51 protein-coding genes and 1 tRNA gene (1 of these 52 only partly in view) are annotated in these 57099 nt (G+C 63.9%); 24 read left to right on the top strand and 28 right to left on the bottom strand.

Annotation, left to right across the window (positions count from 1 at the left end; all coding sequences use genetic code 11):
* Positions 1-236: the 5' end (the start) of a catalase/peroxidase HPI gene (gene katG, locus LB520_RS18855; protein ID WP_224638462.1), read on the bottom strand. 1972 nt of this gene lie to the left of the window's left edge; only the first 236 of its 2208 coding nucleotides appear in the window; it begins with the start codon at positions 234-236; its stop codon lies off the left edge, out of view.
* Positions 237-410: 174 nt separating this feature from the next.
* Here katG and LB520_RS18850 point away from each other — a divergent pair, with 174 nt between their 5' ends.
* Entirely contained in the window at positions 411-1319 is a 909-nt protein-coding gene (locus LB520_RS18850; protein WP_224638461.1) for a hydrogen peroxide-inducible genes activator, read from the top strand.
* A 46-nt stretch (positions 1320-1365) separates the two neighbouring features.
* Here LB520_RS18850 and LB520_RS18845 read toward each other — a convergent pair whose 3' ends face one another.
* The 6 genes from LB520_RS18845 to hisS all read right to left on the bottom strand — a co-directional run bounded on the left by LB520_RS18845 (position 1366) and on the right by hisS (position 8536).
* A complete protein-coding gene (locus LB520_RS18845; protein WP_224638460.1) occupies positions 1366-2412 on the bottom strand; it encodes a calcium:proton antiporter in 1047 nt (348 codons plus the stop codon).
* A gap of 136 nt (positions 2413-2548) precedes the next feature.
* On the bottom strand, positions 2549-3172 hold the full coding sequence (locus LB520_RS18840) for a poly-gamma-glutamate hydrolase family protein (RefSeq protein ID WP_224638459.1): 624 nt from the start codon (positions 3170-3172) through the stop codon (positions 2549-2551).
* Between the two features lie 10 nt (positions 3173-3182).
* Complete coding sequence (locus LB520_RS18835; RefSeq protein WP_224638458.1) at positions 3183-4943, bottom strand: AMP-binding protein; 1761 nt, start codon at positions 4941-4943, stop codon at positions 3183-3185.
* Between the two features lie 86 nt (positions 4944-5029).
* Positions 5030-5731 (bottom strand): ATP phosphoribosyltransferase, encoded by a 702-nt coding sequence (gene hisG / locus LB520_RS18830; RefSeq protein WP_224638457.1) that lies wholly within the window; start codon positions 5729-5731, stop codon positions 5030-5032.
* Positions 5728-6846, bottom strand: coding sequence for an ATP phosphoribosyltransferase regulatory subunit (locus LB520_RS18825; protein WP_224638456.1), 1119 nt, complete (start codon positions 6844-6846; stop codon positions 5728-5730). The genes hisG and LB520_RS18825 overlap by 4 nt, the downstream gene beginning before the upstream one ends.
* 178 nt (positions 6847-7024) lie before the next feature.
* Entirely contained in the window at positions 7025-8536 is a 1512-nt protein-coding gene (hisS, locus tag LB520_RS18820; protein ID WP_224638455.1) for a histidine--tRNA ligase, read from the bottom strand.
* Positions 8537-8774: 238 nt separating this feature from the next.
* Between hisS and LB520_RS18815 the strand changes: the two genes are divergently transcribed.
* Together LB520_RS18815 and LB520_RS18810 are read left to right on the top strand one after the other, a co-directional pair.
* Positions 8775-9011, top strand: a complete 237-nt coding sequence (locus tag LB520_RS18815) for a hypothetical protein (RefSeq protein WP_224638454.1) — start codon at positions 8775-8777, stop codon at positions 9009-9011.
* 27 nt (positions 9012-9038) lie between these two features.
* On the top strand, positions 9039-9422 hold the full coding sequence (locus tag LB520_RS18810; protein ID WP_224638453.1) for a hypothetical protein: 384 nt from the start codon (positions 9039-9041) through the stop codon (positions 9420-9422).
* Between the two features lie 205 nt (positions 9423-9627).
* Here LB520_RS18810 and LB520_RS18805 read toward each other — a convergent pair whose 3' ends face one another.
* Positions 9628-10266 carry a DNA-3-methyladenine glycosylase I gene (locus LB520_RS18805; protein WP_224638452.1) on the bottom strand — a complete coding sequence of 213 codons (639 nt, stop codon included), beginning with the start codon at positions 10264-10266 and terminating at the stop codon, positions 9628-9630.
* 212 nt (positions 10267-10478) lie between these two features.
* Here LB520_RS18805 and LB520_RS18800 point away from each other — a divergent pair, with 212 nt between their 5' ends.
* Entirely contained in the window at positions 10479-11219 is a 741-nt protein-coding gene (locus tag LB520_RS18800) for a L,D-transpeptidase (RefSeq protein WP_224638451.1), read from the top strand.
* Positions 11220-11576: 357 nt separating this feature from the next.
* The gene (locus LB520_RS18795; protein ID WP_224638450.1) at positions 11577-12497 is read left to right on the top strand and encodes a bifunctional 5,10-methylenetetrahydrofolate dehydrogenase/5,10-methenyltetrahydrofolate cyclohydrolase; all 921 of its coding nucleotides are present in this window, start codon (positions 11577-11579) and stop codon (positions 12495-12497) included.
* A gap of 149 nt (positions 12498-12646) precedes the next feature.
* On the opposite strand, the gene glcF is transcribed toward LB520_RS18795, so the two are convergent.
* The 5 genes from glcF to LB520_RS18770 form a co-directional block, all read right to left on the bottom strand.
* A complete protein-coding gene (gene glcF / locus LB520_RS18790; protein WP_224638449.1) occupies positions 12647-13972 on the bottom strand; it encodes a glycolate oxidase subunit GlcF in 1326 nt (441 codons plus the stop codon).
* A 64-nt stretch (positions 13973-14036) separates the two neighbouring features.
* Positions 14037-15254, bottom strand: a complete 1218-nt coding sequence (locus LB520_RS18785; RefSeq protein WP_224638448.1) for an FAD-binding protein — start codon at positions 15252-15254, stop codon at positions 14037-14039.
* A 214-nt stretch (positions 15255-15468) separates the two neighbouring features.
* Positions 15469-15981 carry an endonuclease domain-containing protein gene (locus LB520_RS18780; protein WP_224638447.1) on the bottom strand — a complete coding sequence of 171 codons (513 nt, stop codon included), beginning with the start codon at positions 15979-15981 and terminating at the stop codon, positions 15469-15471.
* Entirely contained in the window at positions 15981-17477 is a 1497-nt protein-coding gene (locus tag LB520_RS18775; protein ID WP_224638446.1) for an FAD-linked oxidase C-terminal domain-containing protein, read from the bottom strand. Before LB520_RS18775 ends, LB520_RS18780 begins: the two co-directional genes overlap by 1 nt.
* A 161-nt stretch (positions 17478-17638) precedes the next feature.
* Complete coding sequence (locus LB520_RS18770) at positions 17639-18961, bottom strand: DUF3422 family protein (protein WP_095769969.1); 1323 nt, start codon at positions 18959-18961, stop codon at positions 17639-17641.
* 209 nt (positions 18962-19170) lie between these two features.
* Between LB520_RS18770 and LB520_RS18765 the strand changes: the two genes are divergently transcribed.
* Genes LB520_RS18765 through LB520_RS18755 form a run of 3 tightly spaced genes read left to right on the top strand, consistent with a single transcriptional unit; the run spans position 19171 to position 21961 of the window.
* Positions 19171-19974: an FCD domain-containing protein gene (locus LB520_RS18765; RefSeq protein ID WP_140643900.1), complete on the top strand. Its 804-nt coding sequence runs from the start codon at positions 19171-19173 to the stop codon at positions 19972-19974.
* A 22-nt stretch (positions 19975-19996) separates the two neighbouring features.
* Positions 19997-21133 (top strand): alpha-hydroxy acid oxidase, encoded by a 1137-nt coding sequence (locus tag LB520_RS18760; protein ID WP_224638445.1) that lies wholly within the window; start codon positions 19997-19999, stop codon positions 21131-21133.
* A 60-nt stretch (positions 21134-21193) separates the two neighbouring features.
* Positions 21194-21961, top strand: a complete 768-nt coding sequence (locus LB520_RS18755; protein WP_224638444.1) for a metallophosphoesterase — start codon at positions 21194-21196, stop codon at positions 21959-21961.
* A 42-nt stretch (positions 21962-22003) separates the two neighbouring features.
* Here LB520_RS18755 and LB520_RS29160 read toward each other — a convergent pair whose 3' ends face one another.
* On the bottom strand, positions 22004-22135 hold the full coding sequence (locus LB520_RS29160) for a hypothetical protein (protein WP_263481599.1): 132 nt from the start codon (positions 22133-22135) through the stop codon (positions 22004-22006).
* 293 nt (positions 22136-22428) lie between these two features.
* Positions 22429-23127 (bottom strand): type 1 glutamine amidotransferase, encoded by a 699-nt coding sequence (locus LB520_RS18750; RefSeq protein ID WP_224638443.1) that lies wholly within the window; start codon positions 23125-23127, stop codon positions 22429-22431.
* Between the two features lie 85 nt (positions 23128-23212).
* Here LB520_RS18750 and LB520_RS18745 point away from each other — a divergent pair, with 85 nt between their 5' ends.
* From LB520_RS18745 to LB520_RS18720, 6 genes are all read left to right on the top strand, one after another.
* Positions 23213-23860: a hypothetical protein gene (locus tag LB520_RS18745; protein WP_224638442.1), complete on the top strand. Its 648-nt coding sequence runs from the start codon at positions 23213-23215 to the stop codon at positions 23858-23860.
* A gap of 133 nt (positions 23861-23993) precedes the next feature.
* Complete coding sequence (locus tag LB520_RS18740; RefSeq protein WP_224638441.1) at positions 23994-24728, top strand: 16S rRNA (uracil(1498)-N(3))-methyltransferase; 735 nt, start codon at positions 23994-23996, stop codon at positions 24726-24728.
* Positions 24729-25003: 275 nt separating this feature from the next.
* Positions 25004-26377: a glutamate--cysteine ligase gene (locus LB520_RS18735; RefSeq protein ID WP_224638440.1), complete on the top strand. Its 1374-nt coding sequence runs from the start codon at positions 25004-25006 to the stop codon at positions 26375-26377.
* Positions 26378-26479: 102 nt separating this feature from the next.
* Positions 26480-27496 carry a DUF937 domain-containing protein gene (locus LB520_RS18730; protein ID WP_224638439.1) on the top strand — a complete coding sequence of 339 codons (1017 nt, stop codon included), beginning with the start codon at positions 26480-26482 and terminating at the stop codon, positions 27494-27496.
* A 28-nt stretch (positions 27497-27524) separates the two neighbouring features.
* The gene (locus tag LB520_RS18725) at positions 27525-27776 is read left to right on the top strand and encodes a hypothetical protein (protein ID WP_095769959.1); all 252 of its coding nucleotides are present in this window, start codon (positions 27525-27527) and stop codon (positions 27774-27776) included.
* The gene (locus LB520_RS18720) at positions 27760-27984 is read left to right on the top strand and encodes a type II toxin-antitoxin system HicB family antitoxin (protein WP_095819825.1); all 225 of its coding nucleotides are present in this window, start codon (positions 27760-27762) and stop codon (positions 27982-27984) included. The genes LB520_RS18725 and LB520_RS18720 overlap by 17 nt, the downstream gene beginning before the upstream one ends.
* Positions 27985-28192: 208 nt before the next feature.
* Here the strand turns inward: LB520_RS18720 and LB520_RS18715 are convergent, their stop codons facing one another.
* Complete coding sequence (locus tag LB520_RS18715; protein WP_224605854.1) at positions 28193-28459, bottom strand: DUF1127 domain-containing protein; 267 nt, start codon at positions 28457-28459, stop codon at positions 28193-28195.
* Between the two features lie 237 nt (positions 28460-28696).
* Here LB520_RS18715 and LB520_RS18710 point away from each other — a divergent pair, with 237 nt between their 5' ends.
* Positions 28697-29653, top strand: coding sequence for a LysR substrate-binding domain-containing protein (locus LB520_RS18710; RefSeq protein ID WP_224638438.1), 957 nt, complete (start codon positions 28697-28699; stop codon positions 29651-29653).
* A gap of 2 nt (positions 29654-29655) precedes the next feature.
* On the opposite strand, the gene LB520_RS18705 is transcribed toward LB520_RS18710, so the two are convergent.
* Positions 29656-31866: an EAL domain-containing protein gene (locus LB520_RS18705; protein ID WP_224638437.1), complete on the bottom strand. Its 2211-nt coding sequence runs from the start codon at positions 31864-31866 to the stop codon at positions 29656-29658.
* Between the two features lie 118 nt (positions 31867-31984).
* On the opposite strand from LB520_RS18705, the gene xseA reads away from it, so the two are divergent.
* A complete protein-coding gene (xseA, locus tag LB520_RS18700) occupies positions 31985-33550 on the top strand; it encodes an exodeoxyribonuclease VII large subunit (protein WP_224638436.1) in 1566 nt (521 codons plus the stop codon).
* Positions 33551-33557: 7 nt separating this feature from the next.
* A complete protein-coding gene (locus LB520_RS18695) occupies positions 33558-34676 on the top strand; it encodes a P1 family peptidase (RefSeq protein ID WP_224638435.1) in 1119 nt (372 codons plus the stop codon).
* A gap of 34 nt (positions 34677-34710) precedes the next feature.
* Here the strand turns inward: LB520_RS18695 and LB520_RS18690 are convergent, their stop codons facing one another.
* The 3 genes from LB520_RS18690 to LB520_RS18680 form a co-directional block, all read right to left on the bottom strand.
* A complete protein-coding gene (locus LB520_RS18690; RefSeq protein WP_095769952.1) occupies positions 34711-34962 on the bottom strand; it encodes a DUF768 domain-containing protein in 252 nt (83 codons plus the stop codon).
* A 218-nt stretch (positions 34963-35180) separates the two neighbouring features.
* Positions 35181-35257, bottom strand: a tRNA-His gene (locus LB520_RS18685).
* Positions 35258-35599: 342 nt separating this feature from the next.
* A complete protein-coding gene (locus LB520_RS18680; RefSeq protein ID WP_095769951.1) occupies positions 35600-36064 on the bottom strand; it encodes a phasin in 465 nt (154 codons plus the stop codon).
* A gap of 264 nt (positions 36065-36328) precedes the next feature.
* Here LB520_RS18680 and LB520_RS18675 point away from each other — a divergent pair, with 264 nt between their 5' ends.
* Positions 36329-40345 carry a PAS domain S-box protein gene (locus tag LB520_RS18675; protein ID WP_224638434.1) on the top strand — a complete coding sequence of 1339 codons (4017 nt, stop codon included), beginning with the start codon at positions 36329-36331 and terminating at the stop codon, positions 40343-40345.
* 250 nt (positions 40346-40595) lie between these two features.
* Here the strand turns inward: LB520_RS18675 and LB520_RS18670 are convergent, their stop codons facing one another.
* Positions 40596-42554: an acetoacetate--CoA ligase gene (locus LB520_RS18670; protein WP_224638433.1), complete on the bottom strand. Its 1959-nt coding sequence runs from the start codon at positions 42552-42554 to the stop codon at positions 40596-40598.
* 264 nt (positions 42555-42818) lie between these two features.
* Here LB520_RS18670 and LB520_RS18665 point away from each other — a divergent pair, with 264 nt between their 5' ends.
* A complete protein-coding gene (locus tag LB520_RS18665) occupies positions 42819-44699 on the top strand; it encodes an AsmA-like C-terminal region-containing protein (protein ID WP_224638432.1) in 1881 nt (626 codons plus the stop codon).
* A 38-nt stretch (positions 44700-44737) separates the two neighbouring features.
* Here the strand turns inward: LB520_RS18665 and LB520_RS18660 are convergent, their stop codons facing one another.
* The 6 genes from LB520_RS18660 to LB520_RS18635 form a co-directional block, all read right to left on the bottom strand.
* A complete protein-coding gene (locus tag LB520_RS18660) occupies positions 44738-45556 on the bottom strand; it encodes an ABC transporter permease (protein WP_140543466.1) in 819 nt (272 codons plus the stop codon).
* The gene (locus tag LB520_RS18655) at positions 45553-46515 is read right to left on the bottom strand and encodes an ABC transporter permease subunit (RefSeq protein ID WP_224638431.1); all 963 of its coding nucleotides are present in this window, start codon (positions 46513-46515) and stop codon (positions 45553-45555) included. The genes LB520_RS18660 and LB520_RS18655 overlap by 4 nt, the downstream gene beginning before the upstream one ends.
* A gap of 9 nt (positions 46516-46524) precedes the next feature.
* Positions 46525-47664 carry an ABC transporter ATP-binding protein gene (locus LB520_RS18650; protein ID WP_224638430.1) on the bottom strand — a complete coding sequence of 380 codons (1140 nt, stop codon included), beginning with the start codon at positions 47662-47664 and terminating at the stop codon, positions 46525-46527.
* Between the two features lie 80 nt (positions 47665-47744).
* The gene (locus tag LB520_RS18645; RefSeq protein ID WP_224638429.1) at positions 47745-48842 is read right to left on the bottom strand and encodes a polyamine ABC transporter substrate-binding protein; all 1098 of its coding nucleotides are present in this window, start codon (positions 48840-48842) and stop codon (positions 47745-47747) included.
* 441 nt (positions 48843-49283) lie between these two features.
* A complete protein-coding gene (locus tag LB520_RS18640; RefSeq protein ID WP_224638428.1) occupies positions 49284-50246 on the bottom strand; it encodes a DMT family transporter in 963 nt (320 codons plus the stop codon).
* A gap of 136 nt (positions 50247-50382) precedes the next feature.
* Positions 50383-51825, bottom strand: a complete 1443-nt coding sequence (locus LB520_RS18635) for a short-chain fatty acyl-CoA regulator family protein (protein ID WP_224638427.1) — start codon at positions 51823-51825, stop codon at positions 50383-50385.
* Between the two features lie 252 nt (positions 51826-52077).
* Here LB520_RS18635 and aceA point away from each other — a divergent pair, with 252 nt between their 5' ends.
* From aceA to LB520_RS18620, 3 genes are all read left to right on the top strand, one after another.
* Positions 52078-53367, top strand: a complete 1290-nt coding sequence (aceA, locus tag LB520_RS18630; protein WP_224638426.1) for an isocitrate lyase — start codon at positions 52078-52080, stop codon at positions 53365-53367.
* Positions 53368-53421: 54 nt separating this feature from the next.
* Entirely contained in the window at positions 53422-53664 is a 243-nt protein-coding gene (locus LB520_RS18625) for a hypothetical protein (RefSeq protein WP_027168360.1), read from the top strand.
* A gap of 225 nt (positions 53665-53889) precedes the next feature.
* On the top strand, positions 53890-54336 hold the full coding sequence (locus tag LB520_RS18620) for a response regulator (RefSeq protein WP_224638552.1): 447 nt from the start codon (positions 53890-53892) through the stop codon (positions 54334-54336).
* 10 nt (positions 54337-54346) lie between these two features.
* Here LB520_RS18620 and LB520_RS18615 read toward each other — a convergent pair whose 3' ends face one another.
* Entirely contained in the window at positions 54347-55060 is a 714-nt protein-coding gene (locus LB520_RS18615) for an HAD family hydrolase (protein WP_224638425.1), read from the bottom strand.
* Between the two features lie 146 nt (positions 55061-55206).
* Here LB520_RS18615 and LB520_RS18610 point away from each other — a divergent pair, with 146 nt between their 5' ends.
* Complete coding sequence (locus LB520_RS18610) at positions 55207-56643, top strand: glutamine synthetase family protein (protein ID WP_411909068.1); 1437 nt, start codon at positions 55207-55209, stop codon at positions 56641-56643.
* Between the two features lie 30 nt (positions 56644-56673).
* Positions 56674-57039 carry a four helix bundle protein gene (locus LB520_RS18605; protein ID WP_224638424.1) on the top strand — a complete coding sequence of 122 codons (366 nt, stop codon included), beginning with the start codon at positions 56674-56676 and terminating at the stop codon, positions 57037-57039.
* The last annotated feature ends 60 nt before the right edge of the window (positions 57040-57099 follow it).

The following is a 57099-nucleotide window of genomic DNA, read 5'->3' as shown; positions in this document are numbered from 1 at the left end:
CACCAGTCCTGCGAATCCGTCATGACCTTGTGCAGGTCTGCGATCAGCGCATCAAGGTCGAGGCTTGCGAACTCCTTGGCGTAGTCGAAATCTTCATCCATCGGGTCCGAGAGGTTCGACTGCTGGTGGAGAACGGCAAGATCGAGCTGATTCGGCCACCAGTCGCGGTTGGTCCGTGCGGATCCATGCGCCACCGGGCATTTGCCAGCGCTGTTGTCGTCGGTTTTCGCGTCCATCTTAGTCTCCCGATTCTGCCGAGGTTTTGCCGTGGTTGAATTTTGCCGAGGTTGATTTTTCCCGAAATTTTCGGGGGCAGCCGCTGGCCGCGCCAACCTGGAATGATTCCAGACTAGGCCGGCCCGCCGATAAAGACAAATTGCCTTTCCTGTTTCGTTTGATAGGATTTTCTTATGATTGGCCTCACTGTCCGGCAAATGCAATATTTCGACGCGCTGGCGCAGACGCTGCATTTCGGCCGCGCGGCGAAGCTTGCCGGCGTCAGCCAGCCGGCCCTTTCCGCGCAGATCGCCGAGATGGAAGACCGGCTGAACTGTCTGTTGTTCGAACGCGGCGGCAAGACGGTGCGCATGACCGACGAGGCGCTTGCCCTGCAGCCGCGTATCGAGCGCATTCTGGCGGATATACGTGACGTCGAGACGACTGCCCGGCGCGGCCGCCCGACCATGGAAGGACGCTTCCGGCTGGGCATCATCCCGACGGTCGCGCCCTATCTCCTGCCGCATGTGCTCCCGGAGCTGAAAAAGCACTACCCTGCCCTGCAGCTCGAACTGCGCGAGGCGGTGACCGCGTCGCTGGTCGAGGACGCGACGTCCGGCCGGCTCGACGCCTTCATCGCGGCCTTCCCGCTCGATCAGCCGGCGATCGTCACCGAAGCGCTTTTTCCCGACCGCTTCTTCCTCGCCGTTCCCGCCGGCGATCCGGCCTTCGCGTCGCCGCCGGTGCCGCCCGAAAGCTCGGCGCTGGAGCGGCTGATGCTTCTGGAGGAAGGCCACTGCCTGCGCGAGCAGGCTCTTGCCGTCTGCGGCAATGTGCGGCCGGTGGCGATGGCAAGCTACGGCGCGACCAGCCTGACGACGCTCCTGCAGATGGTGGCGCATGGGCTGGGCGTCACGCTGGTGCCGGAAATGGCGGCGAGTGCCGCCGGCGTCATGCCGGACCTGAGGATCGTGCCGTTCCAGGAGCCGATGCCGCAGCGCATGATCTGCATGGCCTGGCGCAAGAACAAGGTGCGCCAGGACGAGTGCGTGGAACTGGCGCGGATCATACGCGGGCTGGAGCGGGCGGTGCTGGGGGTGTGAAGCGCGCTTCGATGCATCTCCATCCCTGCGCCCGCCGGCCCGCACTTCACGGCACAAAGATCAGAAACACATAGGTGAAAAACACCACGACATGCACCATGCCGGTCAGGAACGTCGTTCTTTCGGTGCTGAAGCTGACGCTGCAGATAAAAAGCGCCAGCACCAGAAGCACGGCATCGGACGCCGGGAGCCCCAAGGTCAACCCCCTGCCCGTCAGCAGGCTAGCGGCGGCGACTGCCGGTATCGTCAAGCCGATCGTTGCGCAGGCCGAGCCCATCGCGACGTTCAGGCTGCGCTGCAGTTCATTCTTGAAGGAGGCGCGGATCGCCGAGATCGCCTCCGGCATCAAAACCAGCGCCGCGATCATTGCCCCTACGATGCTGTCGGCCTGGATCACCTGATAGGCGGCGAGCGCATCCTCCACGCTCGCGGCGACCTGCTCGGCGAGCAGGACAATGCCGACGAGCCCGCTCAGCAGCAGCAGGGTGCTGATCAAAATGCTTCCTTGGGTTGCAGTTCGCGTCGGAGCGTCGTGCGCCTGTCCCTGGACGAAGTCCTCCCGGTGCCGGACGGTCTGGGCGAATACGAAGCTCGCATAGAGCAGCACAGAGAGAACGCTTACGAAACCAAGCTGAGCCGCCGAGAACGTGCCGGGATCCGTGGCCTGGGTGTAGGTCGGAAGAATAAGCGTCATCACGGTCAGCGCGATCAGAACCGATAGGTATGCGCTGGTGCCTTGCCGCAGGATCGCCTGCTTGCGGTAGCGCCAGCCGCCAAGCGTGAGACAGATGCCGACGACGCCGGTGGAGGTGATCATCACCGTCGAGAAAACGGACTCGCGCGCCAGCGTCGGGTTGTTTTCTCCATGCAGCATCATGGAGACGATGATCGACACTTCGATTGCCGTCACCGCAAAAGTCAGCACCAAAGTTCCATAGGGCTCGCCGACGCGCAAGGCGACTGCCTCGGCGTGGTCGAGCACAACGAAAATGGTGGTGAACATGATGGCGCTCGACAGCACCCCAACGAGTATCCTGGCGTTCAGTGACCCTTCGTCGACCGAAAAGCCGCTGCCCCTGACCGCGAAAGCCATAGCCAGCGCCGCCAACGGCATCGTGTAGGAAATCACCGATCGCGCGTAGCCAGTCATCAAAGCCCCCGAACGCCAGGCGTTTACGCGAACTTAGCGGAAAAGCGCGTGGGGAGCATCACGGGCATCGTTGCAGTATTCAAAACATGATTGGGGACTGGGCGCCGTTCATGGCGTCGAATGTCTCGATGGCCTTGCGAACCGCCCCACAGAATTTTTCCAGAAGCTCCGGCTCGTTGCCCAGTCGGCGGCGCAGCGAGAAGGGCACTTCCAGCTGCGCTCCCTTCCCCGTCAGCCCGCGGTTGACGATGTTCGAATCCTGGATACCGGGAAAGGGGTGATTGTCTCTTTTTGTCTGGAAACCGGCCTCCTGCAGACGCCCGGCTATCTCTGAAACCAGACCGGCGTCCTTGCCGCCCAGGTAGACTGTCGAGGGATCGTCGCGATCCTGACGGCCGTGGATAGCGACGACGGTGGATTTCGTCCGCAACAGTTCGAGCGCGGTTGCCTCGTCAAAGTTCCTGGACGTTATGTGCAGCTCCCGGTTGCTTTCCGGCATGAGCCCTTCAAAGCAATACATATCGAGATCGGCCCCTGCTATCGTCTCGGCGATCAGGGAGGTGCGAGGCTCGATTTTGCCGCCATGCGGGGCCATGACGATGGCACTTCCGGTTCGCGCGCCCCGCCGGACGACGATGCGATAATCCACGTTTTCAATTTTGGCGGCTCTCAGCGCCGCGAAATTTGGAAACTCGTTGTCCATAAATGCCGTTTCACGCCGTCTTCTGCGCCACCAGCCCGAGCTCCTCCACCATCGCCTCGCGCATCAGGAACTTCTGCGGCTTGCCGGTCACCGTCATCGGCAGCTCGGTGCGGAAGCGGATGTAGCGCGGCACCTTGTAGTGCGCGATCTGGCCGGCGCAGAAGGCCTTGATCTCCTCGGCGGTGGCGATCTGATCGGGCTTCAGCACGATCCAGGCGCAGAGCTCCTCGCCATATTTGTCGTCCGGGATGCCGAAGACCTGCACTTCCTTTATTTTCGGATGGCGGTAGAGGAATTCCTCGACCTCGCGAGGGTAGACGTTCTCGCCGCCGCGGATGACCATGTCCTTCACCCGGCCGACGATGTTGCAATAGCCCTCGGCGTCGATCGTGGCGAGGTCGCCTGTGTGCATCCAGCCGTCGACGTCGATCGCCTCACGGGTCTTTTCGGCGTCGTCCCAATAGCCCTTCATCACCGAATAGCCGCGCGTGCAGAGCTCGCCCGGCTCGCCGACCGCGACGGTGCCGCCGTCGGCGCCGATCGCCTTGACCTCGACATGGGGGTGGATGCGGCCGACAGTGGAGACGCGCTTTTCCAGCGGATCGTCGACGCTGCTCTGGAAGGAGACGGGACTGGTCTCCGTCATGCCATAGGCGATGGTCACCTGGCTCATATGCATCAGCGACACCACCTTCTTCATCACCTCGATCGGGCAAGGCGAGCCGGCCATGATGCCGGTGCGCAGGCTGGAGAGATCGAAGCTCGAAAAATCCGCATGGTCGAGCATGGCGACGAACATGGTCGGCACGCCATAGAGACCGGTGCAGCGCTCCTGCGCCACCGCTTTCAGCGTCACGCCGGCATCGAAGCCTTCGCCCGGGAAGACCATTGTCGCGCCTTTCGACACGCAGCCCATCGTGCCCATCGACATGCCGAAGCAGTGATAGAGCGGCACCGGAATGCAGAGCCGGTCTTCGGTGGTGAGTTTTATGGCCGAGGTGACGAAATTGCCGTTGTTGACGATGTTGGAATGCGTCAGCGTCGCGCCTTTCGGCGCGCCGGTCGTGCCTGAGGTGAACTGGATGTTGATGGCCTCGCCGGGCTTCAGCCCTTCGGAGATGCGGTCGAGGCTGTCATGCTCGTCGCGACCGGCCATTGCGAGCACGTCGCCGAAATTGAACATGCCGGGCGAGTTGTCGTCGCCCATCCGGATGACTGTTTCCAGCGCCGGCAGTTTCTTGGCCTTGAGCTTGCCGGGCTCCGCCTTGGCGATCTCCGGCGCCAATGTCTCGATCATGCCGAGATAGTCGGAGGTCTTGAACTGCGCGGCGGTGACCAATGCCTTGCAGCTGACTTTGTTCAGCGCGTATTCGAGCTCGGTCAGCCGGTAGGCCGGGTTGATGTTGACCAGAATCAGGCCGATGCGGGCGGTGGCGAACTGCGTCACCAGCCATTCCCAGCGGTTCGGCGACCAGATGCCGACGCGGTCGCCTTTTTCGAGGCCGAGCGCCAGGAAACCGGCGGCCAAGGCGTCGACCGCGTCCGACAACTCGCTCCAGGTGAAACGCTTGTCCTGGCCGACGAAAACGGCGGCGTCGAGCGTCGCGTATCTGCTCACCGTATCGGAAAACAATTCCGGAATGGTCTTGTCGAGCAGCGGCACCGACCGGTCTCCCGACACATGCGCCTTGCCGCCAACCGGAGCAACGAAGCTGTTGCGCGTCTTGCGCAGGTTGGTGGCGTTCATGAGCTCGTCGAGTTTGATCGCCATCGCCGTTCTCCTCCCGGGATAAGCCAGCCTATCAGCCGATGGGGACGGTGGAAATCCGTCAATGGTCCCCCTCTGCTTGAGGGCGCTCAGGGAGGAGGAAGGACGCTCATCTTCGCGGCGATGTCGCGCAAGACCGCTTCGTCGGCCGCATCGCGCTGCTTCTTCGAAGCAACGAGGCAAGCCTGCGACTTCAGGATCACACCGTCGCCCAGCACCTTGAGGTGGTTGGCGCGAAGCGTTGAGCCGGTGGTGGTGATGTCGACGATGACGTCGGCCAGCCCCGCGGCCGGTGCGCCTTCGGTGGCGCCGAGGCTTTCGACGATGCGGTAGACCTGGATGCCATGCTTGAGCGAAAAGAACTGCTGCGTCAGCCGCCAGTACTTGGTGGCGATCCTGAGCCTCCGGCCATGGCGCTGGCGGAAATCGGCGGCGACATCATCGAGGTCGGCCATGCTGTCGACGTCCAGCCAGATGTCGGGCACCGCCACCACGACATCGGCATGGCCGAAGCCGAGGCGGGCGACGATCTCCGCGCACGCTTCCCAGTCGGCGAGGTTCTCGCGCAAAAGGTCCTCGCCGGTGATGCCGAGATCGACCGCGCCCTGGCCGATCTCGCCGGCGATCTCGGACGCGGACAGGAAGGCCACCTCGACATTGCCGAGACCGTCGATGCGGGCGCGGTATTTGCGGTCGTCCTCTGGCAAGGTGACGGCCAGGCCGGCCTTGGCCAGCACTTCGAGCGACTGCTCCTTGAGACGGCCCTTCGAGGGGATCGCCAGCGTGATCATTTGGCGTTCTCCCGCAAGGCTTCGATGCGATCGAGCCAAACCGAGAAGCCGACGCCGGGAATCGGCTTTTTTGCTCCCAGCAGCGTCAGCAGCCGGTCGTAGCGACCGCCGCCGACCAGCGGCCGATCGCCATCCGCCGCCGCGATCTCGAAGACCAGGCCGGTGTAGTAATCCAGCGGGCGGCCGAAGGCGGCGTCATAGCGGATTTCTGCCGCCGACAGCCCATGCGCCTCGATCGCCTTGGCGCGGGCGTCGAAATTCGCCAGCGCCGGTCCCAGCGACAGGCCGGCATCGGCGGCGAATTTTTCCAGCGCCGCGGTCGCGTCGCTGAGCGCGACGTCGATCTCGAGAAAGCCCTTCAACGCCGAGAAGGCCTCGTCGGACAGCCGCACGCTGCGCAGTTGCGCTTTCTCGATCAGCCGGCGCGCAATGTCGGCAGGGGCGCGGCCGGATGACGCCGACAGCCCGGCTTCCTCCATGCCGTCGGCAATATGCGCGGCAAGGCCTTCCACATCGCCGTCGAGCACCAGCAGCGCGACCGGACCGGAAAGCTGACTGTTGCGCGGCGGATTGGCGAGATCGGCAAGGGCGGCCTCCAGCATCGGCGCCGAGCCGAAGGCGCGCGCCAGGCGCATGCGCCAGCCGCGCGGCAGGCCGAGCGCGGCCAGCACCGCCTCAAACAAAGTCTGGTCACCAAGCGTGACGGCGAGCTTCCGGCCGGGCAGCACCAGCGACAGCAGCGCATGGGCGTCGGCCAGCGAGCGGGCATCGGCGGCGGCCGTGTCGCGGTCGCCGAGATCCTCGATGCCGGCCTGGAAGAACTCGTTGCCGCCGTCGCGGCGCTGGCGGAACACCTCGCCGAGATAAGAATAGCGGCGCGGCGTGCCGGCCTGGCTGGCGATGTGGTCGAGGCAGACCGGAATGGTGAATTCGGGCCGCAGGCACAGCGTCTTGCCGGTCTCGCTTTCGGTCAGGAAGATGCGGCGGCGCAGGTCTTCACCGGCCATGTCGAGGAACGGGTCGGCAGGCTGCAGCACGGCGACTTCCACGGCGTGGGTTTCGCGGGTGGCGAATAGTTCGACGATGTCGCCGGCGATGGCGGGACGGGAGGTCATGCGGCGCCCCTTCCCCTTCTCCCCTTGTGGGAGAAGGTGTCGCCGAAGGCGACGGATGAGGGGTGCTCCAGCGGAGTGAGACGTTGGCGTACCCTGGAACACCCCTCATCCGTCTCGGCGCTCCGCGCCGATCCACCTTCTCCCACAAGGGGAGAAGGAAAGGACAGCGCAGTGCCCGTCACTTCGCCCGCTCCTCGGCCTGCGCCGCGAGTATCTTCTTCACCTCGCCAACCAGTTCGCTCTCCGCCACCGTCACCTGCGCCGGCCTTGCCGCGCGCCATTCGGCATTGTCGGCGATCTCGGCCGACAGGCGCGCGCCTTCGATCAGGTCTTTAATCTGCACCTCGCCTTTGGCGCGCTCGTCGCCGCCCTGGATGACGGCGACCGGGCTGCCGCGGCGGTCGGCATATTTCAGCTGCGCCTTCATGCCGGCGCCGCCGAGATACATTTCGGAGCGGATGCCGGCGGCGCGCAGGTCGGCAACCATCTTCTGGTAGCGGCCGAGGCTTTCGGTGTCCTTGTCCATGACCAGCACCACGACCGGCGCGATGACATCGGAGGCGTCGAGCTTGCCGAGGTTCTTGAGCGCCGTCATCAGCCGGGAGACGCCGATGGAGAAGCCGGTCGCCGGCACCGGCTCGCCGCGGAAGCGCGAGACCAGCCCGTCATAGCGCCCGCCCCCGCCGACCGAGCCGAAACGCACGATCTGGCCTTCGTCATTGGGGATCTCGGCCAGCAACTCGGCCTCGAAGACCGGGCCGGTGTAGTATTCGAGGCCGCGCACGACGGAGGGGTCGATGCGAATGCGATCCGGTTCATAGCCGGCGCTTGTGCACAGCGCTGCTATCGTCTCAAGTTCATGCAATCCTTCTTTGCAGGCGTCGAGGTGACCAAGGGCCGCTTTTAGACTCTCTACGGTCTCGGCGTGGGTAGAATGCATCTGGCTAACTGCTTCAACGCAGTCAATGACCATTTGGCTCTGCTGGACATCTAACCCAGCGCCTTTAGTGAAATCGCCGCTTTCGTCCTTGCGACCTGCGCCAAGAAGCAAGCGAACTCCCTCGACGCCGATCTTGTCCAGCTTGTCGATCGCCCGCAGCACCGTCAGCCGGCGGCCGGCATTCTCGTCGCCGCCAAGGCCAATCGCTTCCAGTACGCCGTCCAACACCTTGCGGTTGTTGACGCGAATGACGTAGTCGCCGCGCTTGATGCCGAGCGCTTCCATCACGTCAGCCATCATCATCGCCATCTCGGCATCGGCGGCGACACCCGGCGTACCGATGGTGTCGGCGTCGAACTGCATGAACTGGCGGAAGCGGCCGGGACCAGGCTTCTCGTTGCGGAACACCCAGCCGGAGCGGTAGCTGCGATAGGGTTTTGGCAACCTGTCGTAATTCTCGGCGACGAAGCGCGCCGTCGGCGCGGTCAGGTCGTAACGCAGCGACAGCCACTGGTCGTCATCATCCTGGAAGGAGAACACGCCTTCGTTCGGCCGATCCTGGTCGGGCAGGAATTTGCCGAGAGCATCGGTGTATTCGATCATCGGCTGGTCGGCCGGCTCGAAACCGTAGAGCTCGTAGACCGAGCCGATAGTCGCCATCATCTTCTCGACGGCACGAATATCCTCGGCGCTGCGGTCGGCAAAACCGCGCGGCAGCCGCGCTTTCGTCTTTTCGGATTTGTCGGCCATGGGATGAGTACTCGGTGTTTCGTGGCACGCCTTAGATAGGAAATTTCCTATTTCCAAGGCGCGCGTGTCCTAACCGATGCTGCTAGGTGCGGCAAGGGTGGGCTCTTTCCTCCTCCCTTGTGGGAAGGAAAGAGCTGAAACAAACCACGCGAAAAACGAAACAATTCCGCCGTCGGCGCGGCATGCTGCCGACACAATCGGCGACCATAAAGCGCGTCGAAACAAGGGGTCCGGGGCCATGACGACGGCTAACGACATTATCGAGAGCGGCACATCGGCCAGACTGCGCCCTGCCGGTGGCTTTATGCTCAAGCCGGCCCAGCAGCCGGCCGGGCCGTTCGAGGTCGCGGCCGAGGCGCGCAAGCCGACCGTGCGCGACGCGCTGGTGACTGGCCTGCTGGTGATCTATCCGGCCTTCGCGGCGGTGGTGGCGATCATTGCCGGGTTGTTCCTGGCCGGCGCCGGCAGCGTCTGACCTTTCACTCAACGATCGGGGATCATCATGCAGTTGCGATTTGCGTGCGCGCTTGCCGGCGCGCTAGCTGTTGGCGCGACGAGCGCGGCCAACGCCTGCCAGCCGGGCGATGCCCGTCTTGCCGGCCATTATTACCTGAACGGCGTCATGGAGGTCGGTTCAGAACTGCTGCTGAAGAAAGACGGCAGCTTTGAATTCGCGCTCGCCTATGGCGCCAACGACCAGTACGGCAAGGGCTGCTGGGTGCGGAAGGGCTCGACTGTCGAGGTCATCCCGGCAGGCCGCAGCTCCGCCTCCACGCATCATACGCCCGACGACAGCGGCTTCAGCGGACTGGTGCTGACGGTGTCCGGCTCCAGTCTGGTGTGGAACATCAACGGCAGCGGCCATAAGGGCAGGTTCGAGAAGTAGCGCGCCTCTTTTCCTTCTCCCCCTGTCGGAGAAGGTGGATCGGCGCGTTAGCGCCGAGACGGATGAGGGGTGCTCCAGCGAAGTGAGGCGCCGGCAAACTTGCCGTCTCCTCCGGCGGTGTGAGACGCTGGCATTCCCTGGAACCCCCCTCATCCGGCCGCTTCGCGGCCACCTTCTCCCACAAGGGGAGAAGGCAAAAGCACCCCTACTTCGGCCGCTTCAGCTTCTTGCGCTCTTTCTCCACCTCTGCCCGGCAGTAGCAGCCTTCGAGATGGTCGTTGACCAGGCCCATCGCCTGCATGAAGGCATAGACCGTGGTCGGGCCGACAAAGCTCCAGCCGCGCCTCTTCAATTCCTTCGATATCCTGACCGACACCGCCGTCGTCGGGTTAGCGCGCAGATGCGCCAGGTCGACGATTTCGGGCCGCTCGGCCGGACCCGGCTCGAACTTCCAGAACCAGGCGGCAAGCGAGCCGAACTCGTCGACCATCTCGCGGGCGCGTTTGGCGTTGTTGATGGTCGAAACGATCTTGCCGCGGTGGCGGATGATGCCGGCATTGCCGAGCAGGCGCTCGACATCCGCGTCGGTGAACGCCGCCACCTTGTCGAAGTCGAAACCGGCGAAGGCCTCGCGGAAATTCTCGCGCTTGCGCAGGATGGTCAGCCACGACAAGCCCGATTGGAAGCCTTCGAGGCAGATCTTTTCGAACAGCCGGCGATCATCCGTCACTGGCCGGCCCCATTCGTGATCGTGGTAATGAAGATAGTCCGGCAAATTGCCGTGCCAGAAGCAGCGCGCCCTGCCGTCGGGGCCATCGAGAATGCCGGCATTTTCAGTCGCCATCGTCAGCAGATCCATTTGTTAATGCGCTTCAGCGCCGCTTTTACCGTGGCTTTACCAGATTCCTGAACTGGCCGGTAACCACACCAAAAGGTTTACTGACAAAGCGGCATTTTACGCATTCCGATTCATGTTTTGCTTGCCGCTCCGCGCCAAGGATCGCGAACCGAGGGCGCCCTCGCCGCCCCGGATGAGTTCGATCAAGGTGCGTTCCGATGAAGACAGCGTTTTGTTCCCTGCTCGGCGCGGTGGCCATTCTTGCCGCCGGCGCCACGACTTCCGTTGCCAATGACCGCTATGCCGATGTGCCGCCGGTGATGGTAAGTCCCGACCTTTCGGCGCCCTGGGTGCTGCAGCTTGGCCACGCGCCGGGCATCGTGCGCCCGACGCGGCAGGCAACGCAGCAGCCGCTGAGGCGCCTCTTCCAGGCGCAGCCCGACCAGCAGCGCACCGCGGCCGTGCAGCAGCCGGCCAAGCGCATGGTGATGCGGCCGCAGATCAATCCGGTCTACCTGCCGCAGGAAGTCGCCTATGACGGCCCTGCGAAGCCGGGCACCATCGTCATCGATACGCACCAGAATTTCCTCTTCCTGATCGAGAAGAACGGCAAGGCGCGGCGCTACGGCGTTGGCACCGGCAAGCCCGGCTTCGAATGGTCGGGCACGCACAAGATCACCGACAAGAAGGTCTGGCCGGACTGGCGGCCGCCCGCGGAGATGATCAAGCGCGAGGCGGCCAAGGGCCGCTACCTGCCGACCTATCTTGCCGGCGGCATCGAGAACCCGCTCGGCGCGCGCGCGCTCTATCTCGGCACCACCGAATACCGCATCCACGGCACCAACCAGCCCTGGACGATCGGCGGCGCGGTGTCTTCCGGCTGCATCCGCATGCGCAACGAAGATGTCGTCGACCTCTACGAGCGCGTGAATGTCGGGACCACGGTCGAGGTGATATAATCGCAGCGAATCAGCTGGTTAGACGGCGCAGCACTTTTTGTCTGATGCTGTTGCAGCCAAGTCATAGTGCCATCCTGCGGGATGTGCTTTAACCAGCGAAGGGGTTTATGGGGGACGGGCCGTGTGGGGATACGGCCAGTCGCGAAAAGGCAGCGCAGGGAAACCGCGCTGCCTTTTTCGTTTTTTGTTTTTTCCATGCATGAGGTGGCAAGTCGCCCCGAAAGCAGGGCATTTCGTTTCCGGGGCTGATTTCCCGGCGCTCCTCTGCTATTGCAGTGCACAAATCTTGATAGTCACGCAATTCCGGAGGGCAGTGCGCCTTTCCTTGAATTGCCTCAGAAGGCAGAGGTGCCAGCCATGACCCGGACCGACGACAGCCGCTACCTGAAAGGCGGCCCGGTCGCCCAGCGCATCATCGCTTCGGTGCGCGAGGACGCAGCGATCGCCACGGCCGAAGGTTTCCCGCCGAAGCTTGTCTCGATCACCGTCGGCGATACCGCAGCGGTCGATGTCTATGTGCGCAACCAGCGCGCCAAGGCAGCCCTTGCCGGCATCTCCTTCGAGGAGCGGCGCTTTGCCGCCGACATCACCGCCGGCGAACTTGAAGCTGCGATCCACGGCCTCAACGCCGACCCGCGCGTCACCGGAATCATCATCCAGCGGCCGGTGCCGGCGCATATCCCGATCAAGACGCTGCAGGCGGCGGTGCATCCGCTGAAGGATGTCGAGGGCATGCATCCGGCCTCGATCGGCAACATCGTCTACAACCAGCTCGACCTGGCGCCCTGCACGGCGGCGGCCTCGGTCGAACTGCTGAAGGAGACCGGCCTCGAGCTCAAGGGGCTCGAAGTGGTCGTCGTCGGCCATTCGGAGATCGTCGGCAAGCCGATCGCCTTCCTGTTGATGAGCGAGGGCGCGACGGTGACGGTGTGCCACCACATGACGCGCTCGCTGGCCGCCCATGCGCGACGCGCCGATGCGCTGTTCGTCGCCGTCGGCAAGCCGCGGTTGATCAAGGCCGACATGGTGAAACCGGGTGCCGCAGTCATCGACATCGGAATCAATTCCGAGGTAGGGCCCGACGGCGAAAGCCGCATCGTCGGCGACGTCGACACCGACAGCGTCAAGGAAGTGGCTTCCTGGATCACGCCGGTGCCCGGCGGCGTCGGCCCGCTCACGGTCGCGATCCTGTTGCGCAACACCATGGTGGCGCTCAACCGCCAGCGCACGCTTTATCGCGCGACCTATGGCGTGCCGGACCAACTCGCGGCGGAATAGGCTGATACCCCCTCACCCAGCGTCCACTTCGCTCGGCCGACCTCTCCCCATGGGGAGAGGAGACTGTCAGCGGCGGCGCCAACTTCTTATCCCCACCGGGGAGAAGGTGGCCGCAAAGCGGCCGGATGAGGGGGCGGCGGCGACGAGGATCACTCTGCGGCCGCAAGCACTCGCTCAGAAACACCCTCAGGCTTCGGGCCGCCATAGGCCCAGTCGAGTAGCTTGATCGTATGCACCACCGGCAGCTTCGCCGCGGACGCGATCTGCGTGATGCAGCCGATGTTGCCGGTGGCGACGACTGAAGCGCCCGTCGCTTCGACGTTTTTGACCTTGCGGTCGCGCAATCTAGCCGAAATGTCGGCCTGCAGGATGTTGTAGGTGCCGGCCGAGCCGCAGCACAGATGCCCCTCGCGCGGCTCGCGCACAACGAAGCCGGCCTTGGCCAGAAGCTCCTTCGGCTGGCGCGTGATCTTCTGGCCGTGCTGCATGGAACAGGCCGAATGGTAAGCGACGACCGTGCCCGGCTTGCGCACTGGCTCGGGAAGGTCGAGCGCGGCGAGATATTCGGTGATGTCTTTGGCCAATGCCGAGACGCGCGCCGCCTTTTCGGCATAGGTGGGATCGAGGCGGAGCATGAAGCCATAATCCTTGATCGTCGTGCCGCAGCCGGATGCGGTGATGATAATGGCGTCGAGCCCGCCCTGCTCGATGGCGCGCGTCCAGGCGTCGACATTCTGTCTGGCCGAGGTCAGGGCCTGATGCTCGCGGCCCATATGATGGACGAGCGCGCCGCAGCAGCCCTCGCCCTCCGGCACCACGACCTCGACGCCGACCCTGGTCAGCAAAGAGATGGTCGCCTCGTTGATCGCCGGATCGAGCACGGACTGCGCGCAGCCGGTGAGGATCGCGACGCGGCCGCGCCTTGTGCCTTTCCCGGCATACGTGGCCGGCTTCGCCGTCGGCGATGCCGGCGGGATCGCCGATGGCGCGAGCTTCAGCATGGCCGCCACCGGCCTCAGCGCCGGTAGTTTCTCGAACAGGCCGATGAACGGCCGGCCAAGCCCGGCGAGCTTCAGCGCGACGCGGAAGCGGTTCGGGTAAGGCAGCACGAAGGCCAGTATAGCGCGCGTCAGCCGGTCGAGCAGCGGGCGCTTGTAGGTTTCCTGGATATGAGCGCGGGCATGGTCGACCAGATGCATGTAGTTCACGCCCGAGGGGCAGGTCGTCATGCAGGCAAGGCAGGACAGGCACCGATCGATATGGGTGACGATCTCCTTGTCGGCCGGCCGGCCGTTCTCCAGCATGTCCTTGATGAGGTAGATGCGGCCGCGCGGCGAATCGAGCTCGTTGCCCAACGTCACGTAGGTCGGGCAGGTGGCGGTGCAGAAGCCGCAATGCACGCATTTGCGCAGGATCTTTTCCGATTCCGCGACATGCGGATCGGCAAGCTGCGCGGCGGAGAAATTGGTCTGCATATCGCCGTCTCTGTTAGACGCAATTCCGGACGGAAAACCGTTTCACATTTTTCCTGGAATTGCTTTAGGCCATGCGGCCGGGGTTGAGAATCTGCTTCGGGTCGAACTCGGCCTTGAGCCGCGCCGAAAGCGCGGCCAGATGCGGCGACTGCGGCTCGAACACCGGCAGCGCCGCGCGATGCGGTGCGGATGCGCGCACCAGCGTCGCGTGGCCGCCGCCATATTTGCGGATCAGTCCGCGCAACAGATCGGCCTCCGGATCGTCCTCGCGCATCGACAGCCACACCAGGCCGCCCTGCCAGTCGTAGAAGGCGTCGGCCGCCGCCTGCATGCGCAGTGCCATCACCATATGATGCGCCTCGGACGGCGCCATCGAGACGCGCCAGACCGTCCGGGCGCCGCCATCGGCGAAAGGCACGCAGTCGCGAATGTCGCGCCAGATCGCCTTCGAGGCCTCGCCGGCGATTTCTTCGAGCGGGCCGGCCTTGCCGAGCAGCCGCTTCAGCGCCTCGATGCGATAGACGACCGACGGGCCAAATCCCTCGACCCGCAACAGCGTGGCGGCATCGCTGCCATGCTTGCCGCCGGCAACCTTCGCGGCGATCCGCTCCGGCAGATGCGCCGCGCTCGAAACCTCGGCACTGGAGCCGAGCGCCAGCGCCATTGCGGCCACGGCGGCATCGTCGAGCAGGCCGCGTATGGCCAAGGTCACTTCCGTTTCCGCTGCCGGCAGCACCTTGAAGGTGACGTCGGTGAGCACGGCCAGCGTGCCCCAGCTGTTGGCCATCAGCTTGGAGAGGTCGTAGCCAGTGACGTTCTTGACGACACGGCCGCCCGACTTGAAGGCCTCGCCACGTCCGGAGACAGCGGCGACGCCGAGGATGTGGTCGCGCGCTGCACCCGCCTTGAGGCGGCGGGGACCGGACAGGTTCGAGGCAAGCACGCCGCCGATGGTGCCGTTCTTGTCCCCTTGGCCCGGCTCGCCGCCGAGCAACGGGCCGTAGTCCATCGGCTCGAACGCGAATTGCTGGCCGTTTTCGGCAAGCAATTTTTCGATCTCGGCGAGTGGCGTGCCGGCACGGGCTGAGAGCACGAGTTCGGCCGGTTCGTAGAGGGTTACGCCGATGAGGTGCGACAAGTCGAGCGTATGCTCGGTCTGCAATGGGCGACCGATGCCGCGCTTCGAGCCATGGCCGAGGATTTCGAGCGGCGTTTCCTCGGCGGCTGCCCATTGGATGGTGGAGAGGGTTTCGGCGGAAGAAGATGGGGTGAAGGTGGTCACGAGGGGGCGCCTTTCCTCGCCCCAGCGAGGCCAGGGCAATCGCATATGGCAGCGCTGCCCCCTCTCTGTCCGCTACGCGGACACCTCTCTCCCATTTCATGGAGGCGAGGAAACACCGACCGCCGACGTTGCGACCTTGGAAAGCTTGGGTTCCTCGCCCCCGCAACGCGGGGGAGAGGTGGCTCGGGCGCAGCCCGAGACGGAGAGGGGGCCATCATAGAGCGCTATCTCCCGTCTTCCTGGCTGCGAAAACAAACCTGAGGTCGGCAGCAACTACGTCTTCGGCAAGCCGTCCTTCCAACGCCGCAAAGATCGTCTCGCAAACGCTCTTCTTGTTCTTTAAGACATCGAAGCTCCAAAACCGCAAAACCGAGAAGCCCTCGCCCCGCATGAATTCATCCCGCCGCCTGTCGTACGAACTGTCCGCGTGCTGGCTGCCATCCAGTTCCACAATCAGCTTTTCGCTCCTGCACGCAAAATCCGCAAAATACGGACCGATGGGCATCTGGCGAACGAATTTGTATCCGCCTAGCCTTCTTGCCTTCAGTTCGTTCCAGAGGATCGCTTCCGCCTGGTTGTCGCCGCTACGAAGCGCGCGGGCGCGGGCAATTTTCTCGGGCGAGCGGCGGCTTGGCTGATAGGCCGCCCCCCTCTCCGTCTCGGGCTTCGCCCGAGCCACCTCTCCCCCGCTTTGCGGGGGCGAGGAACTTTGATCCTGAGTCTTCATCAAAACCTCGGAATATTCGGAAACGCGACCTGCCCCCGATGCACATGCATCCTCCCAAGCTCCGCGCAGCGGCGCAGCTGCGGAAACACCTTGCCGGGGTTGAGCAGGTGGTTGGGGTCGAAGGCGCATTTCACCCGCATCTGCTGGTCGAGGTCGAGCTGGTTGAACATTTCCGGCATCAGATCGCGCTTCTCGACGCCGACGCCATGCTCGCCGGTCAGGACGCCGCCGACCTGGACGCAAAGGCGCAAAATGTCGGCGCCGAAGCTCTCGGCCCTGTCCAGCTCGCCCGGCACGTTGGCGTCGTAGAGGATCAACGGGTGCAGGTTGCCGTCGCCGGCGTGGAAGACATTGGCGACGCCCAGCCCGTATTTCTGCGAAAGGTCGCGCATGCCGGCAAGCACGCGCGGCAGTTCCTTGCGCGGGATGGTGCCGTCCATGCAGTAATAATCCGGCGAGATACGGCCGACCGCCGGAAAGGCCGCCTTGCGGCCGGCCCAGAAGGTCAGCCGCTCCTGCTCGGATTGCGAGATGCGGCAGGTGGTCGAGCCGTTCCTGTAGGCGATCGCCTCGACGAGGCCGATCAGGTGGTCGACCTCGACACTCGGCCCGTCGAGCTCGACGATGAGCAGCGCCTCGACGTCGAGCGGATAGCCGGCATGGACGAAATCCTCGGCCGCGTGGATCGCCGGGCGGTCCATCATCTCCATGCCGCCGGGGATGATGCCGGCGCCGATGATGTCGGCGACGCATTGACCGCCCTGTTCGCTGGTCGGAAAGCCGATCAAGAGAGCGCGCGCCGTCTCCGGCTTCTTCAGGATGCGCACCGTCACCTCGGTGACGACGCCGAGGAGGCCTTCCGAGCCGGTCATCACGCCGAGCAGATCGTAGCCTTCCTGATCGAGATGGCTGCCGCCGAGCCGCACCACCTCGCCGTTCATCAGCACCATCTCGATGCCCAGCACATTGTTGGCGGTGAGCCCGTATTTCAGGCAGTGCACACCGCCGGAATTCTCGGCGACATTGCCGCCGATCGAGCAGGCGATCTGAGAGGATGGATCGGGGGCGTAATAAAAGCCCTCCTGCTCGACGGCGGTGGTGATGCCGAGATTGGTGACGCCCGGTTGGGCCACGACAACGCGATTAGGATAGTCGATTTGAAGAATGCGGTTGAAGCGGCTCATCACCAGCAGCACCGCATCCTCGAGCGGCAGCGCGCCGCCGGACAGCGAGGTGCCGGAGCCACGCGGCACGACGCGGATGTTGCGCTCGTTGCAGTATTTCAGCACGCGCGAGACCTGGGCCACCGTTTGCGGCAACACCACGACCAGCGGCACCTGCCGGTAGGCGGTCAGGCCGTCGCTCTCGAAGGCGCGCATTTCATTGGCCGCGTCGACGACGCCCTCGCCCGGCACGATGATGCGCATGTCGGCGACGATCTCGGCGCGCCGGCGCATCGTTTCGGCATCTGGCTTGGGCATGGCTAAGCCGGACATCGGGCAGCCTCATCCGCTCTTGACTGGTCAAAATCTTTTACCAGCCCGACGGTTTTGTTGCAAATGCTGCTTTGCTTGCATTCGGCGGCGAGCGTGACGCCAAGCTTCCGCAGCGGCAATCTGCCGCTGCGGACAGACCCGCGCATGAAGATGGTTGTCCGCTACTCGCCCGGATGCTTCGCCGGCTCGGAATGCATTTTCCGCACGCGGCGCACGCCCCACCAGACGAGCAGGATGGCGACCGGCACGGAGGCCGCGGTGATCACTTCGGGCGCGAAAGCGTGACCAAAGACCGAGGCGCCTTTGGCGACATAGCCGACGAGGCCGACGACATAATAGGATACGGCGGCGACCGACAGGCCTTCGACGGTCTGCTGCAGGCGCAGTTGCAGCCGGGCGCGGTTGTTCATCGAGGCCAGCAGGTCGCGGTTCTGCTTCTCCACATCGACATCCACCCAGGTGCGCAGCAGCGTCGTGGCGCGGGTGAGTTTTCGCGACAGGTTGGCCTGGCGCTCCTCGACCGAGCGGCAGGTACGCATGGCGGGCGCCATGCGCCGCAAGAGGAAGCCCGCCCAGGTGTCGTAGCCTTGCACCGGCTCTTCATCCAGAGCTTCCAGCCTTGCGGTGACGATGCCGTCATAGGCGCGGCTGGCGCCGAAGCGATAGAGGCTGGACGCGGCGTCGGCTTCGAGCTCGGCGGCGAGTTCGGTGAGGTCGGCGAGCAAGGTCTGGCTGTCGCGGGTCTCGACCGCCTTCATTTCCAGTGTGGTCTGCGCCAGGCGGTCCTCGATGCGACGGGCGCGGCCTGACAGCGTCAATGCCATCGGCAGGCCAAGCATGGCCAACGTCCGATAGGTCTCGATGTCGATCAGCCGCTGCGACAGGGCGCCGGTGCTGGCCGGCGTCAGGCCGCGATCGAGCACCAGCATGCGGGTCAGTCCGTCGCCGTCCTGGCGGAAATCGGTGACGATGGCGGCAGCGCCCCGCTCGACCAGCGAATAGCACAGGCTGGTCGGGTCGAAGCCGGCGATCAGCCTTTCGCTCGCCTGCGTCCATTTGCGGATTTCCAGACGGATGCCGGAAATCACGGTGCCGGGCGGCGAGAAGCCATTGCCGAAGGGCGAATCCTCTTGCCCCCGGCCGTTTTCGGCCAGCGGCCCTTCCCAGAGATAGGTCGAGAATTCCGTATGGCGCTCCCAGCGCAGCGTGCCCTTGCCCCATTTCATCGCATGATGGCGGGCATTGCGCTCGGGCGCGGCGATGCCCAGCCGCCGCGACAGTTCCGACAGCACGGCATGATCGACCGCGGTGCCGCCCTCGGTCATGAAGGAGAGCTGGACCAGCACGCGCGGTTTCTCGATCAGCGGATGCGGGCGGGCATGGACCTCGCCCAGCGCGCCGGGCCGTCCCTCATGCGCCGGAAAGCCCATCACGCTGCCTTGGGCGCGCGGTTGGAATTCGAGACTGGACATCTCGTCGGACACGGTTGGTCCCCCTGGTTTCGACCTTCGTGCAAACCCTGCCGTCTTGCGGCAATCGGCGGGACGCGTAAACAGCAAATATCCGCATCCAGGCCCGGCGGCACGCGGCCGGCAATGCGACGGGCTGGACGAATTGGATAAATAATTTGACCAGTTAGCGACAGAGGCTTTAATCTGCGCCACATCCGTCCCGCTTCCCAGGCACCCTTCCGTTGAGCGACATCTTCTCCAGGATCGAGCATTCGCGCACCGCCGACGAGGTGGTGCAGCAGATCGAGAGCCTGATCCTCGAAGGCGTGCTGCGCACCGGCGACCGGTTGCCCGGCGAGCGCGAGCTGGCGCGCCAGTTCGACGTGTCGCGGCCGATCCTGCGCGACGCGCTGAAGGCGCTGGAAGGCCGCGGGCTGCTGACGACCAAAGCCGGCGGCGGCACGCATGTCGCCGACGTCATCGGCCAGCTCTTCACCAAGCCGGTGACCGATCTCATTTCCACGCACCGCAAGGCGGTGACCGACTATCTGGAATACCGGCGCGAGATCGAGGCTGTGGCGGCCGAATATGCAGCGCGCCGCGCCACGCCGGAGGACCTCGCCCTGCTCGACCGCATCATGGCACGCATGGACGAGGCGCACCGGACCGGCGATTTCGACGATGAGGCGGAAATCGACGTCGAGTTCCACCATGCCGTCTGCGAATGCGCGCACAACATCATCCTTTTGCACACGCTGCGTTCCTGCTACCGGCTGCTGTCGGAAGGCGTGTTCCAGAACAGGCTTCTGGTGTTCGGCGTGCCCGGCGCGCGCGAGGCGCTGCTCGAGCAGCACAGGGCGATCCACGCCGCGATCAAAGCGGCAGACCCAGTCGCGGCGCGCAAGGCTGCGATGGACCACATCACCTATGTCGAGCGCTCAATGGCTGAAGCCGAGCGCAGCGGCGACTGGCAGCGCGTGTCCAGGCTGCGCCTCAGACAGCGCTCGGATGCCGGCGACATCGAACCCACACGCAAGCGCTCGTAAGCACAGATTAGCGGGGACCACCATGAGCGACATCCTCACCATCGCCGACCTCAAGGACCTGGCACGCCGCAGAGTGCCGAAGATGTTCTTCGACTATGCCGATTCAGGCGCCTGGACGGAGAGCACCTACCGGGCCAACGAAGAGGATTTCGGCAAGATAAAGTTCCGCCAGCGCGTGCTGGTCGACATGAGCAACCGTTCGCTGGAATCGACCATGGTCGGCGAGAAGGTAGCGATGCCGGTGGCGCTCGCGCCGACCGGGCTTACCGGCATGCAGCATGCCGACGGCGAGATGCTGGCGGCGCAAGCGGCAGAAGCGTTCGGCGTGCCGTTCACCCTGTCCACCATGAGCATCTGCTCGATCGAAGATGTCGCCTCGGTGACCAAAAAGCCGTTCTGGTTCCAGCTCTATGTGCTGCGCGACAAGGACTTCGTGCTTAATCTGATCGACAGGGCCAAGGCGGCGAAATGCTCGGCGCTGGTGCTGACGCTCGATCTGCAGGTCCTGGGTCAGCGCCACAAGGATGTGCGCAACGGTCTCTCGGCGCCACCCAAGATGACGCTCGCCAACATCGTCGACCTTGCGCTGAAGCCGCGCTGGTGCCTGGGGATCGCGGGTACCAAGCGCCGCACCTTCCGCAACATCGTCGGCCATGCCAAGGGCGTCGGCGACGTCTCTTCGCTGTCGTCCTGGACGAACGAGCAGTTCGATCCGCACCTGTCGTGGAAGGACGTCGCCTGGATCAAGGATCGTTGGGGCGGCAAGCTCATCCTGAAAGGCATCCTCGACAAGGAGGACGCGCTGATGGCGGCTGAGACTGGCGCCGATGCGATCGTGGTCTCCAATCACGGCGGACGGCAGCTCGACGGCGCACCGTCCTCGATCTCGGTGCTGGAAGAAATCGCCGATGCGGTCGGCGACAGGATCGAAGTCCATATGGATGGCGGCATCCGCTCCGGCCAGGACGTGCTCAAGGCGCTCTGCCTCGGCGCCAAGGGCACCTATATCGGCCGACCCTTCCTCTACGGTCTCGGTGCGATGGGCAAGGACGGCGTCACCAAGGCGCTCGAAATCATCCGCAAGGAAATGGACATCACGCTGGCGCTGTGCGGTAAGCGTTTGGTAACCGACATGGGCAAGGACCAGTTGCGGCGCTAGGCCTTATTCACCGATCCGCCCTAGTTTCCCGTGGTGAACCTCGCGGGAAAGACGTACGCCTTGACCGAACCAGGCATCCATTATCTCGACGCGCGCGGGCCGGACGGCATGCGGCTTTACGCGATCGGCGACGTGCACGGACGCCACGACCTGCTCGCCGCCATGCATCGGCGCATCGAGAGCGAACTGGAACATGCGCCCGAGTCGGACTGGCGCATCATCCATCTCGGCGACTATGTCGACCGCGGACCGGATTCCAGAAGCGTCATCGATTTCCTGATCGAGACGCGCAAGCGCGATCCGCGCAACATCATGCTCGCCGGCAACCACGACATCGGCATGGTCGAATTCCTGGCCGAGGCAGAGCCGGACGGCCTGTTCGTGAATTACGGCGGCGTGCAGACGGCGCAGTCCTATGGCGTCGATCTTCTTGGCGACGGCCACTGGTACGGCAAGGCGCAAGCGATCGCCCGGGGACATATGGCCCTGGTGAAAGCGGTGCCGAACAGCCATATCGATTTCCTGCAATCGCTGACGTTTTCGGCGACCTTCGGCGACTTCTTCTTCTGCCACGCCGGGATAAGACCGGGTGTGCCGCTCGACCGTCAGAACCAGCAGGATCTAATCTGGATCCGTGACGCCTTCCATGACCATCCAGGGCTTTTTTCCAAGGTGATCGTGCACGGGCACACGCCCGTCCCGGAAGCCGAGGTGAAGGCCAACCGCGTCAATGTCGACACGCTCGCCTGGAAATCCGGAACGCTAAGCGCGCTGGCCGTCAATGGCGGCGACAAACGCATCCTCGCCATGCAGGGGAAAGCGTTTTAGGCGCGATCCCGGCGCAGGCCTGCTTGCGATTTTGATTGTGGCCTAGTTCAGCGAGGCGGTGACGCCATAGCCGTCGACGGCGCGGTGGTTGGTCGCTGCGTCGGCGGCATAAATGCCCAGGCCGCAGAGCACGATGGCAGACAGCATGACAAAAGACAGGAGAGCTGCTTTCACGGACGTCATCTCTGGTTAAGCTTTCTGCATCTGGGCACGAGGCGGTTACCAATGCGTTGAAACGATAAAATGCGTCTCAATGTTTCGACGATTTCGCGCTTCTAAGCAGATTCTGTTTCGCCGGTGTGTCGGCTGGATCACACAAAAGGTTCATGGCGGTTGCATCGACGATACAAAGCGCGCCCTCTTAGAAGAGCGGCCGGACACAAACCAAGAAAGAAGAATGTTGTCCCCAGACGGAAGCGCTGAGGCGTGCCAATTATGCCACGCTTCGCCCGATCGGGGTCGGATGTTCAGATCGTCGCAACCCAGGCGCGGGCTATCGCCAGTCCGGCGCTATCGGCGTCGGCGCCATTGCGGGCCAGTTCGTCGTCGAGACGATCGTTCCAGTCGGGATGACGCTCGGCGATCATAGCGGCGAAGGAGGTGCTCCAGTCGCGCACCATCGGCGTATCCGCCTCGAAGTGGAACTGGAAGCCATAGACGGCGCGGCCGAGGCGGAAGGCCTGGTTTTCGGCGACCGCGCTGCCGGCCAGCCGCACCGCGTTTTCCGGCAGGCCGAACGTGTCGTCATGCCATTCGAAGATCGGGAATTTCTCGGGCAGCGCCGCCATGACCGGATCCGATTTGGCGGCCGGCGTCAGCGACACCCTATGCCAGCCGAACTCGGTGGCACCGCCGATCTGGTTGGTGCCGCCGAAAGCCCGCGCCAGAAGCTGACCGCCGAGACAGATGCCGAGAACCGAGCGATCCTTGTCGGCGAAATCGCGTGCCAGGTCGAGCAATGCGGGGAAATAGGGACAGATCTCGTCGTCGAGCGCGTTCTGGGCGCCGCCAAGCACCACGATGGCATCGTGCCCGGTGCTGTCGCCGGGCAGAGTTTCACCGCGATAGGGCTTGCGCAGGTCGATATCGGCGCCGGCTTCCACAAGGGCAGCGCCAATCTGGCCAAGGCCCTCATTGTCGAAATTCTGGACGACCAAAACCCGCATCGAAAACCTGCTGACATGAAAACGCTGGGGCGAGCGATATCATGCGGCCCGTGTTTCAGCCAAGATGCGTGCCGGAGAGAAAGCTATGCCACTGCAGAACCGGGTCGACCCTTTCGGCGCCATTCACGCCGTGCCGGAACGCGGCCTGTTCACCGGCAATCGCGGCATCATCCATGACCCCGAGACGAAGACGCTGCTGAGGAAGCGCTGGGCCTTGCCGGCCTGGATCATCTGCGTCTGCGAATTCGGCCACGTGCGGCGCGAGCCGATGGGCCGCAACCGGCCAGGAGGAAAAGCCGGCTGGACCGAATTGTTCTTCCTCGACGAGGTGACGGCTTTGGCCGCCGGCCATCGGCCCTGTTTCTTCTGCCGGCGTGAACGGGCGACCGACTTCGTCAGCCGTTTCGGTAAGGCGTTCGGGATTGAAGAACCGCGCGCGCCGATGGTCGACAAACGGCTGCACAAGGAGCGGCTGGCTTCCGGCGGACGGCCGCCTCTGGTGACCGCGCCGGAGCTCGGAGGCTTGCCGGATGGAACGGTGGTAGCGCACGGCGACACCGCCTATGCGCTGCGCGGCGGCAAGGCACGCAAATGGTCGTTCGCGGGCTATTCGAGTTCCGTCGCCTTCGATCGCCTCACCGGCGGGTCGCTGCGCCTGCTGACGCCGGCGACCACCATCGCGGTGCTGCAGCAAGGCTTTGCACCGGTCTGGCATCCAACCGCCGATGCTTGACGCCGCAGCCGGCCTCGCTCATCGCCAAGCAGATATCCGTGGGATGTCCCACGATTATCTGCTTAGATTCCCTTGTTTTTCGCAGGTTCTGATCGCAAAACCGCGGGACACTTTTGCGGAACCTGTTTGAGCCATGCGCGCCAACTACAAAATGCAGCGGCTGTTCGTGCCTGACGATCTTGGGCCCGGCCTCGAATTCGACGCCGGACAGCAGCAGAGCCATTATCTCGCCCATGTGCTGCGGCTCGGCGAAGGTGCCGAAATCCTGCTTTTCAACGGCCGCGACGGCGAATGGTCGGCGTCGATCGCCGCGAGGTCCAAGAAGGCGGTCCGGTTGAAGGTGCTGGAACTGCAGCGGCCGCAGCCGCCGCTGCCGGACCTCGTCTATTGCTTCGCGCCGCTGAAGCAGGGCCGGCTCGATTACCTTGTGCAGAAAGCGGTCGAAATGGGCGCAGGCATGCTGCAGCCGGTCATCACCCAGCACACGCAGGTGGCGAAGCCCGGCATCGATCGGCTGCGCGCCAATGTCGTCGAGGCGGCCGAGCAATGCGGCATACTGGCGGTGCCGGAAATGCGCGAAGCGGAGAAGCTTGAACGGCTGCTCGCCAACTGGGATCGGGAGCGGCGGCTGATCTTCTGCGACGAGGATGCTTCGACCAACGATCCGCTGCCGGCCCTGCAAGCGGTCAGTGAGAAGAAACTTGCGCTTCTGGTCGGTCCGGAGGGCGGATTTTCCGAGGACGAGCGCAAGATGCTGAGGGCCTTGCCTTTCGTCACCGCCATCCCGCTCGGGCCACGCATCCTGCGCGCCGACACCGCGGCGGTGGCCGCATTGGCTGTGATCCAGGCAACGATCGGCGACTGGTAGGACATTGCCTTCTTCCCTTTTGCGAGAAGGTGTCGCCGAAGGCGACTGATGAGGGGTGTTCCAGAAGACACCCGCCTCTCACTCCGCTGGAACACCCCTCATCCGTCTCGGCGCTACGCGCCGATCCACCTTCTCCCACAAGGGGGAGAAGGGAAGGTAAGCCATGCAGATCAAATCCAGTTGAGCCGTGGCTCAGGATTTTTCGCTTGATCGGCTACTGACATTTCGTCCATCTAGCGCCCGGCGGCCAGCTGAGGGCTGCGGAGGGTTTTCTAATGGCGCGCGACACAACAGATACCCAGCCCATCGAAGGTGTCGACGAACTGGTCGGCTACCTGGCCGACGGCAACAAGCCGCGCGACAAATGGCGCATCGGCACCGAGCATGAGAAGTTCCCCTTCTATGTCGACGGCAACGCGCCGGTGCCTTATGGCGGCGAGCGCGGCATCCGCGCCATCCTCGAGGGAATGCGCGAAAAACTCGGCTGGGATCCGATCATGGATGCCGGCCGTATCATCGGCCTGGTCGAGCCGACCGGCCAGGGCGCGATCTCGCTGGAGCCCGGCGGCCAGTTCGAGCTTTCCGGCGCGCCGTTGGAATCGATCCACCAGACCTGCCGCGAGGGCAACGCGCATCTGGCGCAGGTGCGCGAGATCGCCGAGCCGCTCGGCATCCGCTTCCTCGGCCTCGGCGGCAGCCCGAAATGGTCGCTGGCCGATACGCCGAAAATGCCGAAGTCGCGCTACGAGATCATGACGCGCTACATGCCGAAGGTCGGCACCAAGGGCCTCGACATGATGTACCGCACCTGCACGATCCAGGTGAATCTCGACTTCGAGAGCGAAGCCGACATGCGCCGCAAGATGCAGGTGTCGCTGAAGCTGCAGCCGCTGTCGACGGCGCTGTTTGCCAACTCGCCCTTCACCGAGAGCAGGCCGAACGGCCTGCAGAGCTGGCGCGGCGACATCTGGCGCGACACCGACAACCAGCGCTCCGGCATGCTCCAATTCTGCTTCTCGCCGGATTTCGGCTTCGCCGACTATGTCGAATGGGCGCTCGACGTGCCGATGTATTTCGTTATTCGCGACGGCCACTATCACGACATGACGCGCTACACCTTCCGCCAGTTCATGGCGGGAGCCGCTCGCAATGAACTCCCTGATGGCCTGCCGACGATGGGCGACTGGGCAAATCATCTCTCGACCCTGTTTCCGGATGTGCGCCTGAAGCGTTTCCTCGAAATGCGCGGCGCCGACGGCGGGCCATGGCGGCGCATCTGCGCCCTGCCCGCTTTCTGGGTCGGGCTGCTTTACGACGAGCAGGCGCTTGACGCCGCCGAAGCGCTGACTTCGAGCTGGACCTATGAAGAAGCGCTGGCGATGCGCAACGCCGTGCCGGAGCTTGGCATTGCCGCGCCGTTCCGCAACGCCACCTTGCGCGACGTCGCCCGCGACGTGCTCGCCATCTCGCGCATGGGCCTGAAGAACCGGGCCAAGAAGAACCGCGACGGCTATGACGAGACGTCGTTCCTCAACACGCTCGACGAAGTGGTCGCGCGCGGCACCACCAGCGCCGAGGAGATGCTGTCGGCCTACCACACGCGCTGGGGCGGCTCGATCGAGCCGGTGTTCATGGAATATGCGTATTAACCGTCCGGCATGCGCCGAGCGGTTGGGCGCCAAAAGCCGCTTCAATCGGTGATGGAAACGAACTAGGCTCTCCGATGAGGATATTCTCGGAGGAGAACCCAAATGCCTTCCCTGTTCGACATTTTCGCCCAGGCCCAGAACGGCGCCGGCATGCAGGCGCTGGCACAGCAATATGGGCTTTCGATACAGCAGACGCAGGCCGCGGTGCAGGCGCTGCTGCCGGCATTCTCGCAAGGGCTGCAGCGCAACACCGCCGATCCCTATGGGATGGGCGCATTCATGACCGCTATGGCGAGCGGCCAGCACGCCAAGTATTTCGAGGACGCCACGAGGGCCTTTTCGCCGCAAGGCATCGATGAGGGCAACGGCATTCTCGGCCATCTGTTCGGCTCGAAGGATTTGTCGCGCGCCGTGGCAGCCCAGGCCGCGCAGGCGACGGGCTTGAGCCAGCAGCTGCTGCAGCAGATGCTGCCGGCCATGGCTTCGATGATGATGGGCGGGCTGTTCAAGCAGACCAATAATCAATTGAGTGGGAGGCAGATGCAGGCCGCCGGCTTCGGCGGCAGCGGCAATCCGCTCGGCGAGATCATCGAGCAGATGATGCGCCAGGGCGGCCTCGCGCCGGCGCCGCAGACAAACCAGGCGCCGCAGCCGCCGCCCTATGGCGAGAACCCGTTCGGCAAGGGGCTGCAGGACATGTTCGGCGGCGGCACGCAGCTGCCGCAAAGTCAGCCCCAGCAGGCCCCCAGTCCGTACGGCGAAAACCCGCTCGGGAAGGTGCTGCAGGATATGTTCGGCGGCGGCGCGACGCAGCAGCCGCAGCAGACTCAACCACAGCAGACGCAAAGCCCCTATGGCGATAACCCGCTGGGCAAGATCTTCGAGGAGATGCTGCGCCAGGGCGGCGGCGGTTTCGGCATGCCTGGGGGACAACCGGCGCCGCAGCCGCAGCAGAGCGCGCCGCAACAGCCGCAAACCAATCCGAGCGGCCGGCCGCGAAACCCGTTCGACGATATCTTCGGCAAGATGTTCGAGACCGGTGCCCAGCAGCGCGACGAATATGAGAAGAGCGTCGGGACGATTTTCGATCAGTTCAAGCGCGACATGGACCGGCGGTGAGTTATCGAACGCCCCCGGAACGACTTTCGTGAGCAAGAGACTCGAACAAATGCGCCGCAATCCCCGCGGCGACTGGTCGATGCGAGATGTTAAGGCAGTTTGCGACGAGGCCGGCATTCAATGCGTGCCGCCGAGATCGGGCGGTTCGCATTACAAAATCTACCACACGGCAATGGCTGACATTTTGACGGTGCCTTTCAAACGCCCGATCAAGCCCGTATATATTCGAAAACTCGTGTCCTTTATCGACGAGGCAAAAAAGCATGACGGACAAGCTTGAATATCCTGTCGTCATCGCACCACTCTCGATTGAGGACGGTGGCGGGTTCTCCGCTTATGTCCCGGATCTTCCCGGCTGCATGAGCGATGGCGAAACCCCCGAAGAGGCCATCGCGAATGTTCAGGATGCCATCGCAGCTTGGATAGAAGCTGCGCATGAACTTGGCCGATCAGTGCCAAGACCGTCGAGAAAATTGGCTTTCGCCTGATCCCCTGAGACGCCTTCCAGAAAGAGGCGCGGTCAAAAAAATGCCCGGTCCTGGAGGAGGAACCGGGCAATGTGCAGGCTGGCCGGCGGGGAACCGGCAGGGAGTGTGGGAGCCTGCATGAAGCTTGGTCGCGCCGAGCCATGAAAAGGTTCAACGCGACCGGAAATCCAGGCGATGCGGCCGTTCAGGCTACCTGACGAGCAAGATCCTAGATCGTGTCGGCGCGCTCGCTGGCGATGGCGCGCAGCTTCACTGTCGGATCGCGGCCGAAGGGCACGGCGACGGCGACATGGAGGTCGGCGCGGGTCAGGCCGATATCGGCAAGCTCGGCGTCCGACATGTCGCCCAGGCGATAGAAGGCGCGGCGGTTTTTCCAGGCGACATAGGCGTTGGCGAGAGCATTGAGCACGCGCGTCGCAACGGCCGGACGCGTGGTGATGCGCGGGGTCTCGGAAGCGAGTTCAATCGTGGTCATGTCAGTCTCTCCTTCAGGAGTCGAGCGGACGAAACCGGGCAAACGGCGCCTTGGGAGAAGCGCCGTTCCAGTTTCCATTCATTGACGTGATGCATGTCGTCGTCCCTGAACCGGGAACCGACTTCTGGGCGACATGCACTGCTTTCATGTGAACGATGCCAATTTGCCATCGCGCGATTGATTAATCCAACGAATGTTTTTAATCTCTAGCATCAACATCAATGATAGGTTGGACCGATGAAAGCGCCGCTCGACCTCGATCAGTTGCAAACCTTCATCTCGATCGCCGACACTGGCAGCTTCACCCGCGCGGCCGAGGAGGTGCATCGGACACAGTCGGCAGTGTCGATGCAGATGCGGCGGCTGGAGGAGCGGATCGGCAAGCCGTTGTTCGAAAAGGACGGCCGCACCAACAAGCTGACCGAGGAGGGCGAAAGGCTGCTTGCCTACGCGCGGCGGCTGATCCATCTCAACCGCGAGACTTTGGCCGCCTTCGACGACCAGCGGCTGGAAGGCACGATCCGTATCGGCACGCCGGACGATTATGCCGACCGCTTCCTGCCCGAGATCATGGCGCGCTTCTCGCGCTCCAACCCGCGCGTCGAACTGACGGTCGTCTGCGAGCCGACGCCAGGGCTGGTCGAGCACATCAAGCGCGGCAATCTCGACTTGGCGCTGGTGACGCATAACGATACGCGCGGCCAGTCGGAAGTGGTACGGCGCGAGCCGCTTTTGTGGGTGACGTCCGCCAACCATGCCACTCACGAACAGGAAACCCTGCCGATGGCGTTCGGCCGGCCGAACTGCATCTGGCGGCGCGCGGCGGTCGACGTGCTCGACCGGCAGAACCGCGAGTACCGCGTGCTGTTCTCCAGCTTCTCGGCCACGGTGATCACCGCGGCCGTGCTTTCCGGCCTGGCAGTCTCGGTGCTGCCGGAATGCGCGCTGCGGCCCGGCATGCGCGTGCTCGGCGAGGCCGACGGCTTCGGCCAGTTGCCGGACTGCCGCATCGGCATCATGCGCGGCCAGACCTCGCAACCGGAGATCGTCGACGCTTTGGCCCGCCACATTGCCGAAAGCCTCGACAACATTTCCGTGCCGCTCACCGAGGAGGCGGGCAGCTTCGACTTCGCCGCCCTCGCCTTCGCCAAGATGAAGCGGGTCAAGGCGAACCAGATCATGCCAGGCTGGTAGAGTCAGGCGCGAGCGGCGGAACGTTCCCCGTTGGCAGGTGAAACACCCGGCAGCGCAAGCAATTGGCCGGGCTCCAGCGGTGGCGACAGCATATAGCCCTGCAACTGGCGGCAGCCCATGCCGACCAGCAAGGCCTTTTGGGCATCGGTCTCGACGCCTTCCGCGGTTACCTCGACCTTGAGCGCCTGCGCCAGCTCGATCAGTGTCTTGACGATTGCGCGCGCGCTTTCGTCCTCGTCGAGCAGGTGCACGAAAGAGCGGTCGATCTTCAACTTGTCGATCGCCTGGCGACGCAGATAGCTCAGCGAGGAATAGCCGGTGCCGAAATCGTCGAGCACGATGCAGATGCCGGATTGGCGCAGCGCGGCAATCACCGTGCCGATCGTATCATTGTGCTCGAGCAGCACGCTTTCGGTGGTCTCAAGCTGCAGGCGACAGGGATCGAGCCCGGTTTCGCTCAGGATATCGGCGACCTGTCCGGCAAAGCCGATGTCACGCAGCTGCATCGGCGAGATGTTGACCGCGATCCAGGGCAATTCCGTCCCGGCTGCAAAGCGGCAGGCTTCGCCCAGCGCCCATTTGCCCAAATCGCCGATGAGGCCGCGCTCTTCGGCGATGGCGATGAATTGCGCCGCCGGCAAAGCGCCGTGCACTTCATGGCCCCAGCGGATCAGCGCTTCGGCCCCCAGTATCGCGCGGCCGTCGGCCGCGAAAACCGGCTGATAGGCGAGCTTGATGCCACCTTCGCCCTCAAGCGCCTTGCGGAGTTCCGATTCGACCTTTCGCTTGCGCAACAAGAGATCGTCCATGTCGCCGGCAAACAGCTCGTAACGGCCACGACCGTTCTTCTTGGCCTCGTAAAGCGCGATGTCGGCCTTGCGCAACAGCTCGTCCGCGTCGATGTCCGATCCAGACGACAGCGCGATGCCGACGCTCGCGCTGACGAAGACCTGGTCGTCGATCAGCCGGAACGGCTCACGCAGCTTCAAGAGCAGCCTTTCGGCGATGTCCTCGGCGCTTCCGACGTCGGGAACGTCAAGCAGGATGACGGCGAATTCGTAACCGCCGAGCCGCGCGACGGTATCGACTTCGCGGATCGTATACTTGAGCCGCGCCGCCGTCTGGCGCACGAGCTCGTCACCGGCCGGATGGCCGAGCGTGTCGTTGATATGCTTGAAGCGGTCGAGGTCGAGGTAAAGCAGCGCGACGCGTGTCTTGTCCCTGCTGGCGAACAGCAGCGTGCGCCGCAAGCGGTCCTCGAACAGCGCCCGGTTGGGGAGGCCGGTGAGCGTGTCGTGGAAGGCGAGATATTGCGCCTGGTCCTGGCTGGTCTGCAGCGCCGTCGAGGCCCGACGCAACCTGCTCAACAGGAATACCAGCACGCCGCCCGCCAACAGCAGCGCGATCGCCAAGGCAGGAGCGATCTCGCGCACCAGAGCAAGGCCGGGCCGTAGCTGGTCCCAGCCGATATAGCCGAGGATGACGCCGCGCGAATCGACCAGCGGCACCGCGGCTGGGCCAGCCGGCTGTGACAAAGGCACCAGCCGCGCGCCATCAAGCAGGTACTTTCCGGCGATCTTGCCGATCACCGCGTTATTGATGAATTCGACCGACACATGCAGATATTCGATGCCTTGCGCCTGGCTGATCCTGTCCGAGCTCGGCAGGAGCGGCGCGACGCTGACGATCGCTAGCGCGCCATCGAGGGACACCAGATCCTCGGCCACCATCTTCGCAGGCTGGCCGTACGCATCGGTCTGCGGCGGCCCAGCCAGCATGCGACGCAGTTTTTCGATGGTTGGAAGAAGCGTGGGCTGGTCCTCGCCATAGGCGGAAGCGTCGACCACCTTGCCCTCGCGCATGGCGTGGATCGCATGATTGGCGGCGTCGAGAATATAGACCCGGTTGTGACCATAATAGGTGTACATCCAGACACTGAGATTCTCTTCGATCCAGGTCTGGTTGCCTGCCCTCACATTGATGATCGCGTCATCCCAAACCGAAACGCTTTCCTGCTCCCGCTGAACAGACGCAATCTGGTCCTTCAAACCATCGGCGATGAACATCTTTTGTCGTACGAGCGAGGCATCATCGGCCTGGCTGGCCGCGTAGAAGCCGAAGCCCACGACGATGGCTAAAGCGAAAGTGGCGAGCGTCAGCACGGTCAGCGTGACCTGACGGGTCAACGGGCTGCTGTTTTGGCGTGCGCTCATCAGGTCCCGGCCGGCTCTTTTGGGCCTGTCAAAGCAAATCGGGCTTAAGATCGCGTTATGATATTAGCGCGGTTTCGCCGCGCTTGACGCGGGCCGATAAGCGTTCCCCAATCGCGCAATGAGTGAAACAGCAACCGAATCACGCAGCAACGCCACCGAATATACGGTGAGCGAGATTTCCGGCGCGCTGAAGCGCACTGTCGAGGACGCCTTCGGCAATGTGCGGGTGCGTGGCGAGATTTCCGGCTATCGCGGCCCGCATTCGTCCGGCCACGCTTACTTCGCGTTGAAGGACGACCGCGCGCGGATCGATGCGGTGGTCTGGAAGACCACCATGGCGCGGCTGAAGTTCCGCCCCGAGGAAGGCATGGAGGTGATCGCCAGTGGCAAGCTGACCACCTATCCCGGCAAATCCAACTACCAGATCGTCATCGACAATCTGGAGCCGGCGGGCGCCGGCGCGCTGATGGCGCTGCTCGAAGAGCGCAAGCGCCGGCTGCAGGCCGAAGGCCTGTTCGATGCCGGCCGCAAGCGTCGGCTGCCTTTCATGCCCAAAGTCATCGGCGTCGTCACCTCGCCGACCGGCTCGGTGATCCGCGACATCATCCACCGCATCAAGGACCGGTTTCCGCTTCATGTGCTGGTGTGGCCGGTGAGGGTCCAGGGCGACACGACGGCCAGGGAGGTGACCGCGGCCGTCAACGGCTTCAATGCGCTGACATGGGACGGACCCATCCGCCAACCCGATCTGTTGATCGTGGCACGCGGCGGCGGCAGCCTCGAGGACCTCTGGGGCTTCAACGACGAAGGGCTGGCGCGGGCGGTGGCGGCGTCCGCCATCCCGGTGATCTCGGCCGTCGGCCATGAGACCGATACGACACTGATCGACTTCGTCGCCGACATGCGCGCGCCGACGCCGACGGGCGCGGCCGAGATCGCCGTGCCGGTCAGGGCTGACCTGGAGGCTACCCTGGCCAGCCTTGCCGCGCGGCTCAACGCCTGCGCCTCGCGGCATCTGGAACGCAAGCGCCAGGCGGTGCGTGCGGCGGCGCGCGCGCTCCCCTCGCCCGACCAGTTGCTGGCGCTGCCGCGCCGCCGTTTCGACGATGCGACCAGCCGCCTCGGCCGAGGGCTGACGGTGAACATCGAGCGCAAGCGGGCGACGCTGGAGCGGCAAAGGCTGACACCGGCAACCCTGTCGCGGCGTCTCAATGAAGCGCGCACGCTGACGGGCCGCGATATTGCCCGGGCGCGAGCCGCGTTCTTCGCCATCGTGCGCGAGCGGCGCGCGCGATTCAAACGCACGGCGGCAAGGCTGTCGCCGGCGCCGATCGTGCGGCGCCAGAAGCAACAGGCCGACACGCTGACCGGGCTGGGCCGCAGACAGGACCAGGCATTGGCGCGGCGTCTCGACCGGCTGCGCGCGGCGCTGACCCAGGCCGACCGGCTCTTGTCGACGCTGTCGCACAAGGCCGTGCTGGCGCGGGGCTTCGCGCTAGTCAAGGACGCCGAAGGCGCCGTCATCAAAGGGGTCGCGGAGCTGGCGCCGGGCGCGGCGCTGCAGCTTGAATTCGCGGACGGCACTGCCGATGCCATCGCAACCTCCGGCGGGGCGCGGCCGAAGCTGGCCGCAAAATCGCCCGCCAAGGCCAAGGAGCCGGGCAATCAGGGTTCGTTGTTCTGAGGTTTCCATGCGCGACCACGACCCGCATCTTCGCACGCCATCTGGCAAGCCGCGCCTGCGCTCGTTCGGCATCGCGCTCGACGGCACGCCGGGCCCTTTCAACGCCATCACCGACGTGCCGGGCGTGTCGGTGGGCTACACGACGCTGATTTCAGGCGACGGCCCGCTGCAGGTCGGCACCGGACCGGTGCGCACCGGCGTGACCGCGATCCTGCCAAGGCCGGTTCGGGAACTCGCGACGCCGGTGTTCGCCGGCGTGTTCAGCCAGAACGGCAATGGCGAGCTGACCGGAACGCATATCATCGAGGAAACCGGCGCCTTCAATTTCCCGGTCACCATCACCAACACGCATTCCTGCGGCGTGACCCGCGATGCCACCTTGCGCTGGATGCATCGCGTCTTGCCGGCTGCGCTCGATAGCGGCTGGGGCTTGCCAGTGGCGGCAGAGACCTATGACGGCTTCCTCAACGACATCAACGGCCATCATGTGAGCGTCGACCATGTGACCGCGGCACTCGACAGCGCCAGCGGCGGCGCCATCGAAGAAGGCAGCGTCGGCGGCGGCACCGGCATGATAAGCTTCGGCTTCAAGGCCGGATCCGGCACCGCCTCGCGCATCGTCGGATGGCGGGACCGGCGCTACACGCTTGGTGTCTTCGTGCAGGCGAATTTCGGCAAAAGGCATAATTTCACCATTCGCGGCCGGCGTGTCGGCCCCGAATTGGCCCAGCCGGCCATCCGCGAGGGCACGCCGCGCGCCGAAAAGGGTTCCATCATTGCCGTCATCGCCACCGACGCGCCGTTGCTGCCGCATCAGATGAAGCGGCTCGCCCGGCGCGTGCCGCTCGGCATTGCCGTGACCGGGGGCTATGGCTATCACAGTTCTGGCGATATTTTTCTCGCCTTCTCGACCGCCAATGCCGAGGCCGCGCTGGCGCCTTCAGGCCGCATCGCCCGCGCGGAATTCATCCCGGACGTCGACATCGACCCGTTCTTCGACGCGGTCGTGCAAGGCGTGGAGGAAGCGATCCTCAACGCATTGGTCGCCAATGCGGATATGACGGGGCGCGACGGCAATTTCGTGCCGGCGCTGCCGAAGGAATGGCTGGAGGAAAAATTCGGCTGAGAAACGGCGCCGCCGGCCCGTGGCGGGCCGGGGTTTATTCCGGTTTGTCCGGGTTGACTTCGCTGCTGCCCTCTTCAACGGCTTCCTCGAGGCGCGACGCGATCAATTCCTGGATGTCGCCGACCTCTTCCTGGATGTCCTCCAGCAGAATGCCTGCCTCGGCGGCCTTGGCGCAGCATTCCTTCGCAAGGGTCTCGGCCTGCTTGTCGATCTTGATCGGCAAATGCTGGCATTGGACTTTCTCGCCAATCCATCCGCGCAAGAACTCGATCGCATGTTCACTCATACTGCTTTTTCCCTAGCGGCAAAGCCGGTTGGTCGTCATGAACGTCCGCATCCCTGCAAAGGATGCATGCTCCATTCGAGCCGAGTCGGCCTCGACCGGCAAGACACCTTGTCCGTGGGACAATATATCTCGCCCTAGAGACAAGAGAGCTTGCCCATGGTCCGCGGAGCCGAAGGAATGGAAGGGTTCAAGGTGCACGTTCAGATCATCGAGAGTGATGGTACCGTTGGCTGGGATCGAACCAGCGACCTCCGGATCCACAATCCGGCGCTCTAACCAGCTGAGCTACAACGGCCTGCCTGCCTGAGCTGGATCGAGGTGAAAGCTTCATTCTCCGTGATCCGCTCTGTCGTTCGGCGATGCGTCAAATACGGGCTATCGGATTCTAATTCAAGGGCCTTGATAAGGTAAACGATTGGTTTCCTCATTCGCCTTTCGTCAAGGCAAAAGAAAAGGCCGGCGGGAGGAGGTGCCGGCCTTTTCCTGTTACGAGCCAGCGGGAGGAGGTGCTGGCTGGTCACCCCGAAAACGGAGGGAGGAGGTTCCATTTCCGGGTATCTGGTTGCTCAACCTATCGCACGACTATTTGTCTGACGAAATGCGACGTTTTGATGCATCGCAGGGTTGTGCGCTGAAATCAGGCGGCCTTGACGTCCTTCATCGCCTTCTCGAAGGCGCTCTTGACCGGCTTGGAGACGTCCTCGACCGCCTTGGTGGCAACGGTCTGGAACTCCTTGGCCTGCTCGACGGCCATTTCGACGCGCTTGCGCAGGAAGGAGGTCTGCAGCTCGACGACTTCCGAAAGGGTCTTCGCGCCGACCAGGGCTTCGAGGTGCGAGAAGCTGGCCTCGGCATTGGCGCGCAGCGCGGCGATGGTCTTCAGCGAAACGTCGCTGGAAACGGTCTTGGCGGTCTCGTAGGTCGACTCCAGAACCTTCTGGGTCTCCTCGGCCCCGGTCTTCAGCTTGGCATAGGCTTCCTTCGACTGCTCAACGCCCTTCTCGGCGAAAGCGCGGATCTGGTCGGTGGCCTTGGAAGCATCAAAGCTCGGGAATTCGACGTTTTCGATGGTCTCGGCGGATTTGGCAGTGGTCTTGGACATTTTCCAACCTTTCGCGGCAGCGGCTTTGACAGAAAGCCGTCTCGTTCATGTATGATGGCAATATAAAGGACTTTTTTGTGCATTGCAATATCTTTGCTGCACCGCACCAATACAATCTTTCCCCTGCGTCAGCCACGAGAGCCGTTAACCAAGAGCCCAGAGATTTCGACCGATGCAAGCTTAGGCTTGTGGACCTCCGGGCCGCGGGCTTTTATTAACAAAGCGTTAACTGAAAAATGCCCGCTCCGGAGGGTTGGCCAGCGCATGCCGCCTGAAAACTACTCCTTCCTCGACGTTGCCGTGCTCGACGCGGTGCGCCAGCGCTTTGCCGCGGGCGATGCTTTGGCCATTTTGTCGGTCGACCTCGAACAGGTGATCTGGGCGAACGGTCCGGGGGCGTCGGCCTTCGGCTATCCGGATATCGAGGCCATCATCGGCGCCTCGGCGCGGCTGCCGCTGATCGCCCGCCGGCAGATCATGGCGACCAGCGGTTTTCCCGACATCGGCAGCGACCGCGCCGTCACGGTGAGGCTGGCCACCGGCATGGAAAGCCGTGCCGTCGGCTTTCTGGCCAGCGCAGTGACGATGCCGGACGGCGAGGCGGCAATCATGCTGGCGGTGCCAGCGGCGCAGACCACTTCGCGCAGCGCCGGCGAGATCGCCAGCCGCGCCATCGGCGGCTTTACCGAGGCCGGACATTTCATTGCCTTTGTCGACGCGCAAGGCGGGGTCGAGGCAGCCTCGGACGGCTTTGCGGCGCTCGGCATCGAGCCGCGGACGTTGGCTGCCCTGGTTGCGGATGTGGCAAGCAGCGGCGACCGTATCGTCAAACGCCTCGTGCCGGGCACCGAGACCGCCTACCCTGCCGGTTTTGCGCGGCTCACCGATACGCGGCATCTGCTGGTGGTGATCGACGAGGCGCAGCTCGAGGACTCCGATAGCGGCCAGGACGATCGGGCGGCCGCCGGCCAAGGCGATCGAACCGGCGATCAGGGAATTGCGGCGCCAGAGGCGGTCAGCGCCCCGCCCCAAGGTGAAAGCGCGGCAATCGAGCCCGAGTCTCAGCCTGTCCAGGACAACCCAGTGCCTACCGTGGCGGCTGGCAAAGAGGACAAGCCGGCACCAGAGGCTCCCGACGGCGACGCGCAGCCCGACGCGGAGAGCCGGACCTTGGCCGGCCAGCGGCCTACCCGGACAGACCATCAGGCCGATGCCGCCGGCGCCGGCCAGCACGACCATTGGTATTTCAACGCCGGCGACGATGGCGCCGGGCATGCTCAACCGGCAGCGCCGGCGAAGGACGAGCCGGAAGGTGCCGCCGCAGCCGAAGGCCAAGATGCTGGCGACGCTGCACGCGAGACTACCAAATCAGCCCAGCCGGGCCTGCCGCGCGACATCGACCGGTCGGCGGCCCCATTGCGCTTCGTCTGGCGCACCGACGCCGAAGGTCGGTTCAGCGCGCTGTCGCCCGAATTCGCCGACATCGTCGGCCAGCCTGCCGCCGATGTGATCGGCCGCCGCTTCAAGGATGTCGCCGCCACTTTCGGCCTCGACGCCTCGGGCGAGATCGCCGGCCTGCTCGACCGGCGCGATACCTGGTCCGGCCGCTCGGTACTGTGGCCGGTGGCCGGAACGGGTCTGAAGATCCCCGTTGATCTGGCGGCCCTGCCCGTCTACGGCCGCAGCCGCGCCTTCGAGGGTTTTCGCGGCTTTGGCGTCGCGCGCAGCGCCGACGCCGTGGTCGATCCGGAAGCGCTTGGCATGGCTCTGGTGCCGAATGCCGCTCCTGCCAGGGCCACCTCCGGGGCCGACGCGTCGGGCGATCAGCCGGCAGAGCAGACGCCTCTGGAAAAGCCAAGGCCCGAAGACCCCTTCCGGGGCGAAGTGCCGGCGCTGACCATCGTGCCGAAGCCGGAGCGACGCTTTGCCGACAAGGTGATAAGGCTGGCCGAGCATCGCCAGCCGGCCAACGACAAGCAACCGGGAAGCGACACGCCGGCAAATCACAAGGGCCTGTCGATCCTCGAGCGCAGCGCCTTCCGCGAGATCGGCGAGCGGCTGCGCAAGGACAGTTCCGCCCCTGCCGAGGAACGCGCCCCCGAAGCCGACAAGCGGCCCGATGCCGCTGTTGCCAGCGAGGACGCGGCAACGGTGAAGGAAGCGGCCAGCGAAACAAGGGCCGACGCAAGCCAGCCGCTTCCACCCGATGCGGCGGAGCACGACGATTCCGCCCAGGTCGCGACCTTGTCCTCGCCCTCGGAAGCCGACGACGCGAAGGCCGCGGAAGCGGAGACCGAGGCGGAAGACCAGGAAGATCTGGCGCGGCTCGACGGCATCGATGGCGCCGCCGAGGTAGGCGACGCAGGCCTGGCCGAGACCTCGGCTGTTTCCGGCTCGCTGCTCAACTTTGCCGATGGCGAGAAACCCACGGAAGACGCCGGCGTCGCGCCGGTTTCCCAGAACGAGCAAGCAGAGGGCGCCCGGGAGGACGCCGAACCTGCTGCCGCGAAGCCGCAGCGGCCCGTCGAAGAACCTGCGGCGCAGCCGGTCGCGGCCGGGCAGCCCGCCTCCGATGCGACGGCCGACGACAGCATGACCGCCGACGACTTCCGCGATGCGCAGGACAATGAGGACTGGGCAGGCTCCGATGCAGATGCCGCCAAGACCGCGGAAGAACAGCCGGAAGAACCGGACGCGACAGCCGCGACGCGGCGACGCCTCGACGTGCCGCCGCTTAAACTTTCCGGTTTTGTGCCGTCCGCGTTTTCGACCGGAGAGGAAGCCAAGGCACCCGACACATCCATCCTCGCACGGCTGCCGGTGCCGCTGCTCATCCATTCGGGCGACATGCTGCATTATGCCAATGACGCCTTCCTCGAGCTCACCGGCTATGATGCGCTGGACGACCTCGCGGATGCAGGCGGCCTGGGCGCGCTCTTCGCCGATTCCTATGCCGAGGACACCGCGACGGATGAAAGCGACCACTCGCTGAAGCTCAAGACCCGCCAGGGCATGGAATTCCCGATCGACGCGCTGCTGCGCTCGGTGCGGTGGCGCGGCGGCAAGGCGCTGATGCTGGTGGTGCGGCGTTCCGGCGAGGACGATGCGGCGCATTTCACCGCCGCGAATGACGAGCCGGCGCTGCAGCCGGACGTGCCGGAACTGAAATCGCGCATCGCGGAGATGCGCACCATCATCGACACAGCCACCGACGGCGTCGTGCTGATCGGCCGTGACGGCAACATCCGCTCGATCAGCCGTCCGGCGGAAGCGCTGTTTGGTTTCGACAGCGACGAGGTCGCGGGCAAGCCCTTTGCCTCGCTGTTTGCCATAGAAAGCCAGCGCGCGGCGCGCGACTATCTGGCCGGGCTTTCGGAGCCGGGTGTCGCGAGCGTGCTCAATGACGGCCGCGAGGTCATCGGCCGCGAGGCGCAGGGGCGTTTCATCCCGCTGTTCATGACCATCGGCAGGCTGCCCAACGACAGCGGCTTCTGCGCCGTCGTGCGCGACATCACGCAATGGAAGCGGGCCGAGGAAGACCTGACGCAGGCACGCGCAGTGGCCGAGCGCGCCTCCTCGCAGAAGACGGATTTCCTGGCCCGCATCAGCCACGAGATCCGCACTCCGCTCAATGCCATCATCGGCTTTTCCGAACTGATGGTAGACGAGAAATTCGGTCCGATCACCAACGACCGCTATCGCGACTACCTGCGCGACATCAACCGCTCGGGCAACCATGTGCTCGACCTCGTCAACGACCTGCTCGACATCTCCAAGATCGAGGCAGGCCAGCAGGAGATGGATTACGAGGCGGTGTCGCTCAACGACACGCTGGCCGAGACGGTGGCGATGATGCAGCCGCAGGCCAATCGCGAACGGGTCATCATCCGCTCCAGCTTCGCCTCGCGGCTGCCGGAAGTGGTGGCGGATCTGAGAAGCGTACGCCAGATCGCCCTCAACATCCTGTCCAACGCCATTCGCTACACCCAGGCCGGCGGCCAGGTGATCGTCTCGACCGCCTACGAAGCCTCGGGCGACGTCGTCATGCGCGTGCGCGACACCGGCATCGGCATGACCCAGGCCGAGATCGAGCAGGCGCTGAAACCGTTCAAGCAGATCAATGCGCTGAAGCGCGGACGCGGCGACGGCACCGGCCTCGGCCTGCCCCTCACCAAGGCCATGGTGGAGGCGAACCGCGCCCGCTTCGCCATCACCTCGACGCCAGGCGAAGGAACCCTAGTCGAGGTCGGCTTCCCCTCCACGCGCGTGCTCGCCGAATAACATTGCACGCGACAGCGACGGCCAAAGAAAAAGGCGTCCAAGAGGACGCCTTGAGAAATGGGATGCTGTCACAACGGGGGGCTTGAGCAGAACCTCAGGGGACGAGGAACGGGATTTCTCCCTCAAGTTACACGCGACTATCAGCGTCGTCTCTTAACAAGTCCTTACCGGGCCGCGAAAAAATTTACGAATGTGTACCACCCGTGAAATCTAGGTAAATTCGCCGGACAGATTTCGTTAACCACATCGGTCAGCTTGCCAGCTGCGGCAGGTCGCGGAACAGCTCCAGCGCCTCGGGATTGGCGAGCGCTTCCTTGTTCTTCACGGCACGGCCGTGGACCACGTCGCGTACGGCGAGCTCGGTGATCTTGCCGGACTTGGTGCGCGGGATGTCGGCGACGGCGACGATCCTGGCCGGCACGTGGCGCGGGCTGGCGCCGGTGCGGATCCTGGCGCGAATGCGCTTTTCCAGATCCTCGTCCAGGGTCACGCCGGGGGCGAGCCGCACGAACAGCACGACACGGACATCATTGTCGAAATCCTGGCCAATGCAGAGCGCCTCGAGGATTTCCGGCATCTGCTCGACCTGGTTGTAGATCTCGGCCGTGCCGATCCGGACCCCGCCCGGATTGAGCGTGGCATCGGAGCGGCCGTGGATGATCATGCCGCCATGTTCCGTCCATTCGGCGAAGTCGCCATGGCACCAGACATTATCGAAACGCTCGAAATAGGCCGCGTGATATTTCATGCCTTCGGGGTCGTTCCAGAAGCCGATCGGCATCGAAGGGAAGGCCTTGGTGCAGACCAGCTCGCCCTTCTCCTGCCGGACAGGCTTGCCGTCGTCGTCCCAGACGTCGACCGCCAGGCCGAGGCCAGGACCCTGGATCTCCCCGGTCCAGACCGGCTCGGTCGGCACGCCGAGCACGAAGCAGGAGACGATGTCGGTGCCGCCCGAGATCGAGGCCAGGTGCACGTCCTTCTTGATGCCGTCATAGACGAAGCGGAAATCCTCCGGCGACAGCGGCGAGCCGGTGGAGGAGATGGTGCGCACGCGCGACAGATCGTGGCTCTCGATCGGCTTCAGACCGGCCTTGCGAACCGAATCGATGAATTTGGCCGAGGTGCCGAAATAGGTCATCTTCTCGGCATCGGCGAAATCGAATAGCGCGTTGCCGTCGGGGTAGAAAGGCGAGCCGTCATAAAGCAGCAGCGTCGCGCCGGAGGCGAGGCCCGAGACCAGCCAGTTCCACATCATCCAGCCGCAGGTGGTGAAATAGAACAGCCGATCGCCGTCGAGTAGGCCGGCATGCAGCCGGTGCTCCTTGACGTGCTGGATCAGCGTGCCGCCCGCCGAATGCACGATGCATTTCGGGATGCCGGTCGTGCCCGAGGAAAACAGGATGTAGAGCGGATGCGCGAAGGGCAGCCGCTCGAAGCCGACGGGCTTTGCGGCAAAGGGCGAGAGCGCGTCTTCGAGCGCGGCTGCCTTGTCGATGGTGGCGGCGACATCGCTCGAGGTGCCGAGATAGTCGACGATCAGCACCTTGCTCAGGCTTGCCAGCTTGTCCGCGACAGCGCGGATCTTGTCGGCCACCTCGATCGCCTTGCCATTGTACCAATAGCCGTCGGGCACGATGAAGACGACCGGCTCGATCTGGCCGAAGCGGTCGAGCACGCCCTGCTCGCCGAAATCGGGAGAGCATGACGACCAGACCGCGCCGATCGAGCTTGCCGCCAGCATCGCGGCGATGGTTTCGGGCATATTCGGCATCATGGCGGCAATGCGGTCGCCGGCCTTGACGCCGAGCGACAGGAAGAGCTGCTGCAGGCGCGAGGTCAGCGCGTGGAGCTCGTTCCAGGAGAGCCGCCGCTCGACCTTGTCCTCGCCGCGAAAGACGATCGCCTCGCCGGCGCCGGTTTTCTGCAAAAGGTTCTCGGCGAAATTGAGCCTGGCGTCGGGAAAGAAAGCTGCGCCGGGCATCCGCTCGCCGTCGACGAGGCGCCGCTCGCCCTTGTCGCCGACAAGCGCGCAGAAATCCCAGACCAGGTCCCAGAAGGCTTCGCGGTCGTCGATCGACCAGCGATGCAGTTCGGCATAGCCGGAGAAAGAACGCGCAGCCTTTGCCTCCGCGTCCTTCCTAAACGCGGTTATCGGCGCTGCGTCGATCCGCTCCTGCGTCGGGGTCCACAAAGGTGTGTCGGCGGCCATGATCGCTCCTCCCAAAGCGTCGCGTTCGAGCCAGTTAAGCCCAACGTTGCATATGCCATCGTCCCAGAAACGGCGTGCGATTGCGGATCGGGATCGTGCAGCCCGCTTATGCATATTGCGGCGCAGCAGAGCAAGATTTTGTTCGGGCGACCTATGGCGGCCGCTGTGCAAATGCCATCGCAAGGCCATAAAGACTTGAAAAGCGTCGGCGCTCGGTTACACCCGTCGGGCGGTTTTGTCGGCAACGAAAGCATACGGGGCGAAATGCGATCATCTCTGATCCGACGCGGGGTGTGGGCGATCGGCGTTGCCGTGCTCGTCATCGCGCTCGCGGTCGCGGCGCTGCCGCTGATTGCCTCGACCCGCATCGTGCGCGACCGCATCGCCTGGGAATTGAGTGCCTGGAGCGGCTTCAGAGTCACGATCGACGGCTCGCCGCGTATCGAGGTGTGGCCGAAATTCCGGGCTATCCTCAGCGACGTGACGCTGTCGCAATGGACCGAGACCGAAGCGCCGCCGGTGGTCGAGGCCGATCGCGTGGAAGTCGATCTCTCCGCCATGGCGGCCTTGCAGGGCAACGTCGCCTTCTCGACCGCCAGGCTGGTGCGCCCGACGATCAGGGTGCAGCGCACCGCTGGCGGCTTCTATCTGCCGCCGCTTCCGACCGGCGGGCGCATCACGCGCTCGATCGACACCGCGCGCGGCGTAGTCACCGCCAACCCGCAGAAGCCGGATCTCGGCAAATTGCCATCCGATCCGTTCGGCACCGTAGAATTCCGCGATGGCCGCGTGGTGACTTCGGTTGACGGCAAGGACATCGAAATCCTGAGCAGCCTGAGCGGCCAGGTGAACTGGGAAGCGATGAACAGCGAGGCGTCGCTGACCGCGAGCGGAATCTGGCGCGGCGAAAGCATGCAGCTCGATTTCTCCTCGGCGAAACCGCTGGTGCTGTTTGGCGGAGGAGCGGCGCCCGTCACCCTCTCCTTCAAGGCCGCGCCCGCGACATTCTCCTTCGACGGAACGGCCTCAATGTCCGACAACGCCTATCTGGACGGCCAGGCGAAGTTCGCCGCCCCGTCGCTGCGGCGCGTGCTGGAGTGGTCGCAGGCAGGCATCGCGCCGGGTGCTGCGATCGGTGCGGTCTCGATCGCCAGCAAGGTGAACGCCTCGGCAGGGCGCGCGAAATTCGAGAACACCACGGTCACGCTCAACAACAACCCGGGCATGGGCGCGCTGGATTTCTCCGTCGCCGAGGGGAGCCCGGTGATTGCCGGCACGCTCGCCTTCGACACGCTGGATCTCAGATCTTTCCTGTCGGCTTTCACGCCTATTGCGCCGACCGGCGAGGCCGGCCCCGGCAATATCGACACCAGTTTCGCCGACCGCATCAATCTCGACCTCAGGCTGTCGGCGGCGCATGCCATGGCGGGGCCGGTCCAGCTCGCCGACGTCGCGGCAACCGCGCAGGTCAAGAACGGTCTTGCCGTCTTCGACATATCCGACGCGTCGGCCTTCAACGGCAACATCCAGAGCAGCCTGCGCTTCGACCGCAAGCCGGAAGGCACGCAGGTCGAGATGCGGCTCCTGGCATCGGACGTAGATACGGGAGCCTTTGCCACGGCGGCGGGAATGACGCGGCTGGTGCCGGCCAGCACCGGGACCGTATCGGTCATCCTCAAGGGGCCGGGCAAGGCCTGGAATTCCATCTTCGAGAATGCCGACGGATCGTTCTCGGCGACGTTCGGTCCGGGCACTATCGACGGGCTCGACCTGCCGGCCTTCCTCAAGCGCAACCAGCAAGGCGGTTTCTTCGCGCTCGACGACGTCGCCAATGGATCGCTGCCGATCGACGGCGCCGAGATCAAGGCAAGCATTTCGAAGGGCGTGGCGCGCCTGGACAAGGCCGAGATCAATTCGCAGAAATACAAGATCTGGCTGTCCGGCATCGCCTCCTATGTCGGCCGCGGGCTGGCGCTCTCGGGCGGAGTGGTGCCCAACGGACAGCCGGCGCAGCAGCCCCAGCAGGCCAACAGTCAGGCGGCCAGCCCGGCTCCCGCGCCGCCGAGCCAGCCGCTGTTCTTCGTCGGCGGCAACTGGAGCGCGCCGTTCATATCGCCGATCGCTCCCGGCGTTTCAGGCCAGTAAATGCGAGGGACGCAAAGCGTCCCCGCTTCTCGTCACGCTCAACCGCGCTGCGCGGCCTGCTCGTCGAGCTGGCGCTGGATCTCGCGCCGTTTGTTGGCGATCGAGGCGATGATGACGCCGACCGCCACCACCGCGATCAGGATGGTGCAGGCGGCGTTGATCTCGGGCGTCACGCCGAGGCGCACCTGGCTGTAGATCTTCATCGGCAGCGTGGTGGCGCCGGGACCCGAGGTGAAGCTCGCGATGACCAGATCGTCCAGCGAGAGCGTGAACGCCAGCATCCAGCCGGAGATGATCGCCGGCAGGATGACCGGCAAGGTGATCTGGAAGAAGGTCTTCACCGGCGGCGCGCCGAGATCCATCGCTGCCTCCTCCAGCGAACGGTCGAACGTGACCAGCCGCGACTGCACGACGACGGCGACGAAGCACATGGTGAAGGTGATGTGGGCGAGCGTCACCGTGACGAAACCGCGGTCGAGCCCGACGGCGACGAAGAGCAAGAGCAGCGAGAGGCCGGTTATGACTTCCGGCATGACCAGCGGCGCGAAGACCATGCCCGAGAAGAGCACACGTCCCTTGAAGCGCGTGTAGCGCGTCAGCGTGATGGCGGCGAGCGTGCCGAGCACGGTCGCGACGGTCGCGGAGATGACGCCGACGCGCGCGGTCACCCAGGTGGCGTCCATCAGGCCCTGATTGTGGAACAGCGACACGTACCATTTGGTCGAAAAGCCGCCCCAGACGGTGACGAGCTTGGATTCGTTGAAGGAAAAGACGATCAAAAGCACGATCGGCAGATAGAGGAAGGCAAAGCCCAGCACGATCGAGGTGATGTTGAAGCGGCTCCAGGTGGAGTTCATCTGCCCTGCTCCTGTGCCTTGGCCTGAGCCTGCTGGAAGAACATGATCGGGATGGTCAGCACCAGCAGCAGGATGACGGCCACCGCCGACGAGACCGGCCAGTCGCGGTTGGAGAAGAACTCGTTCCAGAGCGTCTTGCCGATCATCAGCGTCTGCGAGCCGCCGAGAAGATCGGGGATGACGAACTCGCCGACGGCCGGGATGAACACCAGCAGGCAGCCGGCGACAACGCCCGGCAGCGACAGCGGGAAGGTGATCTTCCAGAAGGCGCCGGTCGGCGGACAGCCGAGGTCCTGCGCGGCCTCGATCAGCGAATAGTCCATCTTCTCCAGCGAGGAATAGAGCGGCAGCACCATGAAGGGCAGGTAGGAATAGACGATGCCGATGAAGATAGCGGTGTAGGTGTTGAGGATCACCAGCGGCTGGCTGATCAGGCCGGTGGCGAGCAGAACCTGATTGAGCAGGCCCTCGGGTTTCAGGATGCCGATCCAGGCATAGACACGGATCAGGAACGAGGTCCAGAAGGGCAGGATCACCAGCATCAGCAAGGTCGGGCGGATCGTGGCCGGCGCTCGCGCCATACCATAAGCGATCGGGTAGCCGACGATCAGGGTAAGTATCGTCGAGATCCCCGCGATGACCAGGCTCGTCACATAGGCTTTGAAATAGAGCGCGTCCTGGGTGAGCCAGGTGTAGTTATCGAAGTTGAGCTCGCGGACGGCGGCGAAAAATCCCGAAACGCCGTCCTTGAAGCCGAGCACCGGCGTATAAGGGGGCATTGAAATCGCCGTTTGAGACAGCGAGATCTTGAACACGATGACGAAGGGAACAAGGAAGAAGAACAGCAGCCAGAGATAGGGGACGATGATGACCAGGCGGTTGACGAAGCCTGTCGCCAGCCTCGCCGGCAGTGTTGCGGTTTCGGTCGATGGGGCGGCGGTCGCTGCGATGTCCGTCATCTCAGCCTCCTATCTGGTCAACACGACGCCGGCATCGGGCCGGAAGGAGACCCAGGCGCGGTCGTTCCAGGTGAGCGGATCCTCGGTGATCCGCGAGGCGTTCAATGCGCTCGCCCGCACCATCTGCCCGTCGTCGAGCTTGATATGATAGACGGTCATGTCGCCGAGATAGGCGACGTCGTAGACCTCGCCTTCGAGCGCGTTGACGGCATCGGTTGGCTTTTTCGAGGAAACCCTGATCTTCTCCGGCCGGATCGCGAAGATGATGTCGGAACCGGCAGCGGCGCCGCCGCCATTGTCGACGACGATCTGCGCTCCGGTCGCGCCGGTGATGCGGGTCGTGCTTGCAGTGCGCTCGGCAACCTTGCCTTCAAACATGTTCACATTGCCGACGAAATGCGCCACGAAGCGCGAGGTCGGCGCCTCGTAAATCTCGGCAGGCGTCGCGACCTGCATCACCTCGCCCTTGTCCATGATGGCGATGCGGTCGGCCATGGTCATGGCCTCCTCCTGGTCGTGGGTGACGACGACGAAGGTGAGGCCGAGTTCCTGCTGCAGGTCCATCAGCTCGAACTGGGTTTCCTCGCGCAGCTTCTTGTCCAAAGCGCCGAGCGGCTCGTCGAGGAGCAGAACCTTCGGGCGCTTGGCGACCGAGCGGGCAAGCGCCACGCGCTGGCGCTGGCCGCCCGAGAGCTGGTGCGGCTTGCGCTTGGCGAACTGCTCGAGCTTGACGAGCTTCAGCATCTCGGCCACGCGCTTTTCGATATCGGGTCCAGGCATGCCTTCCTGCTTGAGGCCGAAGGCGATGTTCTTCTCCACCGTCATATGCGGGAACAGCGCATACGACTGGAACATCATGTTGACGGGCCGCTTGTAGGGCGGGATGCCGCGCAAATCCTGCCCGTCGAGCAGGATGCGGCCCGCCGACGGCTCCTCGAAGCCGGCGAGCATCCTGAGCAGGGTCGACTTGCCGCAGCCGGACGCGCCGAGCAGGGCGAAGAACTCGCGCTCGAAGATGGTCAGCGACAGGTTGTTGACGGCGGTGAAATCGCCGAACTTCTTGGTCACCTTGTCAAACTGGATATAAGGCTTGGCGTTCGGGTCGTTCCAAGGCGAGAAATCCCTGCGGATGCTGCCAAGCGATTTCATGGTCCCCACTCCGTTACTTTCTTAAATTCCCCAAAAGAATACGACCCCGGCAGTTGGCTGCTGGGGTCGTGTCTCTATGCTTACTGGCCGGTGACGATCTTGGTCCAGGTGCGCGTGATGATGCGCTGTGTCTTGGGATCGTATGGCGCAACCGTGTACAGCTTCTTCATCGTCTCTTCGTCCGGATAGACCGCAGGATCCTCCAGGATCGCCTTGTCGATGAATTGCTGCGAAGCCTTGTTGCCGTTGGCGTAGAGCACGTAATTCGACGATTTGGCGATGACTTCGGGCGTCATCATGTAGTTGATGAACTCGAGCCCCTCGGCGACATGCGGGGCGTCAGCGGGGATCGCCATCTGGTCGAACCACATCTGGGCGCCTTCCTTGGGCACAGAATAGGCAATTTCGACGCCCTGCTTGGCTTCCTCGGCGCGGTTGCGCGCCTGGAAGACGTCGCCCGACCAGCCGATCGCCAGACAGATGTCGCCATTGGCCAAGGCGTTGATGTATTCGGACGAATGGAACTTGCGGACATAGGGCCGGACCTTTAGCAAGGCCTCCTCGGCCTTGGCAATGTCATCGGGCGAGGTGCTGTTGGGGTCGAGGCCGAGATATTTCAGCGCCGCCGGGATGATGTCGGTGGGAGAGTCCAGCACATAGACGCCGCAATCCTTCAGCTTGGCCAGCTTATCCGGATTGAAAAAGACGTCCCAGCTGTCGATCTTGTCGGTGCCGAGCGCGGCCTCAACCTTCTTGACGTTGTAGCCGAGGCCGACTGTGCCCCACATGTAGTTGACCGAATATTCGTTGCCCGGATCGTATTTGGCGGTACGCTCGGAAACGACATCCCACATGTTGGAGATGTTGGGCAGCTTCGACTTGTCGAGCTTCTGGAACACGCCTGCCTGGATCTGACGAGCCAGGAAATGAGCGCTCGGCACGACGACGTCATAACCGCTGCCGCCGGCAAGCAGTTTCGTCTCCAGGATCTCGTTGGAATCGAAGGTGTCGTAGACGACCTTGATGCCGGTCTTCTTGGTGAAGTCGTCGATGATCGAGCTATCGATATAGTCCGACCAATTGTAGACGTTGACGACACGGTCTTCGGCGTGGCCGCTTATTGTGAAAAGCGTCAGAAATGCCGACGTCGCCGAAAGCCAAAGCGCTTTGCGGATCATGGTGTTCTCCTTTGGTGAGTGTTCCCTCGCCGGCTCGTCGCGATATGGCGGCGCGGCGTTGGTTTCAGACTATTGAGCTTTCCGGAGAGCGACAAGCGTGAACTGCCCACGCCAAGGTCGATCAAGGCATCGAGGTTCGAGGCGTCCCACCCTCCCAGGCGAGGCACCCGGGCGGCGTCAACGGCATTCACCGTGGCGTAAGCAGAGCTATGACGATGCAGTCCGGTCCCGAGCAGGCCGGCGGAGTCACTTGGCAAGATACGCCTGTGTTGTTGTTGCCGTGATCGCAGCCTGCCCGCCCGGCAACTGGGTTGTCAATGGGGGAGGCTGCCTAAAGCGCGTCACGCTGAAAGGGATTCAGGCGAAGCGCTTTAAGTCTTTGTTTTGATGCATGTCGCTCTCCCAAAACCGCTGCGCACTTTTGGGCGACATGCATTAACGTCAATTGGGCGACGGCAGGCCGGTTACGCCGGGACGTGCAGGCCGCGCCTGTCGCTTGAACTCCAGACCGATGTGGACGAGCAGTGCCGTGACGACGACCGCACCGCCGATGATGGTGCGCACCGACGGCACTTCGGAATGGACAAGCCAGACCCAGATCGGCCCAAGGATCGGCTCGAAGGTGCCGAGCAGCGCCGCGATCGCCGCCGGCACCAGCCGCGCGCCCATGGCGAAAAAGGCGAGGCCGGCGCCAAGGTTGATGACGCCAAAGGCAAAGAGGAAGCCCATGTCGCGCCCCGACACCGCGAATGCCGAGGCCTGGGAAGCGGCGAACGCACCGGCGAGCAACGCGCCGAGACAGGTGGCCGGCACCATGCGCACATGGGCAAAGCGCCGGGTGATCACGGTCGCGAGCGAAAACATCACCGCGATCAGCAGTGCCAGGCTGTCGCCGATCGGCGAGACGGCGCCGCCCAGGGATTCGGAAACCATGATGGCGACGCCGGCGATGACGGCGGCGATGGCGATCCAGGTGGCCGGAGCGACCCGTTCGCGAAACAGCAGCCAGGCAAGGAGCGCCGCAAGCAGCGGCACGCCGGCCTGCATCAGGAGGATGTTGGCGACCGTGGTGTAGGCAAGCGCCACCACGAAGCTGGTCGAGGCGGTGGCGAAGCAGAAGGCGACGCCAAGGCCGGGCAGTCCCATGTGCCGAAAGAGCTTCAGGGTGCCGCGCCAGCCGTCGCGCCACAGCATGAAGGCGATCAAAAAGGCCACGGCCCACAGCGAGCGCCAAAGCACCACGGTCCAGCTGTCGCCGACATGGATGAAACGGGCGATGGCGCCGCCGAAGCTCCACATAAGCGCCGAAAGGAAGACCAGGAGCATACCGATCCGCTCCTCGCGCGGCGAGACGGCCGGCAAGGCAGTGGAGGACGGGGCGCCGGGTGAGGCGGTATCGGTCATGGACATGACTGTCAGCGAGTTGCGTTCGACACGATGCACCAGGGACGACAAAGAACTGCGTCTCAATCGCGTAGCGCAAAGGCGCAAAACCGGCGTGATCCAGCGTCCGGCGAAGCTTGGGGCACATAAGGCGCTGTCATCCCTGGAAATCGAAAGCGCTGAGGCCCGTCACCATCTCGTCGAGGCCGAGCGGGCGCGTCACCGGCGGCTCGGCGCGCGCCAGGCAGCCGACCCGCTCGCAGAGCCTGCAGGCGGGGCCTACCGGCGTGGCGAAGCCTTGACCGGGCTTGCCGGCGGCTGCGGCCGGCAGCGCCGCGCCATAGACGATATCGTCGCGAAAGCCGATATCGCAGCCGAGCAGGAGCGCGGTGCGGCGCGGCCGTTCGGAGAAGGCGCCCTGCGGACCTTCCAGCGTGCGGGCGATGCAGAGGAATTCGGCGCCGTCCGGCATCTCGACCGCTTCGACGAGGATCTGGCCGGGCTGCGAGAACGCCGCATGGACGGGAAGCTTGGGGCAGCCGCCGCCGAAGCGGCTCTGCGGATAGCCCTGGCTGCCGGCCTTGCGGAAGCGGTTGCCGGCATTGTCGACTTCCAGCATGAAGAACGGCACGCCCGCCGCGCCCGGCCGCTGCAGCATGGTCAGTCGATTGGCCGCCTGCTCGAAGGAAACGCCGAAACGGGAACGCAGGACGTCGATGTCGTAACGGCCGCGAACGGCGGCGGCATGGAAAGCCTGATAGGGCATCATTAGCGCATGCGCGGCATAGCGGCCGAGCTCGAAGCGAGCGAGCCGGCGGGCCTCGTCGGTACCGAGCTTCAGCGCCTGGATCTCAGCCGCGATGGCTACCGACATGCGTATGAGGCTCGCCTCCATCGCGACTTCGCGCAATTGGTCGAAAGGCGACAGCCGCTCGGACAGGAAGAGACGCTGCGAATGGCGGTCGTAGCGGCGGCGCCAGTTGGGCATGGTGGCGACCGGCAACACCTTGACGACGATGCCGTGCTCACGCCTCAGCCAGGCCTTCAGCGCGCCGGACAGGTCGTCGCCGGGCTCGAGGACCGATGTGAAAGCCTCCGCCTCCTCTTCCAGAGAAGCGAAGTGGTTCGGCCGGCGCTCGAACACCTCGTGGACTTCGTCGGCAGGCAGGCGCGCGCCGGACAGCGCGGTTGCCCTGCCCTCCTTGGCCAGAAGCTGGTTGAGGTCGGACAGGCGCTCGGCCTGCTCGCGATAGGCGCGAAAGAGCTTCACCATGGCCGCCGAGGCATTCGGCGCCGTCTCGGCAAGATCGATCAGTTCCTGATCGCCGGGCAGTTCGCCGGCCAGAAGCGGATCGCTGAAGGCCTCGCGCAATGCCGCGATCGAGCCTTTTGTCTCACTCTGCAATTCGTGCGGATCGACCTTGTAGACGGAGGCGAGCTTGAGAATGAGCTGCACCGTCAGCGGCCGCTGGTTGCGCTCGATCAGATTGAGATAGGAAGGCGAGATACCCAGCCCCTCGGCCATCGCCGTCTGGGTCAGGCTCCTGGCGTTGCGCAGCCGGCGCAGCCGCGGCCCGGCGAAGATCTTCTGGTCGGCCATGCCTGCCATCCTTGACAAGAATTTACATGAACGTCGAGTGCGGTGCCCGCTTCGCCGCTTTTACAATCGTGACAAATTTACAGAGGTGGATTGTCAATGGCAACACAGCTTTTCCTCTATTTTTCGCGGGATTTGCCGGTTTTTCTAGGTGCCTTTCGCGCTGCAATGTAAACGATGTCATACCCAGACGTCGCAAGATATGCCTTTGCGACGCAGCGCTTGACACAGTTGCCAAATGACTCGGAGTAACCAATGACCGATTTTTACAACCTCGTCCCCTCCGCGCCGGAAGGCCGTTTCGACGGCATCGAGCGCCCCTATTCGCCGGAGGATGTGAAGCGGTTGCGGGGCTCCGTGCAAATTCGCCAGACGCTGGCCGAAATGGGCGCGAACCGGCTGTGGAAGCTCATCCACGAGGAGGATTTCGTCAACGCGCTGGGCGCCATGTCGGGCAACCAGGCCATGCAGCAGGTTCGGGCCGGGCTGAAGGCGATCTATCTCTCCGGCTGGCAGGTCGCCGCGGATGCCAACACCGCCTCGGCGATGTATCCGGACCAGTCGCTTTACCCGGCCAATGCCGCACCGGAACTCGTCAAGCGCATCAATCGCACCTTGCAGCGCGCTGACCAGATCGAGACATCGGAAGGCGGCGGGCTGTCGGTCGAGACCTGGTTCGCGCCGATCGTGGCAGATGCCGAAGCCGGCTTTGGCGGTCCGCTCAACGCCTTCGAGATCATGAAGGCCTTCATCGAGGCCGGCGCCGCCGGCGTCCACTATGAGGACCAGTTGGCTTCGGAAAAGAAGTGCGGCCATCTCGGCGGCAAGGTTCTGATCCCGACCGCGGCGCATATCCGCAACCTCAACGCGGCGCGCCTTGCAGCCGACGTGATGGGCACGCCGACGCTGGTCGTGGCGCGCACGGACGCAGAGGCGGCGAAGCTTTTGACCTCCGATATCGACGAGCGCGACAGACCTTTCGTCGACTACGACGCCGGCCGAACGGTCGAGGGCTTCTACAATGTCAGGAACGGCATCGAGCCTTGCATCGCGCGCGCCGTGGCCTATGCGCCGCATGCCGACCTGATCTGGTGCGAGACCTCGAAGCCGGATCTGGCGCAGGCCAGAAAATTCGCCGAGGGCGTGCGCAGGCACCATCCGGGTAAGCTGCTCGCCTACAATTGCTCGCCGTCCTTCAACTGGAAGAAAAACCTCGACGACGCGACGATCGCGAAGTTCCAGAAGGAGCTCGGCGCGATGGGCTACAAGTTCCAGTTCATCACGCTCGCCGGCTTCCACCAGTTGAACTTCGGCATGTTCGAGCTGGCGCGCGGCTACAGGGACCGTCAGATGGCCGCCTATTCGGAATTGCAGGAGGCCGAGTTCGCGGCCGAGGCCCGCGGCTATACCGCGACCAAGCACCAGCGAGAGGTCGGCACCGGCTATTTCGACGCCGTGTCGATGGCGATCAGCGGCGGCCAGTCCTCGACCACCGCCATGCATGAATCGACCGAGCACGCCCAATTCAGGCCGGCGGCCGAGTAACGGACAACAACCAGAGGCAACGCCCGAAGGGCATCTACATCGAGGAGAAGAGCGATGGCATCGATAAGCCGCGTCAAGGAAAGGGCAGAAGAGCAATCGAGCGCGATGAGCGTCGACCAGCAGGCGACGATCCGCATGCTCGCCAACGATCTGCACAGGCTCAACCAATCGGTCATGAAGGCAGTCGAGGCCGGCGTCTCGGTGGAACTGGTGCGTTCGGCCAGGCACCATGGCGGCGACGGCAACTGGGGAGACCTTTTGATCCCGGTGATCGTCACCCAGCAGAGTCACACTTGACGTAACGTCAACAATCTCGGCGATAGTCTCCCGCGCGCTATACGCTGGGGAGACTATCGCATTTTTTCGATTTGCCTTTGTCGCCGGGCGTACGACTTGCGCTGAATTCCAGAATTTCTTGCTATATTTCCGATCTCGACTGTTTCAGCTTGACAGCGGCCGCGATCTCACCCAATTGTGCCTCAGGTTTCAACCCTGCATTGAACCAGAGTGCCCAGCCCGCCGATGTGTCCCGCCAATCGTGACGACTCCGAAAAGCACCTGAAGTCGGCGGCCCGGACCGGCGCGATCACGGCTGACTTTTCAAAGGTGCTCGTCGTCGGAAAATCTTCGATCAACCGGGTTGTAGTGTCGAAAATCGTCGAGAAATCGGGACTGAAGCCGATTTCGGAGCCGCCCGAGATCGCCGAGAAGACACTGATCGGTCAACTGCCCGGCGCCGTCATTTTGGATGGCGGACCGGACAACATGGATTGCGACCGGCTGATGTCGGCCATCGACGCGCTGCGGCGCGCCTCCGGCAAGCCGCTGCCCGCGGTGATCCTGCTTTCAACCAAGAATGGCACACCGGAAAGCCTTGGCCTGTCGAGCGTGATCGATGCGGTGGTTGCCAAGCCGATCACGCCCGAGCGGCTGCAACCGGTGGTCGATCGCCTGGTTGGGCGCGGCTAGGCTCGAGCGTTCACTCGGCCTTTGCGATAGCCTCGACAAGGCTCGGCAACTCGCCAAGATCTGCAATCTGGCGGAAGCGCGGCGCCGCGACAGGCGCCTCGGCCTGTTCGATCGCCCAGGTCAATTCGTGCGGCACATGGATGCCCCAACTGCCGGCCTCGATGGCGGGAATCACGTCGGACTTGAGGGAATTGCCAACCATCATGCTGTTCTGCGGACCACGGCCATGGCGGCTGAAGATGCGGGCATAGGTGGCGGTGCTCTTGTCGCTGACGATCTCAACTGCGTCGAAGAGGTCACCCATTCCCGACTGCGCAAGCTTGCGCTCCTGATCGAAGAGGTCGCCCTTGGTGATCAGCACCAGATGGTAGGAACCCGCCAGCTTCTCGATCGTCTCGCGTGCGTGCGGCAGCGGCTCGATCGGGTGGCTGAGCATCTCGCGGCCGGCAGCCAGTATCTCGCCGATGATCGAACCAGGCACCTCCCCGCCGGTGACCTCGACCGCTGTCTCGATCATCGACAAGGTAAAGCCCTTGATGCCGAAGCCGTAGAGGGCGAGATTGCGCCTTTCCGCCTCGAGCAGTCTTGCCGCGATTTGGTCGTGGTCTCCGTGCTCCGCCAGCATTGCGGCAAAGCGCTTCTCAGTCATGCGGAAGAACTGCTCGTTCTGCCACAACGTGTCGTCGGCATCGAAACCTATCGTGGTCAGATGAGAGGCGGGCATATGCGGACACCGTTCTTCATGGACGGCCGGTTTAGCCGTTGTTACGGCCTGCCGCCAGCCTGAAGACGGACGTGCGCCCGGCGCCTCCCCTTCCCTTTCCCCGCTGCGCCCGGCTATAGTTCGAAATCCGCAACACAATCTGGTGAATGATGCCGCCTGAAAAAAAGGAAGTCCGTCCGTCAAGCCGGGGGGGACGCGCCCGCACGCCTGCATTCCTGAAAAACGAACGCGGCGTGAAGAACTGGAAGGAAGCCAGCGCCTGGCTCGAATGGCGCGGCATCGAGGACATCGAGTGCATCACGCCCGACCAGGCGGGCGTCGCCCGCGGCAAGATGATGCCGTCGAAGAAATTCACCTCCAACACCTCGCTGGCGCTGCCTTCGGCCGTGTTCATGACGACGATCTCGGGCGGCTATCCCGAGGACGGCAACGGCTTCCATTATCCCGAGGACGATGGCGACCTGAAGCTTTTGCCCGATCTCTCAACGCTGACGGCTGTGCCCTGGGAAGAGGATCCGACGGCAGCAGTGATTTGCGACCTCGTCCACCAGGACGGCCGCTCGGTCGAGTTCACGCCGCGCAACGTGCTGAAGCGCGTGCTTGCCGCCTATGACGAGCGCGGCTTGAGACCGGTGGTAGCGCCCGAGATCGAATTCTATCTGGTGCGCAAGAATCCCGACCCGGACTATCCGCTGACGCCGCCGGTCGGGCGCTCGGGCCGGCCGATCGGCGGCGGCGCCGGCTATTCGATCGCCGGCGTCAACGAGTTCGACGAACTGATCGACGACATCTACCATTTCTCGGAACGTCAGGGCCTGGAGATCGACACGCTGATCCATGAGGAAGGCGCCGGCCAGCTCGAGATCAATCTGCGACACGGCAACCCGATCGAGCTTGCCGACCAGGTCTTCATGTTCAAGCGCACCATTCGCGAGGCGGCGCTTAAGCACGAGATCTACGCCACCTTCATGGCCAAGCCGATCCAGGGGCAGCCGGGCTCGGCCATGCACATCCACCAGTCGGTCATCGACAAGAAGACCGGCAAGAACATCTTCTCGGCCGAGGACGGCTCCGAGACGGACGCCTTCTTCCATTTCATCGGCGGCATGCAGAAGCACGTGCCGAACGCGCTGGTGATGTTCGCGCCCTACGTCAATTCCTACCGCCGGCTGACGCAGCAGGCCTCGGCTCCGGTCAACAACAAATGGGGCTACGACAACCGGACCACCGCCTTCCGCGTGCCGCGCTCCGATCCGGCAGCGCGGCGCGTCGAAAACCGGATCCCGTCTTCCGACGCCAACCCTTATCTGGCGCTTGCCGCGTCGCTTGCCTGCGGGCTGATCGGCATGACCAGAAAGATCAAAGCTGAACCGCCGGTTCTGACCACGGCCAATGCCGACGAGATCGACCTGCCGCGCAGCTTGCTGGAAGCGGTCGATTTGTTCGAGGCCGACAAGGAGCTCGGCATTATCCTCGGCACATCCTTCGCCGCCACTTACGCAGCGATCAAGCGGGCCGAGTTCGAAACCTTCATGGAAGTGATCAGCCCGTGGGAGCGGGAGTATTTGTTGCTGAATGTTTAGGGGAGTAGGGGAGTAGGGCAGTAGGGGACGATGGCGAAGATCGAGTCGTACAGAGATTTGGTCGTCTGGCAGCAGGCTATGGACCTCGCAGTTTCGATTTATGAAACGACAAGGGCGTGGCCGAAAGAAGAGGTCTATGGATTGACAACTCAGCTACGCAAGGCAGCCGCTTCCGTGCCGGCTAACATTGCAGAAGGCTATGGACGAGAAAGCCGGGCTTCCTATCAACAGTTTCTTAGAGTTGCCCAAGGGTCACTCAAAGAGTTGGAAACTCACTTACTGATCGCGCAGCGCGTCGGAATCACTTCGAGCGAAGCAGCCCAACAATTGATGATACGTAGTGAGAGCGTGGGAACACTCTCGCGGCTTCTGATCCGTAAATTGTCACCCGTATAGCTGCCCTACTGCCCTACTGCCCTACTCCCCTACTCCTCTACTCCCCTACTCCCCTACTCC

The sequence above is a fragment of the Mesorhizobium sp. CA12 genome, assembly GCF_020165255.1.
GTDB lineage: Bacteria > Pseudomonadota > Alphaproteobacteria > Rhizobiales > Rhizobiaceae > Mesorhizobium.
The sequence above is the reverse complement of the archived record's forward strand: the minus strand, read 5'-3'. Positions and strand labels throughout refer to the sequence as shown.

Coding starts and splice junctions, on each gene's coding strand:
- LB520_RS18850 (WP_224638461.1), top strand. CDS start 411: ATGATTGGCCTCACTGTCCGGCAAATGCAATATTTCGACGCGCTGGCG.
- LB520_RS18845 (WP_224638460.1), bottom strand. CDS start 2,412: ATGGCTTTCGCGGTCAGGGGCAGCGGCTTTTCGGTCGACGAAGGGTCA.
- LB520_RS18840 (WP_224638459.1), bottom strand. CDS start 3,172: ATGGACAACGAGTTTCCAAATTTCGCGGCGCTGAGAGCCGCCAAAATT.
- LB520_RS18835 (WP_224638458.1), bottom strand. CDS start 4,943: ATGGCGATCAAACTCGACGAGCTCATGAACGCCACCAACCTGCGCAAG.
- hisG (WP_224638457.1), bottom strand. CDS start 5,731: ATGATCACGCTGGCGATCCCCTCGAAGGGCCGTCTCAAGGAGCAGTCG.
- LB520_RS18825 (WP_224638456.1), bottom strand. CDS start 6,846: ATGACCTCCCGTCCCGCCATCGCCGGCGACATCGTCGAACTATTCGCC.
- hisS (WP_224638455.1), bottom strand. CDS start 8,536: ATGGCCGACAAATCCGAAAAGACGAAAGCGCGGCTGCCGCGCGGTTTT.
- LB520_RS18815 (WP_224638454.1), top strand. CDS start 8,775: ATGACGACGGCTAACGACATTATCGAGAGCGGCACATCGGCCAGACTG.
- LB520_RS18810 (WP_224638453.1), top strand. CDS start 9,039: ATGCAGTTGCGATTTGCGTGCGCGCTTGCCGGCGCGCTAGCTGTTGGC.
- LB520_RS18805 (WP_224638452.1), bottom strand. CDS start 10,266: ATGGCGACTGAAAATGCCGGCATTCTCGATGGCCCCGACGGCAGGGCG.
- LB520_RS18800 (WP_224638451.1), top strand. CDS start 10,479: ATGAAGACAGCGTTTTGTTCCCTGCTCGGCGCGGTGGCCATTCTTGCC.
- LB520_RS18795 (WP_224638450.1), top strand. CDS start 11,577: ATGACCCGGACCGACGACAGCCGCTACCTGAAAGGCGGCCCGGTCGCC.
- glcF (WP_224638449.1), bottom strand. CDS start 13,972: ATGCAGACCAATTTCTCCGCCGCGCAGCTTGCCGATCCGCATGTCGCG.
- LB520_RS18780 (WP_224638447.1), bottom strand. CDS start 15,981: ATGAAGACTCAGGATCAAAGTTCCTCGCCCCCGCAAAGCGGGGGAGAG.
- LB520_RS18775 (WP_224638446.1), bottom strand. CDS start 17,477: ATGTCCGGCTTAGCCATGCCCAAGCCAGATGCCGAAACGATGCGCCGG.
- LB520_RS18760 (WP_224638445.1), top strand. CDS start 19,997: ATGAGCGACATCCTCACCATCGCCGACCTCAAGGACCTGGCACGCCGC.
- LB520_RS18750 (WP_224638443.1), bottom strand. CDS start 23,127: ATGCGGGTTTTGGTCGTCCAGAATTTCGACAATGAGGGCCTTGGCCAG.
- LB520_RS18745 (WP_224638442.1), top strand. CDS start 23,213: ATGCCACTGCAGAACCGGGTCGACCCTTTCGGCGCCATTCACGCCGTG.
- LB520_RS18740 (WP_224638441.1), top strand. CDS start 23,994: ATGCGCGCCAACTACAAAATGCAGCGGCTGTTCGTGCCTGACGATCTT.
- LB520_RS18735 (WP_224638440.1), top strand. CDS start 25,004: ATGGCGCGCGACACAACAGATACCCAGCCCATCGAAGGTGTCGACGAA.
- LB520_RS18730 (WP_224638439.1), top strand. CDS start 26,480: ATGCCTTCCCTGTTCGACATTTTCGCCCAGGCCCAGAACGGCGCCGGC.
- LB520_RS18720 (WP_095819825.1), top strand. CDS start 27,760: ATGACGGACAAGCTTGAATATCCTGTCGTCATCGCACCACTCTCGATT.
- LB520_RS18715 (WP_224605854.1), bottom strand. CDS start 28,459: ATGACCACGATTGAACTCGCTTCCGAGACCCCGCGCATCACCACGCGT.
- LB520_RS18710 (WP_224638438.1), top strand. CDS start 28,697: ATGAAAGCGCCGCTCGACCTCGATCAGTTGCAAACCTTCATCTCGATC.
- LB520_RS18705 (WP_224638437.1), bottom strand. CDS start 31,866: ATGAGCGCACGCCAAAACAGCAGCCCGTTGACCCGTCAGGTCACGCTG.
- xseA (WP_224638436.1), top strand. CDS start 31,985: ATGAGTGAAACAGCAACCGAATCACGCAGCAACGCCACCGAATATACG.
- LB520_RS18695 (WP_224638435.1), top strand. CDS start 33,558: ATGCGCGACCACGACCCGCATCTTCGCACGCCATCTGGCAAGCCGCGC.
- LB520_RS18690 (WP_095769952.1), bottom strand. CDS start 34,962: ATGAGTGAACATGCGATCGAGTTCTTGCGCGGATGGATTGGCGAGAAA.
- LB520_RS18680 (WP_095769951.1), bottom strand. CDS start 36,064: ATGTCCAAGACCACTGCCAAATCCGCCGAGACCATCGAAAACGTCGAA.
- LB520_RS18675 (WP_224638434.1), top strand. CDS start 36,329: ATGCCGCCTGAAAACTACTCCTTCCTCGACGTTGCCGTGCTCGACGCG.
- LB520_RS18670 (WP_224638433.1), bottom strand. CDS start 42,554: ATGGCCGCCGACACACCTTTGTGGACCCCGACGCAGGAGCGGATCGAC.
- LB520_RS18665 (WP_224638432.1), top strand. CDS start 42,819: ATGCGATCATCTCTGATCCGACGCGGGGTGTGGGCGATCGGCGTTGCC.
- LB520_RS18660 (WP_140543466.1), bottom strand. CDS start 45,556: ATGAACTCCACCTGGAGCCGCTTCAACATCACCTCGATCGTGCTGGGC.
- LB520_RS18655 (WP_224638431.1), bottom strand. CDS start 46,515: ATGACGGACATCGCAGCGACCGCCGCCCCATCGACCGAAACCGCAACA.
- LB520_RS18650 (WP_224638430.1), bottom strand. CDS start 47,664: ATGAAATCGCTTGGCAGCATCCGCAGGGATTTCTCGCCTTGGAACGAC.
- LB520_RS18645 (WP_224638429.1), bottom strand. CDS start 48,842: ATGATCCGCAAAGCGCTTTGGCTTTCGGCGACGTCGGCATTTCTGACG.
- LB520_RS18640 (WP_224638428.1), bottom strand. CDS start 50,246: ATGACCGATACCGCCTCACCCGGCGCCCCGTCCTCCACTGCCTTGCCG.
- LB520_RS18635 (WP_224638427.1), bottom strand. CDS start 51,825: ATGGCCGACCAGAAGATCTTCGCCGGGCCGCGGCTGCGCCGGCTGCGC.
- aceA (WP_224638426.1), top strand. CDS start 52,078: ATGACCGATTTTTACAACCTCGTCCCCTCCGCGCCGGAAGGCCGTTTC.
- LB520_RS18625 (WP_027168360.1), top strand. CDS start 53,422: ATGGCATCGATAAGCCGCGTCAAGGAAAGGGCAGAAGAGCAATCGAGC.
- LB520_RS18620 (WP_224638552.1), top strand. CDS start 53,890: ATGTGTCCCGCCAATCGTGACGACTCCGAAAAGCACCTGAAGTCGGCG.
- LB520_RS18615 (WP_224638425.1), bottom strand. CDS start 55,060: ATGCCCGCCTCTCATCTGACCACGATAGGTTTCGATGCCGACGACACG.
- LB520_RS18610 (WP_411909068.1), top strand. CDS start 55,207: ATGATGCCGCCTGAAAAAAAGGAAGTCCGTCCGTCAAGCCGGGGGGGA.
- LB520_RS18605 (WP_224638424.1), top strand. CDS start 56,674: ATGGCGAAGATCGAGTCGTACAGAGATTTGGTCGTCTGGCAGCAGGCT.